Source organism: Brevundimonas sp. (genome assembly GCF_035626975.1).
Lineage (GTDB): Bacteria > Pseudomonadota > Alphaproteobacteria > Caulobacterales > Caulobacteraceae > Brevundimonas.
On record NZ_DASPMQ010000055.1, the window covers coordinates 55654 to 111060 of the forward strand.

The 55407-nt window shown below is 69.7% G+C and carries 56 protein-coding genes (2 of these 56 cut by a window edge); 28 read left to right on the top strand and 28 right to left on the bottom strand.

What is annotated here, in order from left to right; translation table 11 throughout:
- Window positions 1-790 carry the 5' portion of a sterol desaturase family protein gene (locus VEB62_RS14170; RefSeq protein WP_324801010.1) on the bottom strand. 32 nt of this gene lie to the left of the window's left edge, so only the first 790 of its 822 coding nucleotides appear in the window; the start codon lies at window positions 788-790; the stop codon falls past the left edge of the window.
- A gap of 132 nt (window positions 791-922) precedes the next feature.
- Here VEB62_RS14170 and VEB62_RS14175 point away from each other — a divergent pair, with 132 nt between their 5' ends.
- Genes VEB62_RS14175 through VEB62_RS14185 form a run of 3 tightly spaced genes read left to right on the top strand, consistent with a single transcriptional unit; the run spans window position 923 to window position 2419 of the window.
- The gene (locus VEB62_RS14175) at window positions 923-1102 is read left to right on the top strand and encodes a hypothetical protein (RefSeq protein ID WP_324801014.1); all 180 of its coding nucleotides are present in this window, start codon (window positions 923-925) and stop codon (window positions 1100-1102) included.
- A gap of 5 nt (window positions 1103-1107) precedes the next feature.
- A complete protein-coding gene (locus VEB62_RS14180) occupies window positions 1108-1962 on the top strand; it encodes a hypothetical protein (protein ID WP_324801017.1) in 855 nt (284 codons plus the stop codon).
- Entirely contained in the window at window positions 1940-2419 is a 480-nt protein-coding gene (locus VEB62_RS14185; RefSeq protein WP_324801021.1) for a hypothetical protein, read from the top strand. Before VEB62_RS14180 ends, VEB62_RS14185 begins: the two co-directional genes overlap by 23 nt.
- Window positions 2420-2422: 3 nt before the next feature.
- On the opposite strand, the gene VEB62_RS14190 is transcribed toward VEB62_RS14185, so the two are convergent.
- The gene (locus VEB62_RS14190; protein ID WP_324801023.1) at window positions 2423-2824 is read right to left on the bottom strand and encodes an acyl-CoA thioesterase; all 402 of its coding nucleotides are present in this window, start codon (window positions 2822-2824) and stop codon (window positions 2423-2425) included.
- Window positions 2824-4014 carry an acyl-CoA dehydrogenase gene (locus VEB62_RS14195; RefSeq protein ID WP_324801026.1) on the bottom strand — a complete coding sequence of 397 codons (1191 nt, stop codon included), beginning with the start codon at window positions 4012-4014 and terminating at the stop codon, window positions 2824-2826. The genes VEB62_RS14190 and VEB62_RS14195 overlap by 1 nt, the downstream gene beginning before the upstream one ends.
- 129 nt (window positions 4015-4143) lie before the next feature.
- On the opposite strand from VEB62_RS14195, the gene VEB62_RS14200 reads away from it, so the two are divergent.
- Window positions 4144-4410: a DUF6356 family protein gene (locus tag VEB62_RS14200; RefSeq protein ID WP_324801029.1), complete on the top strand. Its 267-nt coding sequence runs from the start codon at window positions 4144-4146 to the stop codon at window positions 4408-4410.
- 30 nt (window positions 4411-4440) lie between these two features.
- On the top strand, window positions 4441-5628 hold the full coding sequence (locus VEB62_RS14205; protein ID WP_324801031.1) for a CaiB/BaiF CoA transferase family protein: 1188 nt from the start codon (window positions 4441-4443) through the stop codon (window positions 5626-5628).
- Here the strand turns inward: VEB62_RS14205 and VEB62_RS14210 are convergent.
- The 10 genes from VEB62_RS14210 to VEB62_RS14255 form a co-directional block, all read right to left on the bottom strand.
- A complete protein-coding gene (locus VEB62_RS14210; protein WP_324801034.1) occupies window positions 5625-6080 on the bottom strand; it encodes a hypothetical protein in 456 nt (151 codons plus the stop codon). The genes VEB62_RS14205 and VEB62_RS14210 overlap by 4 nt on opposite strands.
- Window positions 6081-6128: 48 nt before the next feature.
- A complete protein-coding gene (locus tag VEB62_RS14215) occupies window positions 6129-6545 on the bottom strand; it encodes a hypothetical protein (protein WP_324801036.1) in 417 nt (138 codons plus the stop codon).
- Between the two features lie 13 nt (window positions 6546-6558).
- Window positions 6559-8103 carry a 2-oxoglutarate dehydrogenase complex dihydrolipoyllysine-residue succinyltransferase gene (odhB, locus tag VEB62_RS14220; RefSeq protein WP_324801038.1) on the bottom strand — a complete coding sequence of 515 codons (1545 nt, stop codon included), beginning with the start codon at window positions 8101-8103 and terminating at the stop codon, window positions 6559-6561.
- Window positions 8104-8139: 36 nt separating this feature from the next.
- A complete protein-coding gene (locus VEB62_RS14225) occupies window positions 8140-11160 on the bottom strand; it encodes a 2-oxoglutarate dehydrogenase E1 component (RefSeq protein ID WP_324801039.1) in 3021 nt (1006 codons plus the stop codon).
- Window positions 11161-11329: 169 nt separating this feature from the next.
- Entirely contained in the window at window positions 11330-12232 is a 903-nt protein-coding gene (sucD, locus tag VEB62_RS14230) for a succinate--CoA ligase subunit alpha (protein WP_324801041.1), read from the bottom strand.
- 102 nt (window positions 12233-12334) lie between these two features.
- A complete protein-coding gene (locus tag VEB62_RS14235; protein WP_324801043.1) occupies window positions 12335-12784 on the bottom strand; it encodes a hypothetical protein in 450 nt (149 codons plus the stop codon).
- A gap of 101 nt (window positions 12785-12885) precedes the next feature.
- Complete coding sequence (gene sucC, locus VEB62_RS14240) at window positions 12886-14076, bottom strand: ADP-forming succinate--CoA ligase subunit beta (RefSeq protein WP_324801046.1); 1191 nt, start codon at window positions 14074-14076, stop codon at window positions 12886-12888.
- Between the two features lie 99 nt (window positions 14077-14175).
- The gene (locus tag VEB62_RS14245; protein ID WP_324801048.1) at window positions 14176-15396 is read right to left on the bottom strand and encodes an MFS transporter; all 1221 of its coding nucleotides are present in this window, start codon (window positions 15394-15396) and stop codon (window positions 14176-14178) included.
- Between the two features lie 102 nt (window positions 15397-15498).
- The gene (locus tag VEB62_RS14250) at window positions 15499-17007 is read right to left on the bottom strand and encodes a spinster family MFS transporter (RefSeq protein WP_324801051.1); all 1509 of its coding nucleotides are present in this window, start codon (window positions 17005-17007) and stop codon (window positions 15499-15501) included.
- Between the two features lie 138 nt (window positions 17008-17145).
- Window positions 17146-19344 carry a TonB-dependent receptor gene (locus VEB62_RS14255; protein WP_324801054.1) on the bottom strand — a complete coding sequence of 733 codons (2199 nt, stop codon included), beginning with the start codon at window positions 19342-19344 and terminating at the stop codon, window positions 17146-17148.
- 177 nt (window positions 19345-19521) lie between these two features.
- On the opposite strand from VEB62_RS14255, the gene VEB62_RS14260 reads away from it, so the two are divergent.
- Window positions 19522-20262, top strand: a complete 741-nt coding sequence (locus VEB62_RS14260; RefSeq protein ID WP_324801056.1) for a TetR/AcrR family transcriptional regulator — start codon at window positions 19522-19524, stop codon at window positions 20260-20262.
- Window positions 20259-21038: a LytTR family DNA-binding domain-containing protein gene (locus tag VEB62_RS14265; RefSeq protein WP_324801059.1), complete on the top strand. Its 780-nt coding sequence runs from the start codon at window positions 20259-20261 to the stop codon at window positions 21036-21038. Before VEB62_RS14260 ends, VEB62_RS14265 begins: the two co-directional genes overlap by 4 nt.
- Here the strand turns inward: VEB62_RS14265 and VEB62_RS14270 are convergent.
- The 3 genes from VEB62_RS14270 to VEB62_RS14280 all read right to left on the bottom strand — a co-directional run bounded on the left by VEB62_RS14270 (window position 21035) and on the right by VEB62_RS14280 (window position 24395).
- Window positions 21035-22501 carry a carotenoid oxygenase family protein gene (locus VEB62_RS14270; protein ID WP_324801062.1) on the bottom strand — a complete coding sequence of 489 codons (1467 nt, stop codon included), beginning with the start codon at window positions 22499-22501 and terminating at the stop codon, window positions 21035-21037. The genes VEB62_RS14265 and VEB62_RS14270 overlap by 4 nt on opposite strands.
- Window positions 22502-22511: 10 nt before the next feature.
- Entirely contained in the window at window positions 22512-22955 is a 444-nt protein-coding gene (locus tag VEB62_RS14275; protein ID WP_324801065.1) for a DUF2141 domain-containing protein, read from the bottom strand.
- A gap of 156 nt (window positions 22956-23111) precedes the next feature.
- Window positions 23112-24395: a YihY/virulence factor BrkB family protein gene (locus VEB62_RS14280; RefSeq protein WP_324801069.1), complete on the bottom strand. Its 1284-nt coding sequence runs from the start codon at window positions 24393-24395 to the stop codon at window positions 23112-23114.
- Between the two features lie 82 nt (window positions 24396-24477).
- On the opposite strand from VEB62_RS14280, the gene prmC reads away from it, so the two are divergent.
- The 4 genes from prmC (at window position 24478) to VEB62_RS14300 (ending at window position 28216) form a co-directional block, all read left to right on the top strand.
- Window positions 24478-25383: a peptide chain release factor N(5)-glutamine methyltransferase gene (gene prmC, locus VEB62_RS14285; protein ID WP_324801072.1), complete on the top strand. Its 906-nt coding sequence runs from the start codon at window positions 24478-24480 to the stop codon at window positions 25381-25383.
- A gap of 289 nt (window positions 25384-25672) precedes the next feature.
- Window positions 25673-26653, top strand: coding sequence for a DUF4167 domain-containing protein (locus VEB62_RS14290; protein WP_324801076.1), 981 nt, complete (start codon window positions 25673-25675; stop codon window positions 26651-26653).
- Window positions 26654-26789: 136 nt separating this feature from the next.
- Window positions 26790-27443, top strand: a complete 654-nt coding sequence (locus tag VEB62_RS14295) for a DUF4893 domain-containing protein (protein ID WP_324801079.1) — start codon at window positions 26790-26792, stop codon at window positions 27441-27443.
- A 65-nt stretch (window positions 27444-27508) separates the two neighbouring features.
- Window positions 27509-28216 carry a DUF4893 domain-containing protein gene (locus tag VEB62_RS14300; RefSeq protein WP_324801082.1) on the top strand — a complete coding sequence of 236 codons (708 nt, stop codon included), beginning with the start codon at window positions 27509-27511 and terminating at the stop codon, window positions 28214-28216.
- Window positions 28217-28234: 18 nt separating this feature from the next.
- Here the strand turns inward: VEB62_RS14300 and VEB62_RS14305 are convergent, their stop codons facing one another.
- From VEB62_RS14305 to VEB62_RS14315, 3 genes are read right to left on the bottom strand one after another with little or no spacing between them, the layout of a single operon-like run.
- Window positions 28235-29128, bottom strand: a complete 894-nt coding sequence (locus tag VEB62_RS14305; protein ID WP_324801085.1) for an N-acetyltransferase — start codon at window positions 29126-29128, stop codon at window positions 28235-28237.
- Window positions 29129-29185: 57 nt separating this feature from the next.
- Window positions 29186-29941: an SDR family oxidoreductase gene (locus VEB62_RS14310; RefSeq protein WP_324801087.1), complete on the bottom strand. Its 756-nt coding sequence runs from the start codon at window positions 29939-29941 to the stop codon at window positions 29186-29188.
- Window positions 29942-29964: 23 nt separating this feature from the next.
- Window positions 29965-30789, bottom strand: a complete 825-nt coding sequence (locus VEB62_RS14315; protein ID WP_324801090.1) for an alpha/beta fold hydrolase — start codon at window positions 30787-30789, stop codon at window positions 29965-29967.
- 130 nt (window positions 30790-30919) lie between these two features.
- On the opposite strand from VEB62_RS14315, the gene VEB62_RS14320 reads away from it, so the two are divergent.
- On the top strand, window positions 30920-31216 hold the full coding sequence (locus VEB62_RS14320) for a winged helix-turn-helix domain-containing protein (RefSeq protein WP_324801093.1): 297 nt from the start codon (window positions 30920-30922) through the stop codon (window positions 31214-31216).
- Window positions 31185-32477 carry a hypothetical protein gene (locus VEB62_RS14325; RefSeq protein WP_324801095.1) on the top strand — a complete coding sequence of 431 codons (1293 nt, stop codon included), beginning with the start codon at window positions 31185-31187 and terminating at the stop codon, window positions 32475-32477. The genes VEB62_RS14320 and VEB62_RS14325 overlap by 32 nt, the downstream gene beginning before the upstream one ends.
- 4 nt (window positions 32478-32481) lie before the next feature.
- Here VEB62_RS14325 and VEB62_RS14330 read toward each other — a convergent pair whose 3' ends face one another.
- Complete coding sequence (locus tag VEB62_RS14330; protein WP_324801098.1) at window positions 32482-33336, bottom strand: tetratricopeptide repeat protein; 855 nt, start codon at window positions 33334-33336, stop codon at window positions 32482-32484.
- A 4-nt stretch (window positions 33337-33340) separates the two neighbouring features.
- Window positions 33341-34957 carry a serine hydrolase gene (locus VEB62_RS14335; RefSeq protein WP_324801101.1) on the bottom strand — a complete coding sequence of 539 codons (1617 nt, stop codon included), beginning with the start codon at window positions 34955-34957 and terminating at the stop codon, window positions 33341-33343.
- A gap of 351 nt (window positions 34958-35308) precedes the next feature.
- Between VEB62_RS14335 and VEB62_RS14340 the strand changes: the two genes are divergently transcribed.
- Window positions 35309-37579: a TonB-dependent receptor domain-containing protein gene (locus VEB62_RS14340; RefSeq protein ID WP_324801105.1), complete on the top strand. Its 2271-nt coding sequence runs from the start codon at window positions 35309-35311 to the stop codon at window positions 37577-37579.
- Between the two features lie 124 nt (window positions 37580-37703).
- Window positions 37704-40301, top strand: a complete 2598-nt coding sequence (gene clpB, locus VEB62_RS14345) for an ATP-dependent chaperone ClpB (protein WP_324801108.1) — start codon at window positions 37704-37706, stop codon at window positions 40299-40301.
- 9 nt (window positions 40302-40310) lie between these two features.
- Here the strand turns inward: clpB and VEB62_RS16765 are convergent, their stop codons facing one another.
- On the bottom strand, window positions 40311-41084 hold the full coding sequence (locus VEB62_RS16765; protein ID WP_524536813.1) for a DUF8758 domain-containing protein: 774 nt from the start codon (window positions 41082-41084) through the stop codon (window positions 40311-40313).
- Window positions 41023-41523, bottom strand: a complete 501-nt coding sequence (locus VEB62_RS14350; RefSeq protein WP_324801111.1) for a DUF488 domain-containing protein — start codon at window positions 41521-41523, stop codon at window positions 41023-41025. The genes VEB62_RS16765 and VEB62_RS14350 overlap by 62 nt, the downstream gene beginning before the upstream one ends.
- Before the next feature lie 307 nt (window positions 41524-41830).
- Here VEB62_RS14350 and VEB62_RS14355 point away from each other — a divergent pair, with 307 nt between their 5' ends.
- Window positions 41831-42172 (top strand): GIY-YIG nuclease family protein, encoded by a 342-nt coding sequence (locus tag VEB62_RS14355; RefSeq protein WP_324801114.1) that lies wholly within the window; start codon window positions 41831-41833, stop codon window positions 42170-42172.
- Window positions 42173-42184: 12 nt separating this feature from the next.
- Here VEB62_RS14355 and VEB62_RS14360 read toward each other — a convergent pair whose 3' ends face one another.
- Window positions 42185-42919, bottom strand: a complete 735-nt coding sequence (locus VEB62_RS14360; protein ID WP_324801117.1) for a hypothetical protein — start codon at window positions 42917-42919, stop codon at window positions 42185-42187.
- Window positions 42920-43084: 165 nt separating this feature from the next.
- Between VEB62_RS14360 and VEB62_RS14365 the strand changes: the two genes are divergently transcribed.
- Complete coding sequence (locus VEB62_RS14365) at window positions 43085-43540, top strand: hypothetical protein (RefSeq protein WP_324801119.1); 456 nt, start codon at window positions 43085-43087, stop codon at window positions 43538-43540.
- A gap of 27 nt (window positions 43541-43567) precedes the next feature.
- On the opposite strand, the gene VEB62_RS14370 is transcribed toward VEB62_RS14365, so the two are convergent.
- Window positions 43568-44683: a Kelch repeat-containing protein gene (locus VEB62_RS14370; protein ID WP_324801122.1), complete on the bottom strand. Its 1116-nt coding sequence runs from the start codon at window positions 44681-44683 to the stop codon at window positions 43568-43570.
- Window positions 44684-45490: 807 nt separating this feature from the next.
- Here VEB62_RS14370 and VEB62_RS14375 point away from each other — a divergent pair.
- The 5 genes from VEB62_RS14375 to VEB62_RS14395 are packed head-to-tail and all read left to right on the top strand — an operon-like array spanning window position 45491 to window position 49172.
- Window positions 45491-46060: a hypothetical protein gene (locus VEB62_RS14375; protein ID WP_324801125.1), complete on the top strand. Its 570-nt coding sequence runs from the start codon at window positions 45491-45493 to the stop codon at window positions 46058-46060.
- Window positions 46061-46076: 16 nt separating this feature from the next.
- Window positions 46077-46700 (top strand): hypothetical protein, encoded by a 624-nt coding sequence (locus tag VEB62_RS14380; RefSeq protein ID WP_324801128.1) that lies wholly within the window; start codon window positions 46077-46079, stop codon window positions 46698-46700.
- A gap of 2 nt (window positions 46701-46702) precedes the next feature.
- Window positions 46703-47005: a winged helix-turn-helix domain-containing protein gene (locus VEB62_RS14385; protein ID WP_324801130.1), complete on the top strand. Its 303-nt coding sequence runs from the start codon at window positions 46703-46705 to the stop codon at window positions 47003-47005.
- Window positions 47006-47049: 44 nt separating this feature from the next.
- On the top strand, window positions 47050-47829 hold the full coding sequence (locus VEB62_RS14390) for a tyrosine-protein phosphatase (RefSeq protein ID WP_324801132.1): 780 nt from the start codon (window positions 47050-47052) through the stop codon (window positions 47827-47829).
- Complete coding sequence (locus VEB62_RS14395) at window positions 47826-49172, top strand: anthranilate synthase component I family protein (RefSeq protein ID WP_324801135.1); 1347 nt, start codon at window positions 47826-47828, stop codon at window positions 49170-49172. The genes VEB62_RS14390 and VEB62_RS14395 overlap by 4 nt, the downstream gene beginning before the upstream one ends.
- Here the strand turns inward: VEB62_RS14395 and VEB62_RS14400 are convergent.
- From VEB62_RS14400 to VEB62_RS14410, 3 genes are read right to left on the bottom strand one after another with little or no spacing between them, the layout of a single operon-like run.
- Entirely contained in the window at window positions 49115-49657 is a 543-nt protein-coding gene (locus VEB62_RS14400; protein WP_324801137.1) for a TadE/TadG family type IV pilus assembly protein, read from the bottom strand. The two genes, VEB62_RS14395 and VEB62_RS14400, sit on opposite strands and share 58 nt — an antisense overlap.
- Window positions 49654-50205, bottom strand: a complete 552-nt coding sequence (locus tag VEB62_RS14405; RefSeq protein ID WP_324801140.1) for a TadE/TadG family type IV pilus assembly protein — start codon at window positions 50203-50205, stop codon at window positions 49654-49656. The genes VEB62_RS14400 and VEB62_RS14405 overlap by 4 nt, the downstream gene beginning before the upstream one ends.
- 6 nt (window positions 50206-50211) lie before the next feature.
- A complete protein-coding gene (locus tag VEB62_RS14410) occupies window positions 50212-50625 on the bottom strand; it encodes a pilus assembly protein N-terminal domain-containing protein (RefSeq protein ID WP_324801142.1) in 414 nt (137 codons plus the stop codon).
- Window positions 50626-50925: 300 nt separating this feature from the next.
- Between VEB62_RS14410 and VEB62_RS14415 the strand changes: the two genes are divergently transcribed.
- The 6 genes from VEB62_RS14415 to VEB62_RS14440 form a co-directional block, all read left to right on the top strand.
- A complete protein-coding gene (locus VEB62_RS14415) occupies window positions 50926-51096 on the top strand; it encodes a Flp family type IVb pilin (RefSeq protein ID WP_168047289.1) in 171 nt (56 codons plus the stop codon).
- A gap of 109 nt (window positions 51097-51205) precedes the next feature.
- Window positions 51206-51718 carry an A24 family peptidase gene (locus VEB62_RS14420; RefSeq protein ID WP_324801145.1) on the top strand — a complete coding sequence of 171 codons (513 nt, stop codon included), beginning with the start codon at window positions 51206-51208 and terminating at the stop codon, window positions 51716-51718.
- A 135-nt stretch (window positions 51719-51853) separates the two neighbouring features.
- Entirely contained in the window at window positions 51854-52774 is a 921-nt protein-coding gene (gene cpaB / locus VEB62_RS14425; RefSeq protein WP_324801148.1) for a Flp pilus assembly protein CpaB, read from the top strand.
- Window positions 52771-54204, top strand: coding sequence for a type II and III secretion system protein family protein (locus VEB62_RS14430; RefSeq protein ID WP_324801151.1), 1434 nt, complete (start codon window positions 52771-52773; stop codon window positions 54202-54204). The genes cpaB and VEB62_RS14430 overlap by 4 nt, the downstream gene beginning before the upstream one ends.
- A gap of 8 nt (window positions 54205-54212) precedes the next feature.
- Entirely contained in the window at window positions 54213-54875 is a 663-nt protein-coding gene (locus VEB62_RS14435) for a CpaD family pilus assembly protein (protein WP_324801154.1), read from the top strand.
- A gap of 7 nt (window positions 54876-54882) precedes the next feature.
- On the top strand, window positions 54883-55407 hold the 5' end (the start) of the coding sequence (locus tag VEB62_RS14440; protein WP_324801156.1) for a CpaE/TadZ family protein. Its footprint extends 1044 nt past the window's final position; only the first 525 of its 1569 coding nucleotides appear in the window; the start codon lies at window positions 54883-54885; its stop codon lies beyond the right edge, outside the window.

Genomic DNA, 55407 nt, shown 5'->3' on the forward strand with positions numbered 1-55407 from the left:
ATGGTTCGGCCGGGCGGAACGGCCGGGCGAGTTGTCGTGCAAAATGCCCGGCCGTTGCGTCTTCGGCGTCGCCGAGGCCCCGGCGCATGGCGCCGAGCCCGATCAGGGGCCGGGGCGTGTAGGTGCCGAACAGCCTGTCCCACAGGCTGAGGATGTCGCCGAAATTGCTGTCGGTCTCGCGCGGGTCGGTCGAATGGTGGACGTGGTGCATCGGCGGGGTGACCAGCACCAGCCGCAGCGCCCTGTCGACCGGCTCGGGCAGACGCAGGTTGGCGTGCCCCCACAGGCCGAAGCCCAGGGCCACGACCTGGTAGGCGGCCAGCACCGGCGCTGAAAGGCCGAGCGCCAACGTCACGGCGCACAGCCAGGGCGCCACCACCAGCAGTTCGATCGGATGGTTTCGCAGGGTCGTCGACAGGTCCACCGCCGTGTCGGCATGGTGCACCCGGTGCACCCGCCACAGCAGCGGCCAGGCGTGGGCGGCGCGGTGGAACAGATAGTGGGCCAGGCTGACGGCCAGCACCGTAGCCGACGCCTCCAGCCAGGCCGGAAAATCCGCAAGGTTGAGCAGCCCCCAGCCGTTGCGTCCGGCCAGCAGGGCGGCGCCCGGAACGGACAGCGGCAACAGGGCGCCGAGGCCGAAGCTGAGCAGGCCGAGGCCGAAATTGGTCAGCAGCCGGCCGCGTGATTCGACGGGCCGTCGAACCAGGGGCCGGAGCGTCTCGACCGCCGTCAGGGCGACAAACAGCGCCGCCAGGCCCACAGTCGCGGCGCCGCCGGGACCGGACAAACTCCCGCCAAGGCTGGAAAGGCTCGGAACCAGGGGCAGGGACACAAATATGGCCTTGAATCGAATGGGTTACCAGCTTAGCTGATGGGCCGTCATCGCATGCTTGGGCGGATTCAGGGAAGGGAAGTTTTCATGTCGCGTGTTGTGGATCTCGCTCTCAAGGGCGGCCTCGTCGCCGGTTTCGTCGCCATCGCCTCGCCGGCCCTCGCCGGCGTGCCGACCCCGGTTCCGCTGCTCGGCGCCGGCGTGCCCGCCCTGCTCGCCCTGGGCGGCGCCTACTACCTGGTCCGCAAGGCCCGGAGCCGCGGCTAACCCGGATGACCGACGCGGCCTGTGAAGCCCCCGCGGGCGCGGCCGCGTCGCTCGTTCTCACGCGCAATCGCCTCTACGGCGGCCTGTTCCTGCTCGCCGCGCTGAATGCGGCGAGTGGCGCGGCCGTCGACGCCATCGGCGACCTGGGGGTGGCCGGGGCGGTGCTGGCGCTTTTCAACATCAGCGCCGTGGTCTGGATGGCGCTGGCCGCCGGCCTCGCCCTGACCTGGCGCGAGCCGGACTACGCCCCCGTCCGGCCGCTCGACCTCTGGCTGGCCGGCGCCGTCGCCCTCGCCGCCCTGCTGCCCGTGCCCGCCGTCAGCGGGGTGATGCTGACCGTCGTCGGCCTCCACGCCGCCATAACGGCCGGCCCCGGCTCCCCGCTTCGGCGTGCGGCGATCATCTTCCTGGCCGTCAGCGGGACGCTGCTGTGGGGCAAGGTGCTGCTGACCGTCTTCACCCGACCGGTGCTCGAGATGGACAGCTGGCTGATGTCCTCGCTTCTCCATGTCCGCCAGGAAGGCAACGTCGTCTGGCGCGAGGGGGGCGCGGTCGCGGCCGTCGTCTCCACCGGTTGCTCCTCGATCCACGGCATCTCGGTCGCGCTCGTCTGCTGGGCGGCGATCTGCCAGTATTTCGCGGTCCCCCTCGACCGCCGCTCGGTCCTCACCGCCCTGGCCGCGGTGCTCGCCACAATGGCGGTCAACATGGCGCGCATCGGCGGCATCCTCGTCTCGCCGGAGTGGGCGCGCATCATCCATGACGGCTGGGGCGCGACGGTGAGCATGTGGGTCACCCTCGTCCTCGTTACCGCCATCTGCCTGTTCGGAGCCCGGCGTGAAGTCTTTGCGCGCGCCTAGCCTGATCCTCGCCGCGGCGGTTCTGGTGACGCTCGGGGGCAAGGCCGTCACCCGCCAGCCGCCCGAGCCGGACACTGCCCTGTTCACCCGGGACGTCGAGCAGCGGCTCCGGACCCGGGGCTATTCCGTCACGAGCCGGACCCTTCCGTCCGGCGTCTATCTCTACGGCGCACGCGGCGACTGCCGCCTGATGGTGACGGAACAGGACGCCTTCGGGACCCTGGCCGACCGCAACAACCAGTTCGCCCGCGAGGTCGGTCCGCTGCACTACGTATGGCGCGGCCGGCGTCGCGAGACCGCACCCCGGGCCGAAATCCTTCTGCGTTTTCTGGTGCGGCGCGAACTGGTGCGGCTTGGCCCGTCGCCGCCGCGCCAGCCGCTCGGCGCGATCGCGACCGGACCGGGCTGCTCGCCCGCCGACACGGCCGGCCTGACGCCGTCCGACCTGCCCCGCTGACGCTCAGGTCGCGCCCGGGAGCAGCCTCGGCTTCCGGTCCGGACCAATGGCGACATAGGTGAAAACGCCCTCGGTGACCCGCACCGCCTCGCCGTGGGCCTCGTTGCGCGAACGCTTCCAGGCCTCGACGTGGACGCGGATCGAGGTGCGGCCGGTCTTGACGACCTCGGCGTGCAGCGAGACCTCGTCCCCGACCGACACCGGCTGGTGGAAGACCATGCCGTCGACGGCGATGGTCACGCAGCGGCCCTGGGCCATCTCGAAGGCCGGGGTCGCGCCCGCGAGGTCCATCTGCGCCAGCAGCCAGCCGCCGAAGATGTCGCCCTCCGGATTGGTGTCCGCAGGCATGGCGATGACGCGGCCGACGAGCCGGCCGCCCGGGCCGTTCACGGGCGCATCGCCCATCAGAAGGCGCTCTGGCCGGTGATGGCCCGGCCGAGGATCAGGGCGTGGACGTCGTGCGCGCCCTCATAGGTGTTGACCGTCTCAAGGTTCATGGCGTGGCGCATCACGTGCATCTCGCCGGTGATGCCGGCGCCGCCGTGCATGTCGCGGGCGACGCGGGCGATATCCAGCGCCTTGCCGCAGTTGTTGCGCTTCATCATCGAGATGGCCTCGGGAACCCAGGCCCCCTGGTCGAGCAGCCGGCCCAGCGCCAGCGCCCCCTCGAAGCCGAGGAATATCTCGGTCTGCATGTCGGCCAGCTTCTTCTGCACCAACTGGCGCGACGAGAGGGGGCGGCCGAACAGCATGCGCTCGCCGACATAGTCGCGGGTCAGGTGGAAACAGGCCTCGGCGGCGCCCATGGCCCCCCAGGCGATGCCGTAACGGGCCTTGTTCAGGCACGAGAACGGGCCGCGCAGGCCCTTGACTCCCGGGAGCAGGTTCTCCTCCGGCACGAAGACGTCGTTCAGGCCGATATCGCCGGTGATCGAGGCGCGGAGCGACAGCTTGTCGCCGATCTTGTCGGTGCTGAAGCCGTCCATGCCGCGCTCGACGATGAAGCCGCGGATCACGTCGTCCAGCTTGGCCCAGACCACCGCCAGATCCGAGATCGGCGAGTTGGTGATCCAGTATTTGGCGCCGTTCAGGCGATAGCCGCCGTCGACGGCCACGGCTTTGGTCTTCATTGAGGCCGGGTCCGACCCGCCGTCGGCCTCGGTCAGGCCGAAACAGCCGATCAGTTCGCCCGCCGCCATGCGCGGCAGGAACCGCATCTTCTGCTCTTCGGAACCGAAGGCATGGATGGGGTACATGGCCAGCGAGGACTGCACGCTCATGGCCGAGCGGTAGCCGCTGTCGACCGCCTCGATCTCGCGGGCGATCAGGCCGTAGGCGACATGGCTGACCGAGGAGCCGCCGTACTGTTCCGGCAGCATGGCCCCGAGGAAGCCCATCTCGCCCAGTTCGGTCATGATGGCCCGGTCGAAGGTCTCGTCGCGGAAGGCCTCGACGATGCGGGGGAGCAGCTTCTCGCGGGCGTAGGAGCGCGCCGCGTCCTGGATCATCCGTTCGTCGTCGGTCAGCCGGCCCGACAGGTCCAGCGGGTCGTCCCAGCGGAAGGTCTTGGCGGGAGAAGCAGAGCCGTCGGCCATGGGTGGTCTTTCCTGAGCGTGTCGGGGCTTCAGGCGATCGTGACGCCGGCCCCCTGTTCTGCGGCGCGGTTTAGGCCAGAATAGCGGCCGCGGGTAGAGGGAGCGCCCGCGACACGCTAGGCTGTCGGCATGATCCAGACCTTCAATCGCCTGTTCGTCGACCACCCCCGCGAGGTGAAAGAGAGCTATGTCCACCACATGGCGGCCTCGGCGCGATTCGGCTTCCGCCTGCTGAAACTGGCCGGCTGCGCCTTTCTGCACGCCCTTGTACCCGGGGTGCACAAGGCCACGGTGTCGAAGTCGATCTGCTGCATGGCCGAGGAACTGGACGGCCGCGCCCGCGAGGCCCGCGAATGCCGCATGCGCAACGCCGGGGTCTGGGATCCGGGGCTTTAGCCAGGGCGGGCGAACCTATAAGCACGGCGGATGACACACGGTCCTCTCTCCGGCGTTCGCGTCCTCGACCTCAGCCGCGTGCTGGCCGGACCGTGGGCGACGCAGACCCTGGCCGATCTCGGGGCCGAGGTGATCAAGATCGAGCGCCCCGGCGCCGGCGACGACACCCGCCACTGGGGCCCGCCGTTCACGACGAAGACCGACGGCTCGAAGGGCGACGCCGCCTATTTCCTGTGCGCCAACCGGGGCAAGAAGTCGGTCGAGCTGGACATCGCCACGCCTGAGGGGGCCGACATCGTCCGTGAGCTGACGAAGACTTGCGACATCCTCGTCGAGAACTTCAAGGCCGGCGGGCTGAAGAAGTACGGCCTCGATCACGCCGCCCTGTCGGCGATCAATCCGAAGCTGGTCTACTGCTCGATCACCGGTTTCGGCCAGGACGGGCCGGACGCGCACCGGGCCGGCTACGACTACATGATCCAGGCCATGGGCGGGCTGATGTCGGTCACCGGCCAGCCCGACGGCGCGCCCGGGGCCGAGCCGATGAAGGTCGGGGTGGCGGTCGCCGACCTGTTCACCGGCCTCTACGCCTCCAACGCCATCCTCGCCGCCCTGCTGCACGCCCGCGCGACGGGCGAGGGCCAGCACATCGACATCGCCCTGTTCGACGTCCAGGCGGCCATGCTGGCCAACCAGGCGACCAACTTCTTCGTCAGCGGCAAGGCGCCGACGCGGATGGGCAACGCCCACCCCAACCTCGCCCCCTACCAACCCTTTCCGTGCGTGGACGGAATGGTGGTCATCGCGGTCGGAAACGACGGCCAGTTCCGGGCGCTGGCGCAGGCGCTCGGCGCGCCCGGCCTCGGGGCCGATCCCCGCTTCCTCACCAACGCCCTGCGCATCGAGCATCGCGCGGTAATGACGGCCGAGCTCTCGGCCCTGACGGCGGGACGGACCATGCACGGGCTGATGGCCGCGCTCGAGGCGGCCGGCGTGCCGTGCGGGCCGGTCAATACGATCGATCAGGTCTTTGACGAGCCGCAGGCGAAACATCGGAGGCTCAAGGTGACGCAGGCGCGCGCGGACCTGTCAGAACCGGTTCGCACCGTCGCTTCGCCCATCCGCATGTCCGCGACCCCGGTGGTCTACGACCGCGCGCCGCCGGCGCTGGGTCAGGATACGGACGAGGTGCTGGGGCGGCTGCGCTCCGGTCGCTAGGGCGGGTCCAGAAGCAGCTTTGCGACGATCACGACCGCGAACGTCGCCGCCGTGAGGCCCGCCAGGAGTCCGGCGACGGCGAGCAGCATGCCTTGCCAGGCGGGGGAGCGGAACCGGCGCGGCAGGCTGGTGCCCCAGAAGCCGCCGGTGGCGAAGGCCGCGAGGGCCATCAGGGCGCCCGCCGTTCGCGTCCCGCCGTCCATCCCGGGGATGTCGTCGCCCTCGTCCGTCGCGAACTCGCCGGCCCGCACCCGGGCGAGCAGGGCGCGGGCCTCGGTGATGAGGGACGCCGGCGCCATCAGCCGGATGCCGAGCGCCCGCTGCATCAGCGGATCGACGGTGGTCTGGAACCGCTCGGTGACGGTGGCGTCGATGCCGTGCGACGCCAGAAACGCGGCCGCGAGTTCGGCCTCGTAGACATCGGTGAAACGGGCGATCTCACGGAGGCTCATTCGGCCAGCCTAACATGCCGGCTCCCGCTTGCCAGACACGGCGAAGCCTCACTGACTCGCCAGAGCCGTCCACAGCAGCTTGACCAGAAAACCCAATACGGCCAAGGCCGGTACGCAGAGAATTGGAGCCCAGAGCACTAAAGGATGCGGCCTGCGGTATCCGGGTTCCGGAGCAATCGCCAAGGCCAGCGCCGCCCCCAGCCCTTCCCGGGAGTCCTTGTTGGGGTCCGCGTCGGCGAAACCACCGTTGGTCACCTTCTTCAGCAACTCCACCGCCTCCGGATAGTCGCTGGCGGAGACCCAGACCGGGCACTCCATGTGCCCGGAATGAGTTGACGTCGCCTCCACCTCGCCGTGGTAGCTGGCGCCGGCGAATGCGTTCAGGCTGTGCCGCTGGAGGAAATAGGCGGCCAGTTCGGCTTCGTGGCGTTCGGCGAAGCCAGCGACTTGCACCATCTTCGCCACGGAGGAGCCTCCCCTACAGATCCAGCAGCGCCCGCGCCGGATCCTCGAGCAGTTCCTTGACCCGCACAAGGAAGGTCACCGCCTCCTTGCCGTCGACGATGCGGTGGTCGTAGCTCAGGGCCAGGTACATCATCGGCCGGATCACCACCTCGCCGTTCACCGCCATCGGGCGCTGGACGATGTTGTGCATGCCCAGGATGCCCGACTGCGGCGCGTTGAGGATCGGCGTCGACATCAGCGAGCCGTAGGTGCCGCCGTTGGTGATGGTGAAGGTGCCGCCCTGCAGCTGGTCCAGGGTCAGGTCGCCGTCGCGCGCCGCCTTGCCCAGCGCCGCGATGCCCTTCTCGATGCCCGCCAGAGTCAGCGCATCGGCGTCCCGAAGGACCGGCACGACCAGGCCCTTGTCGGTCCCGACGGCCACGCCGATGTCGTAGTGGTTCTTGTAGATGATGTCCGTGCCGTCGATCTCGGCGTTGACCGCCGGAATCTCCTTCAGGGCGGCGACGATCGCCTTGGTGAAGAAGCTCATGAAGCCGAGCTTCACCCCGTGGCGCTTCTCGAAGACGTCCTTGTACTGGGTCCGCAGGGCCATGATGTTGGTCATGTCCACCTCGTTGAAGGTGGTCAGCTGGGCGGCGGTGTTCTGGGATTCCTTCAGGCGGCGCGCAATGGTCTGGCGCAGCCGGGTCATCTTGACCCGTTCCTCGCGCGGCTGGTCGGCGCGCGGGGCGGCGGGGGCGGCCTGGGCCGGAGCGGGCGCGGCCTTCGGCGCGGCGTTGATGGCGGCGAGGGCGTCGCCCTTGGTGATGTTGCCCTTGGGCCCGGTGGCCGCGATGGCCTTCGGGTCGAGCTGGTTCTCGCTGACCACGCGCTGGACGGCGGGCGACAGGTGCGGCTCGTCGGCCTTGATCTGGGCCGATCCGGCGTTGGCGGGGGCGGCGGGGGCTGCGGCCGGAGTGGCGGCTGCGCCGGAGGCCGCGATGCTGCCGATCTGCTGGCCCGGGGTGACGGTGGCGCCGGCGTCGGCGTCGATGGTCAGCACGCCCGCGGCCGGGGCCGACACCTCGACGGCGACCTTGTCGGTCTCGATCTCGACCAGCATCTCGTCCTTGGCGACGGTGTCGCCGGACTTCTTCAGCCAGGTCCCCATCGAGCCCTCGGCGACGCTCTCCCCCATGGTCGGCGTCATGATCGGCACGGTGCCGCCGGAAGCGGCGGCGGGCGCGGCGGTCGGTGCGGCGGCCGGTTCGGCCTTCGGCGCTTCAGCCTTCGGAGCCTCGGCCTTCGGAGCCTCGGGGGCGGCGGCGGCCGGCGCAGCGCTCGCGCCCTCGCTGACCACGCCCAGCACGGCGCCCGGGGTCACGGTCTCGCCGTCGGGCGCCTTGATCTCGGACAGCACGCCGTCGGCGGGCGACACCACCTCCAGCGAGACCTTGTCGGTCTCCAGCTCGACCAGGACCTCGTCCTTCTTCACCGGATCGCCGGCCTTCTTCGTCCACTTGCCGATGGTGGCTTCGGTGACGGATTCGCCGAGGGCGGGGGTCAGGATGTCGGCCATGGTCGGGTCCAGGTCTCGTTCAGATATCTATGGGTATCAGGCGAAGGCGTCGGTCAGGAAGGCGTCGAGTTCTTTCAGGTGCCGGCTCATCAGGCCCGCGGCGGTCGAGGCCGAGGCCGGGCGGCCGACGTAGCGGGCCCGTTTCGACTTCACGTTCAGCTTCTCGAGCGTCAGTTCGATCCACGGGTCGACGAAGGTCCAGCCGCCCATGTTCTTCGGCTCTTCCTGGCACCAGACCAGTTCGGCGTTGGGGAAGCGGGCCAGTTCGGTCATCAGCGACTTCATCGGCCAGGGATAGAACTGCTCCAGCCGCATCAGATAGACGTCGTCGATCCCGTCCCGTTCACGGCGGTCCAGCAGGTCGTAATAGACCTTGCCCGAACAGAGCACGACGCGGCGGATGTCCTTGTCGGCCCTGATCTTGATTCCGGCGACCTCGGGCCGCGTCTGGGCGTCGTCGTGCAGCACGCGGTGGAAGGACGATCCCTCCGCCATGTCGGCGATGGTCGACACCGCCTTCTTGTGCCGCAACAGCGACTTGGGCGTCATGATGATCAGCGGCTTGCGGAACGGCCGGTGCATCTGACGGCGCAGGATGTGGAAATAGTTGGCCGGGGTGGTGCAGTTGGCGACCTGGATATTGTCCTCGGCGCACTGCTGCAGGAACCGCTCCAGCCGCGCCGACGAGTGCTCCGGTCCCTGGCCTTCGTAGCCGTGCGGCAGCAGCATGGTCAGGCCGCACATGCGCAGCCATTTGCGCTCGCCCGAGGTGATGAACTGGTCGATCACCACCTGCGCCCCGTTCACGAAGTCGCCGAACTGGGCCTCCCACATCACCAGGGTGTTGGGATCGGTCAGGGCGTAGCCGTATTCGAAGCCCAGCACCGCCTCTTCCGACAGGGCCGAGTCGATGACCTCGAACTCGGCCTGGCCCTCGCGCAGGTTGTTGAGCGGGACGTAGCGGGCCTCGGTGGTCTGGTCGACGATGCCGGAGTGGCGCTGACTGAAGGTGCCGCGCACCGAATCCTGCCCCGACAGGCGGACCGGGAAGCCCTCGTCCAGCAGGGAGGCGAAGGCCAGGCTCTCGGCGGTGGCCCAGTCGATGTTCTCGCCCGTCGCGATCATCTCGCGCCGGCCGTCCATGACGCGCTTCAGCGTCTTGTGCATGTCGACCTGGTTCGGGATCGTCGTCAGCCTGTGGCCGAGGTCGGCCAGCTTCGCCGCCGGCACCGAGGTCTCGCCCCGGCGCTCCTCGCCCTCGGGCTGGCCGATTCCGGTCCACTGGCCGTCCATCCAGTCGGCCTTCTTGGCCTCGAAGGTCTTGCCCGCCTCGTACTCGGCGTCGAGGAAGGCCTCGAACCGCGCCACCTCGGCGTCGACCTCGGCCTGGCTGGTCACGCCCTCGGCGATCAGGCGCGCGGTATAGATCTCGCGCGTCGACTGCAGGGCGCGGATCCTCGAATACATCACCGGCTGGGTGAAGGTCGGGTCGTCGCCCTCGTTGTGGCCGAAGCGGCGGTAGCAGAACATGTCCACCACCACGTCCTTGTGGAACTTCTGCCGGAACTCGGTGGCCACCTTGGCGGCGAAGACGACGGCTTCCGGATCGTCGCCGTTGACGTGGAAGATCGGCGCCTGGACCATCAGGGCCACATCCGACGGATAGGGCGACGAGCGGCTGTTCCGCGGGCTGGTGGTGAAGCCGATCTGGTTGTTGATGACGAAATGCAGGGTGCCGCCGGTGCGGTAGCCCTTCAGCCCCATCAGGGCGAAGCATTCGGCAACCACGCCCTGGCCGGCGAAGGCGGCGTCGCCGTGGATCAGCAGCGGCACGACCTTGGAGCGGTCCAGCGCCCATTGCTCCGACGGCTGGCCTGCGTTGGCTTCGCGGATGTCGAACGCCTGTTTCGCCCGCGCCTTGCCCAGCACCACCGGGTTGACGATCTCGAGGTGCGAGGGGTTGGCGGTCAGCGACAGGTGCACGGTGTTGCCGTCGAACTCGCGATCCGAGCTGGCGCCCATGTGGTATTTGACGTCGCCCGAGCCCTCGATGTCCGAGGGCACGGTCGAGCCGCCCTGGAACTCGTGGAAGATCGCGCGGTAGGGCTTGCCCATCACCGCCGCCAGGGTGTTGAGCCGCCCGCGGTGAGCCATGCCCAGCACGATCTCGTCGACCCCCAGCGCGCCGCCGCGCTTGATGATCTGCTCCAGCGCCGGGACCATGGCCTCGCCGCCGTCCAGACCGAACCGCTTGGTGCCGGGGAAGCGCTTGTGCAGGAAGCGCTCGAAGCCCTCGGCCTCGATCAGCTTGTTGAGGATCGCCAGCTTGCCTTCGCGGGTGAAGGCGTTCTGTTCGAACTTCTCCGGCCCCTCGAACCGCTGCTGCAGCCAGGATTTCTCCTCCGGCTCGGCGATATGCATGAACTGGATGCCGATATGGCCGCAGTAGGTGCGGCGCAGCAGCGCCAGCACCTCGCGGATGGTGCCGGTCTGCAGACCCAGCACGCCGTCCAGATAGATCGGCCGGTCGAGGTCGGCCTCGCTGAAGCCGTAGAACTCCGGCGTCAGCTCGGGGTTCTCGGTCGGCTGCTCGATGCCCAGCGGGTCCAGGGTCGCCTGCAGATGGCCGCGCACGCGATAGCTGCGGATCAGCATCAGGGCGCGAATCGAATCGTGGGCGGCGGCGCGGATGGCTTCGGCCGGGACTGCGGCGGCCGGGGCCGCGGCGGCCGGGGGCGCGGCTTCGACCGCCCTGGCCGGCGCGGCGCCGGCCTTCTTCGGATCGGGTTTGGCGACGGGCCAGCGGCCGTCGAACACGGCGGCGTCTTCGCTCGGCTCCGATACGGGCGAGCGGCCCCAGGCCCCGGCGCCGCTGGCGGCCATCACCGTTTCGGCGTTGTCCCGCAACTGGTCAAAGAAGGCGCGCCATTCGCTCGAGACGGATGCCGGGTCGGCCGCCCACTTCTCGTGGAGGTCCTCAATGAACGAGGCATTGGAGCCATACAGGAAGCTGGTCTCGGCAAAGACCTGGTTCAGCCGACCGGCATCGTCCGCCATTGTTCTCGTCACGTCCCTTGGGCGGTGCGCGCACGCCTGCGCGAAACCGGCGCCGCTGATATAGGCGCTGTTTCCTTATGGGTCATGACCGAATGGGGGCGAAAAAGTCGAATTCCGCTAAAAATCCGACAATTTGCGCAGGTTTATGCCCCATCAGTGGGACATAAGCTCAGCCCTTCAGCACCTCGACCAAGGTCGCGCCCAGTCGCGCCGGCGACGGCGAGACGCGGATGCCGGCGGCTTCCATCGCCGCGATCTTGGACTCCGCATCGCCCTTGCCGCCCGAGACCACGGCGCCCGCGTGCCCCATGGTCCGGCCCTTGGGCGCGGTCCGGCCGGCGATGAAGCCGACCATCGGCTTGGAGCGGCCCTTCTTCGCCTCGTCGATCAGGAACTGGGCCGCGTCCTCCTCGGCCCCGCCGCCAATCTCGCCGATCATCACGATCGACTGCGTCTCGTCGTCGGCGAGGAACAGCTCGAGCACATCGATGAATTCGGTGCCCTTGACCGGGTCGCCGCCGATGCCGACCGCCGTGGTCTGGCCGAGGCCCTCGTTGGTGGTCTGGAACACCGCCTCATAGGTCAGGGTGCCCGAGCGCGAGACGATGCCGACGTTGCCCTTCTTGAAGATCGAGCCCGGCATGATGCCGATCTTGCACTCTTCCGGGGTCAGGATGCCCGGGCAGTTGGGGCCCAGCAGCCGCGACTTCGAGCGGTCCAGCCGCGCCTTGACCCGCACCATGTCCAGCACCGGGATGCCCTCGGTGATGCAGGTGATGAAGGGAACCTCGGCCTCGATGGCCTCGAGGATGGCGTCGGCCGCCCCCGCCGGCGGGACATAGATCACCGTCGCATCGGCGCCGGTGGCTTCCTTCGCCTCGGCGACCGAGGCGAAGATCGGCAGGCTCTCGCCCTCCGACCCGTGCCAGATCTCGCCGCCCTTCTTGGGGTGCACGCCGCCGACCATCTTCGTGCCGTAGTAGCGCAGCGCCTGCTCGGTGTGGAACGTCCCGGTCTTGCCGGTCAGGCCCTGGACGATGACCTTGGTGTTCTTGTCGACGAGGATGGACATGTGATTGCTTCTGTTCAGGCGAAGAGGAAAGGATTCACGACGCGCCGCCCGGCGGCCGCGATGATCCCGTCTCGGCGGGACAACCGGCGCGCGGCGCGGGACTCACTCCACAATCTCGGCGCGGGCGAGTTCAAACTGGGTGCGCTGTTGATCGCTATATGCGATCAGTCCAAACAACGCCGGGGCCGGAGGGGCGTCATCGAGCCTGACAACCACTCCATTTTCCAATGCGAACTCCCAACGGGCCATGGCACCCTGTTGTTGGACGGGTCCGATTCCAACCCAAGCTTGGGCAGCGGCGATGGCGTCATAGGGCCGCTGCTGCGCGAACAGGTGGACGGCGCACACGCTGGTGGGCTCCCGGGGGTCGTTGTCGGATTGCATCCCCGTCAACAACACGAAGATGCCGTCAGCCGTCGGTCGAACCCTGGCTTGAGCGCCCTCGACGTCGGACAAATTGGCCAGTTCGTCCAACCGTTCGCCGACCATCAGCTCCCAACCGGCATCCTCAGCCGCGGATAAGGCCGACGCTGGCTGGGCTTCGGTATCCAAGCATAGCATCTTGAACACGCCGAACGCGTCCTGAGCGACCGCGGGGGGTGCTGCCGCTGCACAGACCCCGAAGAACAGGGCGGGGGCTAGGAGCCGCCGCATCAGCCGACCGCCGCGACGATCTTCTGGGCGGCGTCGTCGAGGTCGTCGGCGGCGGTGATGGCCAGGCCCGACTCGTTGAGGATGGCCTTGCCTTCCTTGACGTTGGTGCCTTCCAGACGCACGACCAGCGGCACCTTCAGACCCACTTCCTTCACCGCCGCGACCACGCCCTCGGCGATGACGTCGCAGCGCATGATGCCGCCGAAGATGTTGACCAGGATGCCCTGCACGGCGGGGTCGGCGGTGATGATCTTGAACGCCGCCGCGACCTTTTCCTTGGAGGCGCCGCCGCCGACGTCGCAGAAGTTGGCGGGCTCTTTCCCGTACAGCTTGATGATGTCCATCGTAGCCATGGCCAGGCCGGCGCCGTTGACCATGCAGCCGATGTTGCCGTCCAGCGCCACATAGGCGAGGTCCCACTCCGAGGCCTCGATCTCCTTGGCGTCTTCCTCGGTCTCGTCGCGCAGCGCCTTGATGTCCTCGTGGCGGAACAGGGCGTTGCCGTCGAAGCTGACCTTGGCGTCCAGCACCCGCAGGTGACCGTCGGTCATGACGATCAGCGGATTGACCTCCAGCATCGACATGTCGGTGTCGACGAAGGCCTTGTAGAGCGTCGGGAACAGGGTCTTGCCGTCCTCGGCCGCCGCGCCGGTCAGTTCGAAGGCGGCGTTGATCTTCGCCACGTCGGCCGCGGTGACGCCGGCTTCCGGGTCGATGACGATGGTCTGGATCTTCTCGGGCGTGTCGTGGGCGACGGCCTCGATGTCCATGCCGCCCTCGGTCGAGACGACGAAGGCGATGCGGCCGTACTGGCGGTCGACCAGCAGCGAGCAATACAGCTCGCGATCGATGTCGGCGCCGTCCTCGATATAGAGGCGGTTGACCTGTTTGCCGGCCGGGCCGGTCTGGGCGGTCACCAGGGTGTTGCCCAGCATTTCCTTCGCATGGGCCACGACCTCTTCGATCGAGCGGGCCAGGCGCACGCCGCCCTTGCCGTCGGGGCCGAGCTCCCTGAACTTGCCCTTGCCGCGCCCGCCGGCGTGGATCTGCGACTTCACGACATACAGGGGCCCGGGCAGTTGCTTCGCCGCCGCTTCGGCCTGATCGGCCGAGGTGATGGCCACGCCGGCCGCGACCGGGGCGCCGAAGCCCTTCAGGACCTGCTTGGCCTGATACTCGTGAATGTTCATGGATCGACGCCTGACCGCTTGGGGGGAGGATTGCGGGGCTTATAGGCGCGCGTTGTTCGCAGGTGCAACCGGGCGAGGGGATTCGGCCGGACGGGAACCTCAGGCGGGCGCCTCCTCTGTCCGCGGCCCGCGGGCGAAGCGGAAGGTCAGGGCGATCAGGAAGGCGCCGATGCCCATGGCCCATGAACCGACATAGAGCCAGCCGTATTCGCCCATGGCGTCATAGATCATGCCGCCGAACAGCGGCCCGGTCGCCATGCCCAGACTGCCGGCCATGGCCGTGCCGCCGATCACCGTGCCCATCATCCGCAGCGGAAAATTCTCCCGGGCGATCACCGCATAGAGCGGCATGACCCCGGCGTAGATGAAGCCGACCATGATCGCCACGGCGTAGAAACCCCGAAGGTCGCTGACGAAGGCGTAGGCGAGGACCGCGAACGCCTGCAGCAGCAGGCCGGTGACCAGCACCCGCCCGGCCCCGAACCGGTCGCCCAGCAGGCCGAAGCCGAGGCGGCCGAACAGCCCCGCCAGACCCTCGACGCTGTAGATCGAGACGGCGGCGATCATCGGAATGCCGCAGCTGACGGCATAGCTCACCGTATGGAAGATCGGCCCGGAGTGGGTGGCGCAGCAGAAGAAATTGGCCAGCAGCAGGACGATGAACAGCGGCGACCGCACCACCTGACGTACCGACGGTCCCGTCTGCGCCGGCGCCGGCTCGCCCGACGCCGTCGCGGCGGCGGCCCGGTCCAGGGCCGGCGGCCGGCGGATCAGCAGCGCCGTCGGGATCATCACCGCCGCGACGATGCCGGATATGATCAGCAGGGTGGTCCGCCAGTCGTGGCTCGAGACCAGCAACGCCGTCAGGGGCGACATGGTCATCGGCGCCATGCCCATCCCGGCGGACACCAGCGACACCGCCAGCGCCCTCTGGCTGTCGAACCAGCCGGTCACGCAGGCCATCATCGGGGCGAAGATCGCGGCGGTCGCCGTGCCCACCAGCAGGCCGAACACGAACTGGAATTCGATCAGCGCCGTCGCCCGGCTGGCCCAGGCGATGCTCGCCGCCAGCAGCGCCGATCCGATCAGGACGACGGGCCGCGGCCCGATCCGGTCCGACAGCACGCCCCAGCCGACGCTGCCGACCGCCATGGCCAGGAAGCCGATCGTCATGGCCGTGGACACCCCGGTGACCGACCAGCCGGTGTCGCGCGCGATGGGCTGCAGCAGCACGGGCAGGGAGAACATGGCGCCGATGGCGATGCAGCCGAGCAGGCCTCCGGCCGCGACGATCACCCACCGGTAGGAAGCACGGGCCATGACGCATCTCCATGCGACGATCAGAATTAAACCGACCGGTTAAATAGAGGAGATGGGCGAGGGACGCAAGCCCGGTCGAATTGCCGAGGGGTTGGCCCGCGCCTAGTCGACCCAGTCCCGCTTCAGGGTGCGCGAGGCGCCGAACAGCAGGGCCGAGGCCAGCAGGTAGAAGCCCATGCCGGTGTAGATCGCCCAGCGCAGGCTCTCGTCGCCGAAGCGCGGGGCCAGCAGGTCGCTCATCCAGCCGAAATAGTAGAAGCCCACCGCGATGCCGAGCAGGTTGTTGAACAGCAGGAACAGGGCCGAGGCGGTCGAGCGTATCGGCGCCGGCACGAGATGCTGGATCGAGGCGGTGATCGGCCCGAGCCAGGCCAGGTTCAGGCCCGTCGGGATCAGGAAGATCAGGAAGGCCAGGATCAGCTGCTGGGCGTTGGTTCCGCCCCCGGGAATGACCAGGCCGATCAGCCACGGCGAGTTCATCGCCAGGATGAAGCACGGCGCCGAGATCAGGAAGGCGACGGCCGGGGTCAGGGGATAGGCGCCCTTGCCCCGCTTCGAGAGCCTGTCAGCGATCGCGCCGCCGCCCCAGATGCCCAGCATGCCGCCGATCAGGGCGATGCCCGCGTAGTACCAGCTGGTCTGGGACAGGGTCAGGCCGAAGCTGCGCATGAAGAACAGCGGCAGCCAGCCGGCCACGCCGTAGCCGCACACCGACGACGAGGCCGCCCCGAGGGCCAGCAACCAGAAGCTCCGCTTGGGCAGAACGGCCGAGGCCGTGCGCCGGGCGATCATCAGGGACACGCCGATCACGAGGGCCAGCAGGCCGCCGAAGCCGAACACGAGGGGATTGCCCAGGGTCAGGCCGGCGAAATGGATCAGGGCGGCGAGACCGAGGGCGCCGCCGGCGATCCCCAGCATGATCAGCGAGGCGATCCGGCCGGCGTCGCCCGAGCCGACCACGGGGGCCGCGGCGATCGTCGCCAGCTCGGCGTCGGTCTTGATCGTATCGGTCCCGCCGCGCCGGGGGTTCCGCACGGTGAACAGAAGCAGGGGCGCCAGCAGCAGACCGAGCAGGCCGACGACGATGAAGGCCGTGCGCCAGCCATAGGCCGCGGCCAGCAGGCCGCCGACCAGGGTGCCCGCCGCCGTGCCCAGCGGAATGCCGAAGGCGAAGGCGGCCAGGGCGCGGGCCCGCTGGTTCGGGGGGAAATAGTCGGCGATCAGCGAATAGGCCGGGGCCACGCCGCCCGCCTCGCCGACGCCGACGCCCATCCGGAACAGAAACAACTGGGTGAACGACGTCGCCACGCCGCACAGGGCCGTGAAGCCGCTCCACACCGCCAGCGCCCCGGTCATGATCCACACCCGGCTGTAGCGGTCCGCCAGCCAGGCCAGCGGGATGGCCAGGGTCGAATAGACCGAGGCGAAGGCGATCCCTCCCAGCAGGCCGAACTGGCTGTCCGACAGGCCGAACTCGGCCTTCAGCGGCGCCGCCAGGATGCCGATGATCTGCCGGTCCAGGAAGTTCAGCATGTAGACGAGGATCAGGATCGCCAGGACGTAGTAGCGATATCCCGGGCGGACGGGCGCGGCGGCGGCCGTGGCGGTCATGGCGTTTCCCTCGACTTCGTCTTCTTCGTTGGCGGAACGGTAGCGGCGCCGTGGCGCGTCGTAAAAGAAAAAGGGCGGCGGCTCAGGTGAACCGCCGCCCGTGATCAGTTGCGATCAGGCTTCAGGACTCTTCCCGGATCAGAACTTGATCTGCACCGAGGCGGTCACGGTCTGCGGCGGGCCGTAGTAGCCGATGATCGAGTTGTTGAAGAGCGCGCCCGGGAAGTTGTAGCCGCCCACGCGGTACTCCTCGTCGGTCAGGTTCTTGCCATACAGGCCCAGGGTGTAGCGGTCGCTCGGATCGGTCCAGACGATCGACAGGTCGACCAGCGAATAGGCCTCCTGGTCGAGGATCGGGTTCGGGAACTCGAACTGGCTGTAGTCGCCGCGGTAGGAGATGGACGGGGTCACCGCCAGCTCGCCGCCGGCCACGTCGCCGATCCAGGTGAATCCGAGGTAGCCGGTCCATTCCGGGGCGTTCTGCAGCACCACCAGGTCCGAGATATCCTCATAGACGCCCAGCGCCAGGTTGTAGCGCAGGAACTCCTCGAAATCGGAGTGCAGGTAGCCGACCGCGAAATTGGCCGACAGATTGTCGAGAAGCCGCAGCTGACCCTCGAATTCGGCGCCGTAGAAGGTCGAGGAGCCGACGTTGTCGACGAAGCTGGCGATGCCGGCCACGGCGGGCACCTGGGTCGTGACCTGCTGGTCCTGGTACTCGTTGTAGAAGACGGAGGCGGCGAACGACAGCCGGTCCAGCGCGCCCTTCAGGCCGATCTCGTAGGAGTCGACGGTTTCGGGATCGTAACCATTGACGGTGCCGGGCGTGAAGATGGCGTCGCCGCGCATGTCGAAGCCGCCCGACTTGAAGCCTTGCGAGAAGGAGACGTAGGTCGTGACGTCGTCGCTCAGATCGTAGGACAGGGCGATGCGCGGCGTGAGCTGGGTGAAGTCCTCGGTGTTGGTGTAGTTGGTCCGCACCAGCGTCGGCGCGCGGGGCGTGCCGCCCAGCAACGGGCTGTTGACGGCGCCGGCGTAGTTGGCGCGGAACACCGTCCCGGTCTTCTCGTCCCGGGTGAGGCGAAGGCCCAGCGACAGGTGCAGGCGTTCGGTCAGGTCGGCGCTGACGTCAGCGAAGGCGGCCCAGCTCTCGGTGTCCACCGAGCCGGCGGTGCCGATGACGAAGCCGGCGCCGCCCAGGATGGTGTCGAAGGCCCCCTCGGCGTGGCCGTCGAGGTAGTAGAGGCCGACGATCCCGTCGAACCCGTCGAAATCGAACAGGAGCTGGAACTCCTGCGTCAGCTGGTCGTCGGCGTAGTAGGCCGGGATGTCGAGCGTCGGCGACGGGGTGTTGTCGAAATCGATCAGCGTATCGGTGTCGCCTTCCCGCCAGGCGGTGATCGACTTGAAGGTCCAGTGTTCATTCGCATCGAACTGGATTGTCGCCGACGCGCCATGGTTCATCACCGAATTCTCGTCGCCGATGCCGGCGTTGGTGTCGTAGACGCTGGGCAGGATGGCGCCGGCCGGCGTCGCTCCGGCGACTTCGCGGTGGCCGTGGCGGGGATTGGAATCGTCCTGGACCCGATCATAGGCCAGGCGGATCGACAGGTTGTCGGCCGGCTCCCATTCGGCGCTCACCCGACCGGCAAGCACGTCCTTGTTGTAGTGCTCGGCCCCGGTGTTGATGTTGGTGCCATAGCCGTCTCGCTGGTAGCTGGCGATGGCGCCGCCGACGCGGAAATTGTCGGCCAGCGGCATGCTCCCCGAGGCCAGCAGATCGATCTGGTTGTAGCTGCCGTAGGCGCCGCGCAGGGTCAGTTCCGGATCCTGCGACAGGCGCGAGGTCACGTATTTGATCGCGCCGCCCACGGTGTTGCGGCCGTACAGCGAACCCTGCGGCCCGCGCAGCACCTCGATGCGCTGGACATCATAGATGTCGAGCACCGCGCCCTGCGGCCGGGCGACATAGACGTCGTCGACATACAGGCCCACGCCGGGCTCGAAGCCCCACAGCGGATCCTGCTGGCCGACGCCACGGATGAAGGAGATCAGGGTCGAGTTCGAGCCGCGCGCCACCTGCACCGTGGCGTTCGGTGTCTGCTGCTGCAGCGCCGTGATGTCCGAGGCCCCGGTCTGTTCCAGGCGTTCCTCGCCCAGGGCCGAGACCGAGATCGGCACGTCCTTCAGTGCTTCGTTACGGCGGCGGGCGGTGACGATGACGTCCTCGACGGCGGTGTCTTCCGTTTGCGGCACGGCGTCCTGCGCCAGCACGACGGTCGAAAGCGCACTCCAGGCGGCGCCCGCGAGCAAGGCGGTCTTTACGTAGCGGTTCATATGAAGCCCCATTCCTGTGTTTCCAGCCCAAGACGCTTTTATTCAGCGTTCAATGATTTTCCGGGACCGTAACCGTTTTCCCCCGCCTGTCAAACGGCGGCGCTTGTCCGGAGACGGCCCGCGCCCGACCTGTGGCGCCGTTGCCATGACGGGCTGACGCGGCCTAGCCTGCGTCGCATGACCAAGCTCGACGCGCCCGCTCCAGAGTCCGCCGCCGCCCCCGCGCGCCGCGGTCGCCCGTCGAAAGCCAAGGCCGAGGGGACCGCCGACACCCGCGAGTCCATCCTCGACGCCGCCGAGGATCTGTTCTCCAAGCATGGCTTCTACGGCGTCACCATCCGCGAGGTGGCGCGCGAGGCCGGCGTCGACACCGCCCTGGTGCACTACTATTTTGGGGCCAAGCGCGCCCTGTTCGACGCCGTCTTCCTGCGCCGGGCCGAGGTCTGGAACAACGAGCGGGTCGACGCCATCAACCGATACGCCCGCGATGCTGAGCCGGACGGCATGACGCTGGAAGGGCTGTTCGAAGCCTTCCTGCGCCCGCCGTTCCAGTGGTCGCTCAAGGGCGGGCCGGGGTGGAAACACTACGCCGCCCTCGTGGCCCAGACCAACGCCAACCCGACCTTCGGCGGCGAGACCATGGCCCGCTATTTCGACCCCGCCATCCGGCGTCTGATCGAGCTGATCAAACAGATCATGCCCGAGGCGCGCGAGGTCGATCTGTACTGGGCCTATCACAACCTGTCGGGGGCCCTGACCCTGACCCTGGGCGAGACCGGGCGGCTGGACCGGCTGTCGGGCGGCCTGTGCCGGTCGGGCGATCTGGAGAGCGCCTGCGACTACATGGTTCGCTTCGCCGCCGCGGGATTCCGCGCCGTGTGCGGGCCGGAGTCCGGCCAACCCGCGTCCGGCCGATGAGCGACGTACCGGCGACCCGGAATGTGGTGCGCTTCGCCATCGACCGCGGCCTGATCCGCGGCGTGGCGGTGGCGCTGGCGGGCGGGGCCGTGCTGGCCTTCACCGGCGCTTTCGGCATGGACGACCAGTCGCTCGGCTTCCGCCTGGCCTACTGGGAGCCGATGATGCTGCTCGGGGCCTCGTGGGGCCACCTGTGTTCGCGGCTCGTCGAACGCCGGATCGACCTGGAGCGGCGGCCGTGGCTGGCGACGCTGGCGCTGACCCTGGTCATCTCCGGCCCGCTTTCGATCATGGTCTGGGCGCTCACCGGCTGGTTCTTCGACGACGACCGGTCCGTGACCCTGGCGCGCCTTCCGGACTTCCTTGGGCCGGTCGCCCTGGTCACCGGGGTGCTGAGCGCCCTCAACGTCTTCCTGTCGCGCACCCCGGTCCAGACCCACGCCGCCCCGGCGGGCGCCGCGCCCGCCCGCTTTCTCGAGCGTCTGCCGTTCAAGCTGCGCGGGGCCGCGTTGCGCGCGGTCGAGGCCGAGGATCACTATCTGCGCGTCCACACCGACCGGGGCTCCGACCTGATCCTGATGCGGCTGACCGACGCCCTCGCCGAGCTGGAGGGACTCGAGGGCGCCCAGACCCATCGCAGCTGGTGGGTGGCCAAGGACGCAGTGCGCGGCGTGGCGCGCGGCGACGGCCGGGCCACCCTGACGCTGGAGGGCGGGCTCGAAGCCCCGGTCAGCCGCCGCTACGCCCGGGCCCTGCGCGAGGCCGGCTGGTACTAGGCGGCCCAGACTCCGTGGAACCCGGCCGGCAGGGCCACGTCGGCCCGCCACGTCGCGACCGGCCCGTCGGCCACCCGCGCGGCCTCGAACACGTGCAGCTCCGTCACCCCCTCGACGAGGTTGATCGACGGCGCCACCAGCCAGGCCTCGGCCTCGCCCGTTCGGCCGGGTTTCGGCACGATCACCGCCTCCTCGACGATGTGGCGGACGCCGAAGTCGAAGCGGTCCGACCGTCCGGTCTCCCAGTCGTGCATGGCCAGCCCGGTCGGCAGCGGCCGTCCGGCCGTCTCGCCGGCGACATGCGCCGTCAGGCGGCGCGGCAGGCCGGCCCGGCGCGGATCGTTCTTCGGGAACTCCGCCGTCACGCCGGAGCTGGCCATTTCGGCCCGGCCGTCGGCGTGCAGGGTGATCAGCGACAGCACGGCCGGCTCGCCCGGGACGGTTCCGCGCTGCTCGACCAGCACCCGCGCTCCGTCGATGGCGAAGGCCACGTCCTTGCCCGCCGCCACGTCGAAGCGGATCGCGCCCGACGCGTCCTCCCAGGCGTCGCCGAGATGGAAATAGCTGAACGCCGGAAGTTCGAAGATCCGGCTTCGGCCCAGGTCCGCCTTGTCGACCACCATCACCTGGGTGCCCAGTTCGGGCTTCCAGGCGAACTGCGAGGCGTAGGGCATGCCCCGGTGATCGAACACCCACGGCTGCAGCACCAGGATCAGATGCCGGGCCGTGGCGGTGAAGTCGTGCATGAAGCAGGCGCGGGGCAGGTCGATCAGCCGGGCGGTATGCAGGCTGCGGTCGGCGTTGAGCCGCCAGATGATCGCCTTGCCGCCGTTCAGGCCCATGTTCCAGATCGTGCCGTCCGGGTCGTAGCGGGGATGGGCCTGGAAGGGCATGCCCTTCAGGTCGTCGCGCAGGGTGACGACCCGGCGGGTCGACAGGTCCGACGCCGAGAGCGCCGTCGGCGAGCCGCCCTCCCACAACGCCCAGACCTCATCGCCGGCGAGCATCACGGCGGTGTTGGCGGCGTTGGCGTCGTCGTTGAGCCCGATGCGGGCCCGGGGGTCGCCCGCCGTGCCGAAGCCGGGCGTGACGACGGCGTCCAGTTCGGTCTCATAGCGGCGCTTCGGCGTGTCGGCGAAGCGCGCCTCCACCGTCGCCTGACCGTCCGAGACGCGGAAGGCCCGCATCAGGCCGTCGCCGTCGAACCAGTGGGTGACGCTGCCGCCCGGCCGCCGGAACTTGCCCGGTCCGTTGCGGAACAGCGTCCCGGTCAGGTCAGCCGGGGCGCGGCCGTGAACCAGGCGCATGGCGCGCGGGGCCACATCGGCCTCGAGGTCGGCGGTGGCCAGGGCCCAGTCGGCCGTGGCCTGCATGGCGGCCATGGCGCGGACGGTCTCGGGCGTGACGACGGCGGCGGACAGGGCGGCGGCGCCCATCAGAAAATTGCGGCGGGAGGCGATCATCGCACCCTCCTCAACGAAGACGGATGGTCTGGGCGGTGGCGCCCGAGACGGTGAAACGGGCCTGGTCCCAGCGGGCCGGACCCATGTTGCCGACGGCGTTGTTCGAGAAGGCGTAGGGTTCGGTGGGGATGCCGAACGGGTTGACGTTCATCTCGCCGTCGCCGTTCACGTCGTGGAAGGCCCTGGCCGCATAGTCGCCGGCGGGCAGGCCGTCGAAGGTCGCCGTGGTCTCGCCGGCGGCGACGTCCAGCTTCATCTGCCCGACCGGCCGGCCGCCGCTCCAGGCCGCGGACGAGTCGTACAGGGCGACCATGACGGCGCCGGTGCGGGCGCTGGTCTCGAAGGTCAGGGACACGGAGCCGTCGCCGCCCGCGGTCCGGGCCAGGACGGGGCTGGACAGCAGCAGCAGGCCGGCGGCGGCGGCGCTCAGGGTGGCGATTTGCAGGCGGATCATGGCGGTCTCTTGTGCGGGGAGACCCGACTGCCGGGCCTCGACCCCCTGACCGTGTTCCCGCCCCGCGCCGGGCGCCACGCCGGATGCGGGGTTCGTCGCGCCGCCTTCGTGAACGGCGGCGCGCGGTCGTTCGCGAAGCGCCAACGACCGCGCCGGCTACAGGCTCTTGTCGTCCTCGCGTGTGGAAGGCTCGTCGGCGCCGGCCTCCTTCACGGCGGAGGTCGTCCGCCGGATGCGCCGCTTCAGCAGCCGGTCGGACAGGGCCTCGGCGTGTTTGAGGGTGAAGGCCAGCGCCGCCGGGTTGCCCCGGCGCGGCCCGACCGTGTCGGCGACCACCGCGCCCCGCTCCCCGAGCGGGACCGGCTCGCCGGTGGTGGTGTCGATGGCGGTCTGGTGCTCGACCTCGGCGTTCAGCTCCGCCCCCATCAGGATGATCTGCACGCTCAGCCAGGTCCACAGCAGAAAGCCCATCATCGCCGCCAGCGGGCCGTAGGAGTCCACCTTGACGAAGGTCTGCAGATACCAGCTGAACCCCAGCGACAGTCCGACGCTCAGCAGCGAGGCGAACAGGGCCCCCGGCGTCAGCCAGCGCCAGCGCGCCCGCTGCCGGCACGGGCCGAGGCGATACACGAGGGTCAGCGAGGCCACATAGACCACCAGCAGCAGCGGCCACCGCAGCGGCGCCAGATGGGCCCACTCGTCGGCCAGGCCGAAATATCCCAGCACCAGCGGCACGCCGACCACCATGCCCGCCGCGATCATGATCGCCGCCAGGCCGGTGACGGTGAAGGCCATGCACAGCAGGTTGTATTTGAAGAAATTGCGCCGCTCGACCTCGTGATAGGCGACGTTGAGCCCGTAGAAGAGCACCTTGATCGCGCCGTTGGCGGTCCACAGCGACAGGGCCAGCGTCCAGAACAGGGTGATGGTCAGCTGGGTGTTGGAATTCGCGGCCAGCCGCTGCAACTCCCCGGCCAGGAACTGGGCCACGCCCGCCGGCATCACCGAGTAGAGGAAATACAGCCGCCCCACCACGTCATTGGGGTCGGCGAACAGGCCGTAGATGGTCACGAAGGCGGCCAGGGTCGGGAACAGCGACAGCATCACGAAGAAGGTCACCCCGCCGGCGATGAAGCCGACCCGGTCGCCGAAATAGGACATGCCCAGGCGCCAGAAGATGTCTGTCCAGCCCTTGTGCGGGATCTGCTCCGGCCGCCGCGCCAGCCGCCCGCGGCCCGGCTCCTTGGCCTCGAAATCCTCGGGAACCGGCGCCCTCGGCGGCCGCGGCTCGGGACGGGGCGGCCGCAGCTCCAGCCCGTAGCGATGGCCGTGCCGGTAGATCAGATGCGCCGCGCCGGCCCCGGCGGCCAGGGCGCCGGCCAGCGCGGCGACGACCCCCCACGCGCCGAGCGCGCCCTTTCGTCCAGACGACTTTTGCATCGGGGCCACAACGGCTCCGGTCGGGCGGCGTTCCGGCGCCGCGCCGCTTGATCTCCGCGCAAACCCGCGCCAAGGCCAGAGCATGACCGACGCCGCTCCCGAAACCCCGTCCGGGCCGACCCTGCTGACCGCATGGAAGGCCGCCGCCGCCCGGCTCAAGGCGGGCCGCATCGACAGCCCCTCGATCGACGCCCGCCTGCTGCTCGAGGTCGCCGCCGGCTGCTCGCGCACCGACATCCTGACCGACCCCTACCGCGCCGTGACGTCGGGCCAGCAGGGCGTGCTCGATGACTATGTCGAGCGCCGCCTGCGCCGCGAGCCGGTCTCGCGCATCCTCGGCAAGAAGGGCTTCTGGAAGATCATGCTGAACGTCACGCCCGACGTGCTCAGCCCCCGGCCCGACACCGAGGCCATTCTTGACGTCGTCCTGCTCGCATATCCGCCCAACAGGGCCTTCGAGATCATCGATCTCGGCACCGGCTCGGGCGCCATCCTGCTGGCGATCCTGGCCGAGCGGTCCGGCGCGCGCGGCGTCGGCACGGATATCTCCTTCGAGGCGCTGGCGGTGGCCAGGGAGAACGCCACCAACCTCGAGCTCGACAATCGCGCGACCTTCCTGCGCACCGAATGGGCCGCCGGCTTCGCCGACCACAGCTTCGACGTCGTCGTCTCCAACCCGCCCTATATTCCCTCCGGCGACATCCCCGGCCTCGACCCCGAGGTGCGCGACCACGATCCGCTGCTGGCGCTCGACGGCGGCCCCGACGGGCTGACCGCCTATCGCGAACTGGCCCCCGAAATCCGGCGCATTCTCCGCCCCGAGGGCCTGTTCGCCGTCGAGATCGGCTGGGACCAGGGCCCGCAGGTCAAGGCGCTGTTTGAGGCCGCCGGCTTCGACAATGTGATCGTGGTCAAGGACCTGTCGGATCGGGACCGCGTGGTCACCAACGGCCCGGATCCGCGCACCAATCCCGTTCCGAAGATGTGACGCGGCGCCGCGGGCCGTGCGAACAAACCCCTTGGAAACACCGCCCGCACACGCTAAGTCTCGCCTGTCTCCCACCCAAACGCACGCCTTGGACCGCTTCAGGCCCATTCACGCGCGCCCAGGGCAGTGACGGTCTGATCACTCGATCGGGCGGACCACGGGGCGGCGACGGAATTCCGATCACATCGTCAGCGGGGATTCGCCCCGCGCGAAGCGGAACGACGAAACGGACGGCGACAGGCTGCATCTCGCAGGCCCGCCCGTCCCCTCACAAAGCACGGTACGTCCGATGAGAGATTTCAAGGGCATGAAGCGTCAGCGCGGACGCAACAGGAAGCCCGGCGGCGGCAGCGGCGGCGGCAACGCCAACGCCACCAACCCGAACCGGTCCTGGGATTCCCAAGGCCCGGAGAACATCAAGGTCCGCGGCAACGCCCAGACCGTCTACGAGCGCTACATGCAGCTGGCGCGCGACGCCTCGGCGGCCGGCGACCGGGTGCTGGCCGAGAACTACACCCAGCACGCCGAACACTATTTCCGCGTCCTGCGCGCCCTGCAGCCCTCACGTCCGGTGTCCGAGATCGCCCAGCGCGAACTGGCCGGCCAGGGCTTCGACATCGACTTCGAGGACGAGACCGGGGCCCAGGCGGCCGCCATCATGGCCGCCGAGAAGGCCGAGGCCGACCGCGTCGCGGCCGCCGAGGCCCGCCAGCGCGACAACGACGAGCGCCAGAACGACCGCTCGTATGACCGTCCCAACGACCGCCCCAATGATCGTCAGGCCGAGCAGCCGCGCCGCGAATGGCGCGACCGCGACGACCAGCCGCGCGAACCCCGCGATCCGGCGCCCCGCGCCGAGGGCGAGGGCCCGGTCGGCGAGGGCGGCCGCCGTGAGACCCGCCGTGAGCGCTGGGAGCGTCGCCAGCAGGAGCGCAATCTGCGTTTCCAGGGCGAGCGCACCGAGGGCGATCAGACCGACGGCCCGTCGACCGCCGACGAAGGCGAGCCTTCGAGCGCGCCGACCGATCGTGACGAACAGGCCCCCGCCCGTGCGGAACGGCCGCAACGCGAGCGTCGTCCGCGCCGCGACGCCGCCGACGCCGGCGCTGCCGACGACGCCCCGACCGCCCTGCCGGGCTTCCTGACCCGCTCAGCCGCTCCGGCCGCCCCCGTGCTGGACGGCCCGCCGGAAGGCGGCGAGGCCGGAGCCCCGGCGCCCAAGCGCCGCGCCCCCCGCCGCAAGGCCGAGGTTCCCGCCGACGAAGGCTGACGGAATCGCCCCTCCGGGGGCGAGGGCGCTTGACGTCGCCCGCCGGGACCGGTCCAAGGAACGTCTGTATGTTCCCGGACTCCCGCCGACGCCCCCGGGGCGCGGCGTCGGGTCCGCGACCCAACGGGAGCGCCGTATGCTTCGCCTGTTCCGGCCGTCGGTCCTGATTGTCCTCGCCGCCGTCTCGATTTCCGCCTGCGCCGCGACCCCGCCGCCGCCGCCGGGGCCCGGCGGTCCGGGCTCCGGCCCGGTGCTGCGCGACTGGCGCGGCGTCGTCACCGCCGTCGACCGCGACCGCTACAACCGGCTCGACGCCGCCTGGTCGCTCGCCGTCCAGCAGGCCCGCCGCCAGCGCGGTTCCGGCGACCTCGCCGCGACCGGCGACCTGATCGACCCGCGCGCCCAGCGGCCCTCCGTCGCGCCCCCTGTCGGCGACTACCGCTGCCGCACCGTCAAACTGGGCTCGCAGGGCGGCGAGGACGGTCTGGGCTATGTCGTCTACGGCTGGTTCGCCTGCCGCATCGAGCAGACCCCGGGCGGCCTGAAGTTCACCAAGCTGACCGGCAGCCAGCGTCCCTCGGGCCTGCTGTTTCCCGAGAACGACCGCCAGATGGTGCTGCTCGGCTCCATGGCCCTGGCCTCCGAGCCGCCCGCCAACTCCTACGGCCAGCGCCCCGACCGCGATCTGGTCGCGGTGCTGGAGCGGATCGGCGAACGCCGCTGGCGGCTGGTCCTGCCGTGGCCCCAAAACGAGTCCAACCTCGATCTTATCGAACTGATCCCGGCCTGAATTCCCGCCTGAACTCCCGCGCGGTTCAGCCGTTCGGAGACGGTCCAGCCGAAGGAAGATCGCCCATGCGGACGTTCGTCGCCGTCGCCTCGCTCGCCGTCCTGCTCGCCGCCTGTGAGCGGAGCCCGGCTCCGGCCCCCGAACCTCCCGTTGCCGACCGTCCGGTCGCCCCGGCCCCCGCGACGCCGCCCGTGGACCACCCCGCTCCGCCGTCCGCCGGCCAGCAGGGCGGTTCCGGCGACTGGCGCGAGATCGCCAGGGCCGCCGACGCCTCCGCCCTGGGCCGTCTCGACGAGGCCTGGCGTCTCGCCCGCGCCGAGGCGGAGGAGGCCGGGTTCGCCGAACAGGTTGAGGCGCTCGGCCCGCTGGTCGACCCCAACGCCGGACAGGCCGGCCGGCTCCAGCCCGCTCCCGGCGCCTACCGCTGCCGCACCATCAAACTGGGCTCGAAGGGGCCGGGCGGCCTCGGCTATGTCGCCTACCCCTGGTTCCGCTGCATGGTTGAGCTCACCCCGGGCGGCGATCTGATCCTGACCAAGGCGACCGGCTCGCAGCGCTCGCGCGGCCTGCTCTATCCCGACACCGACCGCCGCCTCGTCTTCATCGGCGCCCAGGCCTGGGGCTCGGGCGAGACAGGCTACCCGACCTACGGCCAGACGCGCGAGCGCGACCAGATCGGCGTGTTCGAGCGCATCGGCCCCGAGCGCTGGCGCCTGGTCATCCCGTGGCCGAAGCAGGAAGCCAAGCTGGAGATCCTCGAACTGGTGCCCTGACCGCGCCTTGACGATCGGTCACCCGACGACGACGTCCGCATATTCCGGATGGGCATTGGCGAAGCGCACCATGAACGGGCAGGCCAGGACGGCCTTGCGCCCCGACTGGCGAAGCAGGTCGAACGTGCCCCGCGCCAGCGCGGTGGCGATCCCCTGGCCCGAGAACTCCGACGGCACCTCGGTATGGATGAAGACCAGTTTCCCGTCCTCGTCCGTGTAGTAGGCCGCGGCGACGGCGTCGTCGCGGATCGGTCGTTCGAAGCGACGCAGTCCGGCGTTCTCCCGCACCTCGACGTCCACGGGCGAGGACGAACGGGCGCGCGGCATGGAGGCCTCCTCCCGCAGAAGCGCGGCCTGCACCGAGGGCCGCTGTTCCATTCGCCGCTGCAGCCCCAGCAGCGCTTCGGGCACGGCGATGCCGAACCTCCCGGCCCAACGAAGCATCACGAAGAGGTAGCAATCGGCGACGCTGAGCTCCCGGCCGAACAGATAATCGCCCTGCATCCTGTCGGCCGTGAACCCGAGCAGGCTCGCCACCGTGTCACGCGCCGTCTGCTTCTCGGCCTCGCCGCCGCCGTGCCACAGCGGCTTGAAGGCGCGGTGGATCTCCGTCGAGATGAAGCTGAGCATCTCCAGCTGGCGGGTCCGGGACAATGAACCGTTGCGGCGCAGCTGCGGATACTGTTCGGCGATCCAGTCCAGCACCGCGATGTTCTCGGTGAGGATCTCGCAGTCGTCGAGCACCAGCGCGGGCACATAACCCTTGGGGTTGATGGTGCGGAAATCCTCGCCCGATGCGGTCCGCTTGGTGCGGATGTCGACCGCCTCTGTCTCGAACTTCGCGCCGACTTCCAGCAGGGCGATGTGGTCGGCCAGGCTGCAGGCGCCCGGGGAATAATAGAGCTTCATCATGTCGGCGGTCCTCCGCGATGGCCGCGACGCGCGGCCGTTCTCGAATATGTGACGGCGTCAGTCCGCCGGGATCGACTGGCGCAGCCAGTCGGCGAAGGTCAGCGAACCGAGGCGCGCGTTCGGGCCCGGGACGAGCGACTGGTCGTTCAGCTCGGCGCCGAAATAGCGGGCGTGCGCATCGGGCACGACCCGCCGCGGATCCTGTCGCGCGCTGAGCAGTTCGCGGGCGAGTTCGTCGAGCGGGATGGCTTCAGGACCGCCGACCTCGACGGTGGCGTTGAGCGGCGCCCCGAGGGTGACGTCGGCGAGCGCCTCGACCACCTCGTCCGACACGATCGGCTGAATCAACGCCGGCGACAGGCGATAGACGTCGCCGTCGAGCCCCCCTGTCGCGATGCGCTCGATGAACTCGAAGAACTGCGTCGATTGCAGGATCGAATACGGGACGCCTGAGGTCTTGATCAGAGTCTCCTGCGCGGCCTTGGCGCGCAGATAGCCGCTTTCGACAACACGCTGCGCGCCGACCACCGACAGGGCGACGTGGTGCTTCACGCCCGCCGCCTTCTCGGCCGCCAGCAGATTGCGGCCGGCGGTCTGGAAGAAATCCATCACCGCCTGGTCCTCGAACGACGGGGAGTTGGCGACGTCGACCACGACCTCGGCGCCTGCGAGCGCCTCCGCCAGGCCTTCGCCGGTGAGCGTGTTGACCCCGGTGTTCGGCGAGGCCGCCACGACCTCGTTCCCGCGCTGGCGCAGCCGGTCGACGAGCTTCGAGCCGATGAGGCCGCTGCCTCCGATGACGACGATTTTCATGGCGGTGTCTCCGTGATTTCAGGTCAGGCTTTGATGAAGTCGAGCAGGGCGGCGTTGACGCGGTCGGCGTGGGTCGTGGCCATGCCGTGCGGCAGGCCCCGCCAGGTCTTGAGCGTGCCGGTTTTCACCAGCTTGGCGGTATGGTGCGCATTCGCGACCGGCACGATCTGATCGTCCTCGCCGTGCAGGATGAGCACCGGCGCGTCGATGGCGCGGAGATCGGCGCTGAAGTCGGTTTCCGAGAAGGCCTTGATGCACGCGTACTGCGCATTGGCCGCGCCCATCATGGCCTGGCGCCACCAGTTGGACCGCACCGCCTCGTTCAGGACCGCGCCGTCGCGGTTGTAGCCGTAGAACGGGATCGGGAAGGTCCAGTAGAAGTCGGCGCGGTTGGCGGCGAGCGCGGCGCGCAGGCCGTCGAAAACCTCGAGCGGCGCGCCGTCCGGCCAGGCGGACGTTTTCACCAGCGTCGGCGGCACCGCGCCGATCAGCACCAGTTTCGCGGCGCGCTGGCTGCCGTGTCCGGCGACATAACGGGCCGCCTCGCCGCCGCCCGTCGAGTGGCCGACGTGGATGGCGCCCCGGAGATCGAGGTCCGAAACCAGGGCCGCGACGTCCGCCGCATAGGTGTCCATGTCATGGCCGTCGGCGATCTGCGACGACCGTCCATGGCCGCGACGGTCATGCGCTATGACGCGGAAGCCCTGCCCCAGAAAGAAGAGCATCTGCGCGTCCCAGTCGTCGCCGCTCAATGGCCAGCCGTGGTGAAAGACGATGGGCGTGGCGTCCCGGGGCCCCCAGTCCTTGTAGAAGATCTCCGCGCCGTCCCCGGCCCTGATCGTGCTCATGACATCGCTCCGCGTGGGTGCTTTCGATGCGGAGGTTGTGAACCAGGCCCGGGGCGCGCGTCCTTGGGGCCGCCTTGAGGCCGCGTCCAAATTTCATCCAAAAGCCCGGCGGCCCGTGATACGAAAACCTATGCTGTTGCTGTTCGGGGACTGCGTGCTCGACCCTGATCGCCGCGAGCTCAACCGGGCTTCCGGCGCGATCGCCGTCGGCCCGCAGGTCTTCGATCTGCTGCTCTACCTGATCGAGAACCGCGGGCGCGTGGTCAGCAAGGACGACCTGCTCGAGGCGGTGTGGCGCGGACGGATCGTCAGCGAGTCCACGATCACCAGCCATATCAACGCGGCCCGGACCGTGAATCGGCGACAGCGGTCAGGAACAGAAATTCATCCGCACGGTGGCCCGCAAGGGTTTCCGGTTCGTGGGTGATGTCACGGAGGCTTCGTCAACCGCCGGCGAGCCGGACAAGCCGGCGTACGATCACGCCCTGCCGCTGCCCGACAAGCCCTCGATCGCCGTTCTGCCCTTCGTGAACATGAGCGGCGACGCCGAGCAGGACTACTTCGCCGACGGCATGGTCGAGGACATCATCACCGACCTCTCGCACATACGCTGGCTGTTCGTGATCGCGCGCAATTCGAGCTTCACCTACAAGGGCCGGACCAGCGACGTGAAGCAGATCGGGCGCGAGCTCGGCGTACGCTATGTGCTCGAAGGCAGCGTCCGCAGGGCCGCCAACCGCGTGCGCATCACCGGACAGCTCGTCGACGCGGGGACCGGCGGCCATCTCTGGGCCGAGCGGTACGAGGGCGCGCTGGACGACATCTTCGAGCTTCAGGACCGGATCACCGGAAACGTCGTCAGCGCGATCGCCCAGGAACTCGAACGCGCCGAGATCGAACGCGCCAAACGCAAGCCGACCGGGAGCCTCGACGCCTACGACTATTTCCTGCGCGGCATGGCGAGCTTCCACGCCGGGACGCCGGCGAGCATCGACGAAGCGCTCGCGCATTTCCGCAAGGCCATCGCGCTCGATCCCGACTACGCCTCGGCCTATGGCATGGCCGCGTGGTGCCTGTTCTGGCGCAGGCTCAACGGCTGGACCGCCGACCCCGCCGGCGACACTGCCGAGGGCGCGCGGCTGGCGCGCAGCGCCGTCGATCTCGGCAGGAACGACGCGGTCGCGCTGACCCGCGGCGGCCATGCGCTCGCGCATTTCACCCGCGATCTCGATACCGGGATCGACTTCCTGGACAAGGCGCTGGTGCTCAATCCCAATCTCGCGGCCGCCTGGTTCCTGGGCGGATACCTGAGGATCTGGCGGGGCGAGCCCGACGAAGCGATCGAGCGGTTCGAGCACGCCATGCGGCTCAGTCCGCTCGATTCCGAGATGTTCCGGATGCAGGCGGGCGTCGCGATGGCGCATCTGATGGCGGGGCGCTTCGACGCCGCGTGCGCGTGGGCGGAGAAGGCGTTTCGCGACACCCGCTTTGCGCTGCCGGCGACCATCATCGCCGCGAGCGGCGCGCTGGCCGGACGGATGGATGACGCGCGGCGCGCCATGGACGAGGTCCGCCGGCTCGACCCGGCCCTGCGGATCGCCACGCTGGGCGAATGGCTGCCCTTCCGGCGACCGGAAGACGCCGCTCTCTTTGCGGACGGCCTGGGAAAAGCCGGGCTGCCGGATTGAGCGCCTAGGCCGCCACGCAGGCCAGCGGCTGCTGATACAGCACCGTCGCGGGCTCCAGACGGCGGGCCTCGGCCAGCGCCGCCTCGGCTTCCGCGCAACGGCCGGCCCCGGCGAGGGCGGCGGCGAGGCTGTGGCGGACGGCGCCGATCTGCGGGGCTCCCTGCACCGCCTTCTCGCAGAATGGCAGGCCCTCGGCCGCGCGGCCGGCGCGGACCAGGATGTAGCAGTGATTGTTCAGGTAGCCGGCGTTGGCCGGTTCCGCCTTCACGGCGACCAGGCTGGCTTCCAGCGCTCCGGAGAAATCGCCCAGCTGCTCCAGCACCAGGGCCAGGGTGGCGTAACCCTCGACATCCTTGACCGGCAGGGCGCGATAGGCCGCGAAGGCCTCCTCGAACGCCGGGTCGCGGCCGGCCTTGAGGATCGGCAGGATAAGGCTCAGCAGGAAGCGCCGCCTGTCTTCGGCTTCGGCCGCCCCGGCAGCGGGACTGCCTTCCTGGGTGGCTGCTTCGCCGGACAGCAGCTCCCACGCGGCCCGCGCGTCGGCGGTCGCTTCCTTGTCCCGGCCCACCTGCCGCCAGGTATCGGCCCGGAAGGTGTAGAGGCTGTCCGAGGCGTAGGGGCCGAAATCGCCGACCTGGTCGAACAGCCGCTCCGCCGCGGCGTAGTCGCGATTCTGATAGGCCTCCGAGGCCCCATACAGCCGGGCCAGCCGCTGGAGTTGCGATCCCTCCGGCAGCGCCCCGGCGCAGGCGACCCAGTCTGTTTCGACCCCGGACGCCGGGTCGCAGACGGCCGGAATATCCTGCGGCGCCTCCATCGGCGCGGTCGTCAGCAACAAGGCGAAGGCGAGGGTGATCATCAGGTCAAACCTTGCTCAGCCGCAGGTCGTGGAAGTCGTAGCTGAAGTCCGCGTCGGGCGAGACCGCCTTCATCGTCGCCGTGACGGGGGCGCCGTCGGCCAGCGCGAAGGTGATGAACAGGTCCTCCTCGCGCCGGTCGGGGAAGCGGGTCCGCAGCGTCTCGCCGTCATAGGCCTCCAGCGGCCCTTTCAGCGCCGGCGTCCGGCTGAAGGCCAGCCACAGGCCGCCGCCCCGCCGCTCGATCACGATGTCGCCGTACCAGGGATCGCGCCACGTCCCGGCATAGGCCTCGAGCGGCAGCGACGGCGGGGCGCCCGTCGCCTGTTTGGCGTCGATCTCGGCGGCGGCGGCGATCGACCTGGCGTCGTTCTCCCCCTGCATCCGCACGCTGTCGGCGATCCAGTCGAACCCGGCCTTGCCCATCACGATGTCGGCGATGCCGCTGCGCAGCGTCCGCGTCAGCATGCCTTCCTCGGCGTTGGTGAAATAGCTGAAGCCGGCGTCGCGGCCCGGGATCAGCACCGTCCCGGAGATGAAGCCGGGCGCCCCGCCGCCGTGGGTGATGAAGCGCTCGCCGCGATAGTCCTGCACCTGCCAGCCCATGGCGTAGGTCGAGGCGATGGCCCGGCCCGGCAGGTCCGCCGTCGGCCCGGCCGAGTTGGAGATGATGATGTTGGGCTTCCACATCTCATTGCCGCGCGCCTCGGAATACAGCCGCGTCCCGTCCGGCAGTTCGCCGCGCTTCAGCTGCACCGCGATCCACTTCGCCCAGTCGACCGGATTGGTGACGAAGCCGCCCGCCGCCCCGGCCGAGGCCCAGTCCCACACCTCCTGGATCGACTGGCCGATGGTCCGCATCTCCCCCTGGTAGCGCAGCGGCGGGCCCAGCCGGCCGTGCGGCAGCGCCGACGTCGCCGGGTCGGCGGCGGTCATCAGCGGCAGGGTCTCGCCCATGCCCAGCCGGTCGAGGATGCGCGTCTGCACGAACGCCTCCCACGGCATCCCCGACGCCGCCGCGACCACCTCGCCGGCGACCACGAACATCAGGTTGCAGTAGTGATAGGTGGTGCGGAACTGGTCCTCGATCGGCACTTGCGGCACGGCCGCCATGATTTCCGCGCGGGTCCGGTCGCTGTTCGGCCAGAACAGCAGGTCTCCCGCGCCCAGGCCGAAGCCGATGCGGTGGCTGATCAGGTCGCGCACCGTGACCATGCCGTTCAGCTCGGGCTTCGACAGCGAGAAGCCGGGCAGATAGGTGCGCACCGGCTCGTCCCATTTGACCCTGCCCTCGTCGACGAGGATGGCCAGGGCCGCCGCCGTCACCGCCTTGGTGTTCGAGGCGATGGCGAAATGCGTGTGCTCGTCCACCGGGGCTCCGCCGATCGCCCGCACGCCGTAGCCGCGCGTCAGCACCGCCTGCCCGTCCTTGACGACTGCGATCGAGACCGCCGGCTGATCCGGGAAGGCGGCCATGGCCTTCTTCACGAAGGCGTCCACCGCCTCGGCCAGCGCCTCGCCGGCCGGCGCCGGACCGGTCTGGGCGTGCGACAGCGAGGGCAGGGCGGCGCCGGCCGCGACGGACGAAACCAGCGCCGTGCGGCGCGTGAGGCGGATGGACATGCAGATGTTCCCGACAGACTTCGGCCGGGACGCTAGCCCGCCCCCGGCCTCCCCGCCAAGCCGAAACACATCGCCCCGCCGGACGGGCGCTTTCAGCGATTGCTCACGCGCCGCTCATGCCGCTCACGCGCGCTCGTGCCCTCCTCGTCCGCAGGGAAGACGGCGCGACAGCGCCTCGCACAGGGGGGCGACGGAATGCCTGGAGTCACATGCATCGGCGGCGCTCCAGCCGCCGTCCAGGGCCGGGGCGGTCGGTCCGGCCGTCCGGATGAAGAAGAAGTAACTCGGTCCGCCCCGGCCCGGCTGTTATGGAAAGGAAACTTGACCACCTTGCGCAAGGGGCGCGCCTTGATGACTTCCATCCGATTCCTGCTGCTGGTCGGCACGGCGCTTGGCGCCTCCTCCGGCGCGGCCCTCGCCCAGTCGACGGCGCCCGCCCCGGCGGCGCCGGCGCAGGCTCCGTCGCAGCCCGCCCCCCAGACCTCGCCGCCCTCGCAGGACCCCGCTCCGGAAGCCGAAACGGAGGAAGAGGCCGCGACCGTCGCGGACGTGGTAGTCGAGGGCCGGACGACCGACGTCCGCACCTCGATCGACTCGGTCAGCTACAGCCTCGCCAACGACCTCCAGGCCGCCACCGGGACGCTGGCCGAAGCCCTGCGCAACGTCCCCTCGGTCGAGGTCGATCCCGACGGCAATGTCAGCCTGCGCGGCGACGCCAACGTCACCATCCTGGTCGATGGACGCCCCTCGACCCAGTTCAACGGCCCGAGCCGCGGCCAGATGGTGCTGCAGATTCCGGCCAGCCAGTACGCCCGCATCGAGGTGATGACCAACCCGTCCGCCGCCTACAGCCCCGAGGGCTCCGGCGGCGTGATCAACCTGATCTCGAAGCCCAACGCCGTGCGCCCCGGGAATACGACCACCGGTTCGCTCCGCGCCAACATCGGCGACAGCGGCCGCTACAATTTCGGCGGCTCCATCGCCCATGTGATGGGCAAGACCATCCTGTCGGCCGACATCGGCGTGCGCCACGACGCCTTCCTTCAGATCGTGGAGCGCATCCGCGAACGCTTCGACGCCGGCTCGGGCCAGTTCCTCGAGGCGCGCCAGTCCCAGCACATCGAAGGCGATTCCGACAACATCTTCGTGCGGTTGGCGGCCGAGCATAACCTCGACGACAAGACCCAGCTGACCGGCGAGGTCCGCCACGTCGACGTCGACAGCCTCGCCGACGCCATCGACCTCTACGAGGCCGACGCCGCCGGCGGCGGCCTCGCCACGGCCTATACCCGCTACTCGAGCGGCGGCTTCGCGGGCCAGTTCTCGGGCGGTTCGGCGCGGCTGCTGCGCCGCTTCGACGACCAGGGTCACGAATGGTCCAACGAGGTCCGCTTCGACCGCAACCGCTTCACCTTCGGCTTCGACACCGAGGTCGACCAGCAGATCCCGCCCTCGCCCGTCTTCTACGAGAGCGTCGAGAACCGGAACCGTCAGAACCAGCTGGGAATCACCAGCGCCTATGTCCGCCCCACGGCCGACGGCGGCCGCCTGCGTCTGGGCTACGAGCTGCAGGCGCTCAATCTGGAACTCGACAACTCGGTCGCGCGCGGCCCGACGCCGGATACCCTCACGCCCGATCCGATCGTCTCCAACGAGTTCCACGTCGACCAGGCGGTGCACGCCGTCTACGCCACCTGGGAGAAGCCGTTCAGCGAGAAGCTGTCGGCCCAGTTCGGCCTGCGGCTGGAACAGGCTGACATCGATCTCGACCAGGTGACGACCGACATCCAGTCGTCCAACGACTATTTCCGCGCCTATCCGACGATGCACGTGTCCTACACCCTCGGCGAGGGCGAATCCCTGCGCGCCAGCTACAGCCGGCGCATCCAGCGGCCCAATCCGCAGGACCTGAACCCCTTCCTGACCTACCAGGACAACCTCAACTACCGCTCGGGCAACCCGGACCTGCTGCCGCAGGAGACCGACTCCTTCGAGGTCATGTGGCAGAAGCGGGTCCAGCAGACCTTCTACCAGGCCACCCTCTACTACCGTGACACCACCGACGCCTTCACCCAGGTGACCACGGACATCGGCGGCGGCATCCTGCTGACCCGGCCCGAGAACCTCGGCTCGAGCACGGCCACCGGGATCGAGCTGGTGGCCAACGGGGCGCTGCATTCGACCCTGCGCTACAACGCCAGTATCAACGCCTTCCGGCAGGAGATCGACGCCTCGGGCATCCCCGGCGCCGTCGACCGCGAGGGCGACAGCATCGGCGGCCGCCTGACCCTCAACTGGCAGCCGACCCAGAACGACTTCCTGCAGGTGTCCGGCATCTGGGCCGGCGACCAGCTGCTGGCCCAGGGCGTCCGCGAGCAAGCGACCCTGGTCAACCTCGGCTACCGGCGGAAGCTCAACAAGGACTGGTCCTTCCAGGCGACCGTGCGCGACCTGTTCGACGAATACGGCTCGACCACCACCCTCGAGACCCCGACCTTCACCGATCGCACCAGCGTCCTCTTCGGCGGCCGGGCGGCCTATATCGGCCTGACCTGGACCTTCGGCTCCGGCCAGCGGCGGCCCGAACAGTTCGACTTCTCGGCCCCGACGACGGGCAACTGACCACAAGGCGGCCCCGGCCCCCTTGCGTGACGTTTCGGCCACACCCACCTGAGCCGCAACCGGACGGCGCGCTGCTTGCTTGTGAGGGCGTGCGGTCCGGACTCCGCCTCATCAGGGGAATGCCTTGAACCTCGACCTCTATTCCGACCGCGCCAAACAGGCGGTCCAGTCGGCCCAGTCGCTGGCCCTCGCCCGCCGGCATCAGCAATTCGCCCCCGAACACCTGCTCAAGGTGCTGCTCGAGGAGCGCGACGGCCTCGCCCGCACCCTGATCACCGCCGCCGGCGGCGATCCGGCCGCCGCCGAGCGCGCCGTCGAAACCGCCCTGTCCAAGCGCGCCCAGGTCTCCGGCGGCTCGGGCCAGCTCTATCTCGACGGCGACACCGCCCGCGTCTTCGCCGCCGCCGAACAGGCCTCGAAGAAGGCCGGCGACGCCTTCGTCACCACCGAACGGCTGCTCTCGGCCATCGCCCGCGAGGGCGGGGTCGCCGCCACCGTGCTGGCCTCGGTCGGGGCCACGCCCGACACGCTCGACGCCGCCATCAACGAGATCCGCAAGGGCGCCACCGCCGACTCCGCTTCGGCCGAGGACGCGTACGACGCCCTCAAACGCTACGCCCGCGACCTGACCCTGGCCGCCCGCGACGGCAAGATCGACCCGGTCATCGGCCGCGACGAGGAGATCCGCCGCACCATCCAGGTCCTCGCCCGCCGCACCAAGAACAACCCCGTGCTGATCGGCGAGCCCGGCGTCGGCAAGACCGCCATCGTCGAGGGCCTGGCCCTGCGCATCGTCAACGGCGACGTGCCCGAGAGCCTGCGCGAGAAGAAGGTCATGGCCCTCGACATGGGCTCCCTGATCGCGGGCGCCAAATACCGCGGCGAGTTCGAGGAGCGGCTCAAGGCCGTGCTCAACGAGGTGGCCGCCGCCGAGGGCGGCATCGTCCTGTTCATCGACGAGATGCACACCCTGGTCGGGGCCGGCAAGGGCGACGGGGCCATGGACGCCTCCAACCTGCTCAAGCCCGCCCTGGCGCGCGGCGACCTGCACTGCGTCGGCGCCACCACCCTCGACGAATACCGCAAGCACGTCGAGAAGGACGCCGCCCTCGCCCGCCGCTTCCAGCCGGTCTTCGTCGCCGAGCCCAGCGTCGAGGACACCGTCTCGATCCTGCGCGGGCTCAAGGAGAAGTACGAGGTCCATCACGGGGTGCGCATTTCCGACAGCGCCATCGTCGCCGCCGCCACCCTGTCGAACCGCTACATCACCGACCGCTTCCTGCCCGACAAGGCCATCGACCTGATCGACGAGGCCGCCAGTCGCGTGCGCATGGCCGTCGATTCCAAGCCCGAGGCCCTCGACGAGATCGACCGCCGCGCCGTCCAGCTCAAGATCGAGCGCGAGGCCCTGAAGAAGGAGACCGACAAGGCCTCCCTCGCCCGCCTGGAAAAACTCGAGGACGAGATCGCCGAGCTCGAGGGCCAGTCCGACGACCTGACCGCCCGCTGGAAGTCGGAAAAGGAAAAGGTCGGCCAGGGCGCCCAGCTGCGCGAGACCCTCGACCGCCTGCGCGCCGAACTGGCCTCGGCCCAGCGCGCCGGCGACCTCGGCCGCGCCTCCGAGATCGCCTACGGCCAGATCCCCCAGATCGAGAAACAACTCGCCGAGGCCGAGGCGGCCGAATCCGGCAAGGCCGGCGGCGGCGGGCCGCTCACGCCCGAGGTCGTCGACGCCGAACAGATCGCCCAGGTCGTCTCGCGCTGGACCGGCGTCCCGGTCGACAAGATGCTGGAGGGAGAGCGCGAGAAACTGCTCAAGATGGAGGACGCCCTGGCCCGCCGCGTGGTCGGCCAGGACGAGGCCCTCGCCGCCGTCTCCGACGCCGTGCGCCGCGCCCGCGCCGGCCTCAACGACCCCAACCGCCCGCTCGGCAGCTTCCTGTTCCTCGGCCCCACCGGCGTCGGCAAGACCGAGCTGACCAAGGCCCTGGCCGAGTTCCTGTTCGACGACGAGGCCGCCATCACCCGCATGGACATGTCGGAGTACATGGAGAAGCACAGCGTCTCCCGCCTGATCGGCGCGCCCCCCGGCTACGTCGGCTACGACGAGGGCGGCGCCCTGACCGAGGCCGTGCGCCGCCGGCCCTATCAGGTCGTGCTGTTCGACGAGGTCGAGAAGGCCCACCCCGACGTCTTCAATGTCCTGCTGCAGGTGCTCGACGACGGCCGCCTGACCGACGGCCAGGGCCGGGTGATCGACTTCAAGAACACCCTGATCATCATGACCAGCAACCTCGGCTCCGAGGCTCTCGCCGGCCAGTCCGAGGGCGACGACGTCGAGACGGTCCGCCCCTACGTCATGGAGCAGGTCCGCGCCCACTTCCGCCCCGAGTTCCTCAACCGCATCGACGAGATCATCCTGTTCCGCCGGTTGGGCCGCGGCCAGATGGCCGGCATCGTCCGCATCCAGCTGGCCCGCTTCGAAAGGCTCCTCGCCGACCGCCGCCTGACCCTGGCGCTGGACGACAGCGCCGCCGCCTGGCTCGCCGACAAGGGCTACGACCCGGTCTACGGCGCCCGGCCGCTCAAGCGCGTCATCCAGAAGGAACTGGTCGACCCGATCGCCCGCAAACTGCTGGCGGGCGAGATCGAGGACGGGTCGGTGATTGCGGTGTCAGCGGGTGAGGGCGGGCTGGAGATCGGGAAGGCGCGGGTGCATTGATGCGGGGCCTCAAAGCGGGAGTTCAGTCTGCGGGCTGTCGTCTACGCGGATGACGCCGACGAGCAGCCATTGTTCCTGCCTTCGCTTGTGCGTCCCCAAGGCGAACCGAACTCCCCGTCGGACATAGTCGTCCTCGTAGGTCCCGCGAAGTGACTTGAGAGCCTCTGCCTCACTATGTAGCGACTCCCTGCGGCGAAAGAATGCGGTCGACGTTTCCCAATCGTCACAGGTGTGTCTGCGAGCTACGCCTGCCCCGTCAATCCACGAAAACCGGAATGTGTAGGGGCATGGCACGAGGGGTTGGACTTGCCGCTCGAACGCCGAAAGCTGCGAGGTGAGTGCCGTGTGTTTCTGCCGCTCTCTTTCGATTGCCGCGTCTGACTTCCGCTTCCAGACGAAACTGACGTTGTCCGGCTTGACGAGGGTCAGGCTCTCCCCGAGCGACTCCGCGTGTTTCTGGCATTCTCGGGTAAGAAGACGAGCGACCCGCGAGCGTTCATTTGCTGAGAGGCTGCCGGTTACCGCAATGCTCTGTGGATCGACCTTTTGACTCTCGCGCCTACGGTCATCAGACGGTTGCGTGAAGCGATAAGATAGGCGGTCCCAACGACGGAATTGCTTCTCGTCATCGAGAACACGGAAAGCGACGGGGTAGAGCCTGCGCCAGCGCATGTCGGTGCCCACGCCGGCGCAACAGACGGTTTCGAAGTAGTTGCTACTCCTATGCGGGAGCGCCTTCACCAAGATCACGCAACTGTCCGGCAAGCTTACCAAGCGAGACATCGGATCGCACTCCTAGGTGGCGAACCTTATACTCAACAACCGATTCGAGGTAATCTGCAACGATCTTGCGATGGCATTCGTGGTGATCGCGTTCGTAACAGAGCAGGCACACGCTCATCTGCCGAGCAAGGGCGGCGATCTGCTCAAGTGCTTCAGAGGCCTGGTCCGTCTGGAGAACCGCCGCGTAGGTTCGGCGGAACTTTGCAAAATCGCCAGAGCGAGCAGCGTCGCGACCTTCCTTGGGGTCGCCCAACTCTCTCAGATGAATATAGCCGATGCCTTGCGCTTCTAGGGAATCGCGGAGAGCCGACTTCGAAAAACCAGGGCGGCGCGACTGAGCCCGATCGCGGATATCGACGACCATTTGAACGCCCACAAGCCGTAGCGTCCCGATAAAGTCATCCGGGCGGGCACCCTCATATCCAATTGTCGAAAGCATCACACGGTCTCCGTTAACCATATCTGCTTGCGCATCGGTTGAGATTTCCTAAAGACTCCGGGGCATTGGCGATACCCTCTCCCTCCTTTCGTCATCCTCCGGCAAGCCGCGCCTTCGCGGCGCAGACCGGGGGACCCAGCGGCGCGCGCGAGCGCGACCCTGTCGGGAGCGCCGCCGCCCGAAACAGCCTGCCTGAACAGGTCGCCTTCGGCGCCGCTGGGTCCTCCGGTCTCGCTGCGCCCGCCGGAGGATGACGAAAGCAGGAACGGGTCGTGACGAAACTCCCGGTTGCGCGTAACTTGCACGCATGAGGACGCGCCGCACCTTCATCGCCACCTACATCATGGGCAGCGGGCGGAACGGGACGCTCTACACCGGCATGACGGCCAACCTTGTCGCCCGGGTGTGGCGGCACAGGACCCACGCCTTCCCCGGCTTCACCGACGACCACGACTGCACCCGGCTGCTCTGGTTCGAGCGCCACGCCTGGGTGACCGCGGCCATCCGGCGCGAGAAGCGGATCAAGAAATGGCTGCGCGACTGGAAGCTGGCGCTGATCGAGCGCGACATCCCCGGATGGCTGGACCTCGCGGCCGACTGGTTCCCCGAGACCGACCCGGACTGGACGCCGCCGCAAGAGCCGGACTGACGCCCGCCCCCCTCAGTACATCCACCCGAACACCCCCGCGAAGCTCGCGATCGCCCGCGCCAGCGGCAGCTCCACCGGCGTGCCCACGGCCAGAAGACTGCCGGCCTCCACGGCCACCGACACGCCCAGCCCCACCCACCAGGCCGGATGCACCCGGCGCCGCGTGGCGAAGTCATGAACCATGCCCGCCACGATGAAGAGCTTGGTCGAGGCCAGCGCCGCGGGCATGGCCCAGTCGTTGGAGCCGAACGCCCCGACCCACAGCCGCCAGGTCCCCGCCGCGATCACCGTCGCGCCGGCGCTGATCATCAGCCGCTTGTGCCACTCCGGCCGGCCGCGGTTGAGCAGGGCCGCGATGTAGAAGCCGAGGAACAGCACCAGCCCGGCCGCGATCGGCAGGCTGAACGCCTTCCAGAAGTCCGGGCCCTCGCCGGCCAGCGCCGCCTGCACCTTGACCCCGATGACCAGAAAGCCGGTGAAGGCCATCGCCGCCGCCAGCAGCAGACTGCCGACGCCCAGGGCCCGGTGCAGGCTGAAGACGCGCCGGGGCAGGGCCGCCTGCACCGGCAGGAAGGCGCACCACGCCAGATAGACGATCCCGTGGGCGTGCACCGCCCATGACACCGGGGCGTAGGTCCCTGCGGCCAGCGGCCCGAGATAGGTGAGGGCGAACCCGGCGAAGGCCGTCAGCGATATCGCCAGCGCCAGCTCCGGAAAGAACCAGCCGTGCCGTCCCTGTATCGCCATGTCAGCCCTCCCCCCGAGGCGACCAGACTGACGGACGGGGACATCCTTGTCACCTATCCCCGTTATCCGCCGGCGGCGGCTCCCGCAGAACGATCCGCTGGCCCGACCGGGGAGCCGGACTGACGCCCGCTTGCCGCGCACCCCGATCCCCCGCACACTCCGCGAATGACCGGCGACGTCCCCACGGCCCAGCCGACCCGCGTCCTGCTCGTCGCCCTGGGCGCCGCCTGGGTCGTCACCCTCGCCGGCCTCGTCTGGATGATGAACCTGGCCGGGATGCGCCCCCACCACGCGTTGCTCTTCCCGATCTACATGGACCTCGTGCTGAAGGCGTGTGTGGTGCTGTCGGTCGTCTCGGCCGCGATCGGGATCATCAGCGTGCGCGCCGGCGCGCGACCTCGCGCCTTGATCGGCGTCGGCGGCGCATTCGGATGGGGCGTCATGGGCGCCCTTTATGGCGCGGCGAACGCACGGCTCATGCTGATCAATATGAACCCGCCGATCCCCTTCGCCATCTACGCTCCCGGCTACGCCGAGGCGCTCGTCGTTCTGCTGGTCGGCCTTACCGGCACGCTCCTCGGTCTCGCCCTGCTCAGCGTTCGAAGCCCTCGCCGAATTTGACGGCCACCGCCGCCGCCTCGGCCCCCCTCACTCGCAACGCATCGTCGGCCGGTACACCTGCATCGCATTCGTCCCGCTGTTCCCACCCAGGGTGATCCCGCCGCCCGGCAGGAAGATCCGCCCCCCGATCACCGCCGCGCCTTTCAGCCCGTGCACCGCGATCGGCAGGTCGGGCAGCTGCGTCCAGCGGTCGGCGCCCGGGTCGTAGGAGTAGGTGTTGGGCGTCAGGCCCAGCACATGGGTCGGTTCGCCCTCGCCGCCGAACACGAACATGCAGCCGGCGTGGGCCGCGCCGGTGATCCCGCCCCGCGGCGCCGGCAGCGGCGCGCCGCGGGTCCAGGCCCGGGTTGCGGGATCGTAGATCTCGACGATGTCGGTGCGCTCGGCCCCGGCGCCCGGACCGAAGCGGCCGCCCGCGACGATGACCTTCCCGTTCAGGGCGACCATGGCCAGATGGTTGCGCTGGGTCGGCAGGTCGGGGAGCCTTTCCCATGTGTCGGTCGCCGGGTCGTAGACCTCGAAGGCGTGGCCCCCGGGCGGGCGGCCGCCGGCCACATAGATCCGGCCGTCGATCACCGCCTTGCCGCCGCCGCTGCGCGCGGTCGGCATCGGCGCGCGTTCGACCCATCCGCCGACCGCCGGATCATGCATCCAGACCTGGTCGAGGTAGACCTCGGGCCGCCCGGTGCTGGCGCCGTCCGCCTCGCCGCCGATCACATAGAGTTTGCCGCTGACGGCCGCGACCATCATGTGGTGCAGCGGCCGGGGCAGGCGGGGCCCCAGCGTCCAGCGGCCCGTGGCCGGGTCATAGATCTGCACCAGGCTGGACGGGAGCCGCCCGGGCGGGTAGCCGCCCAGCACCCAGATCCGGCCGTCGAACTCGGCCACCGAATGCTCGGAGCGGGCCAGCGGCATCGCCGTGCCCATGCTCCAGCCGTCGAACTCGGGCATGACCCCGACCGGAGGGCCGGCGCTGACCCGCGCGTTCCACGCCTCGAACAGTTCGCCGTCCTGGATCGGGGTGGCCGGCCCCAGTGGCGGACCTTGCGGCGGTCCCCCGCCCGGCCCCTGCTGCGCCGCCGCCGCCGTCGCGACCAGCAGGGCCGCCGCCGCCATCGCTGTCGCCGTCCGATAACGATTCATGTCGATCCTCCCGCTCCCTCACCACCCGGCCAGGCTCTGCGAGGCCGGCTCCCGGTGCAGGGTTCAACGAGCGACGTCGTCCGGTCCGTCGGCGGGGCCCGGCCCGGGGACCGCGGCCCGCGCCGCCCCCTCCGTCCGGTCCGCTGATCGCGGCCCGGCCACCTCCCCACGGGGTGGGGAGGTGAAACCCGTCCTCACCTCCCCATCGCAGATGGGGAGGGGGACCGCGCGAAGCGGGGTGGAGGGGGCGGCGCAGGCGCCGTGACGCTGTGCTGACAATCCGGGAATTCATAGTCGGGTTCGGCGACTCAATTCCCTACCCGATCAACGACATCGCCTGCTGGAATTCCCCGCTTCCTGCGCACGCTATCCGGCGGGCGCATAATACTGGCGTCCCGTCGCAAGGGAGGCTCGCTCGGCCGGCGATCCGAAGCGGCGGCGGGAGTGGAGGGAGCGGGCCGCGCCGATCTCATTTGATCGGCAGCGGAAGTCGGCCGGGTGCAAGACCGGACGGCTCAGGGGCGGGGAGGAGTACCCGCACCGGTCCGGGAGGTGGTCGTCGCCACCCCCGCCCGCGGCGCGCAGAAGGGCAGCTCGATAAGATCGAGTCCTATCCGCCCGTGCGCAGTCGAAAACCGTCCGCGCGGAGCGTCTGTCTTCTGCCGAAACACACAATCCATACGGTCTCCGGGCGGAAGCCCGGACGCTCCGCCCACGCCTCCCGTCTCACGTCCAGGCTGCCCTCAAACAATGCACTTTACAACACAAAGTGCTTCGTGCATGGTCGAAACACACAAGGGGAGACCGATGACCGCCGCCACCCACACCCTCGCCGACACGCCCTCCGGGCCGACCGTCGCCGTCTGCGCCGGACGCGTGCTGCTGCTGGCCGGCGCGGTGTTCGGCGCCGCCAACCTGGTCCAGTGGGGCGTCCTCGGCGGCGCCCTGCCGTGGCACGAGGCGACGCTGGGCCTCAACTGGCTGGTCGCCGCCGGCGTGTTCATCGCCGCCCTGATCCGTCTGCGGACGATCGGCGGCGAGGCCGCCCGCCGCGCCGCCGGCTGGTCGCGCCGCGCCATCCTGCTGATCGTCGGCGCCGCCCTCGCCCTGGCCGGCGCCTCCGCCGTCACCGGCGACTGGGGCCTGATGCCGTGGCTCTCGGTCGCCACCCTGATCCTCTACGGCCTCGCCTGGACGATCGCCTTCGCGCGCACCCGCCGGGCCGGCATGGCCCTGATCGCGGCCGTCGCCGCCGGCGGGGCGGCCGTCGTCGCCGCCCGTCTGGGCACGGCCGACCAGTATCTGCTGCAGGCGGCGACGCTTGCTCTCGTGGCCCTGCTTCCGGGCCTGTGGCTGGCCTCCGGCCGCCGACTCTGAAAGGACCCGACCGATGATGACCGAGAAGACCGAAGACCCCGCCGCCGACATCGCCTGGATGCGCCGCCTCGCCGAGGAGGGCCGTCAGGCGCCGATGCAGGGCGCCTCCATCCTGTTCGCCGCCGGCCTGCTCTACGGCGCCGCCAGCCTCGGCCACTGGGCTGTGGCCTCCGGCCTCGCCGGGCTGGAAATGGACGCGGTGAACTACATCTGGGCCGGCGTCACCGTCGTGTTCTTCGCCGCGCTCGTCCTCGTCATCCGCGCGCTCAAGCGCGCCGGCGGGGTCGAGACCTCGGCCAACCGCGCCTCGGGCACGGCCTGGGCTTCGGTCGGCTGGGGCATCTTCGCCCTGTCCGCGTCCATGGCCGTCCTCGGCTGGCGCCTCGGCGAGGACGCCGTCATGGTCGGCTTCGCCCTGATGCCGTCGATGATCATGGTCTTCTACGGCAGCGGCTGGGCGGTCACCGCCGCCATGCAGCGCTCCCGGCCGCTGTGGATGCTGGCCATCGCCTCCTTCGCGGCCGCGCCCCTGATCGCCCTTCTGGTCGGTACGGCTGAACAATACCTGGCCTACGCCGCCGCCCTCTTCCTGCTGATGGGGCTTCCGGGCTTCCTGCTGATGCGGGCGGCGAGGGGCTGAGCGTGGCGGACGATTTCGACATCAACCGCATCGACGAGGTCATCCACGGCCGCGTCCGGCTCGGCATCATGGCCGTGCTCTCGGGGGTGGAGAGCGCCGACTTCAACACCCTCAAGGCCCGGCTCCAGACCACCGACGGCAATCTCTCGGTCCATCTGAGAAAGCTCGAGGACGCCGGCTTCGTGGCGGTGGTCAAACGGTTCGAGGGCCGCAAGCCCCTGACCGAGGCGAGCATGACGGCCGAGGGCCGCCGCGCCTTCGTCGCCTACCTCGACGCCATGCAGGGCCTCGTCGGAAAGGCGTGAGCGCAACGGTGGGAAGCGTCGCGGACGTGGGCTAGACAGGCGGCATGACCGGCCGCATCCAGCGCTTCGACGCCCTCGACAACTTCCGCGACTACGGCGACTACGCCTCGGCCGCCGGCCGGCGCGTGGTCGCCGGCCGGCTGTTCCGCTCGGCCCACCACGCCCGGGCCTCGGAGGCGGACCTCCAGCGGCTCGCGGGCCTCGGCCTCGCCGCCGTGGTCGACCTGCGCCGCCCCGGCGAGCGCCGCGACCAGCCCTCGCGCCGCCCGCCCGGCTTCACGGGCCAGGTCATCGAGAGCGCTCACGACGACGGCCGCGAGGCCCCGCACATCACCTTCCTCAAGACCGCCGACCTGACCATCGACGCCGGCCGCCGCTTCATGACCGAGACCTACCGTCAGCTGCCGTTCGAGCCCGCCCATCTCGACCTGTTCGCCCGCTATTTCCGCGCCCTGGCCGAGGCCGACGGCCCCGTCCTGATCCACTGCGCCGCCGGCAAGGACCGCACCGGCCTCCTCGCGGCCCTGACCCACCACCTGCTCGGCGTGCATCCGGACGACATGATCGGGGACTTCCTCCTCACCAACACCGCCGTCGACCTGGCCGGCCGCGCCCCGGCCATCGCCCGGCAGCTCGAGGCCATGACCGGCCGCCGCGCCGCCCACGACGCCGTCGTCGCCTTCCTCGGCGTCGAGCCGGTCTATCTCGAAACCGCCCTGGCCGAGGTCGCCGCCCGCCACGGCTCGATCGACGGCTATCTGCAACAGGCGCTCGGCGTCGACGCGGCCCTGCGCGACCGTATCGGCGAACGGCTGGCGGCGTGATCCAGCCCTTCCAGGCGAGCGAGACCCGCGTCCGGCCCTGGCGCGATCCCCTCGCCGTCGCCGCCGGCCTGCGCCACCGCGACGGAGCGCTGGCCCTGCTCTCGGACGGGGGGCCGCTGGGCCGCTGGTCCTTCGTCGCCGCCGATCCCGACTGGACCGGCGAGACCGACCACCTCGACCGGCTGCGCGATCCCGCCCTGTCGCGCGGCGTCGTCGGCCTCCATGCCTACGACGCGGGCGCCCGACCGGCCACAGGCCCGCGCCCCCAGATCTGGCCCGACCTGATGCTGGCCCGCTACCCCGCCATGCTGGCCTTCGACCACCGGGACGGGACCGTCACCGTCACGGGCCGTGGCCCCGACGCCGCCTCGGCGGCGGCCGCCGCCGACGGCGCCGAAGTCTGGCTGGCGCAGGCCGTCGAGGCGCCGTTCCCGCCGCCGCCCGCTCCGGAGATGCGGGCCGAGGCGCCGCCCGGGGCCTATCTCGCCGCCGTCGCCGACGTGGTCGATCGCATCGCCGCCGGCGAGCTGTTCCAGGCCAACATCGCCCGCGCCTGGTCCGGCGAACTGAAGGCCGGCGCCGACCCGTTCGACGTGATGCTGCGGCTGGCCGGCCGCGCGGCGGCCTACGGCGCCTTCTGGCGGCTGGGCGACCGGGCCCTGGTCTCCAACTCGCCCGAGCTGTTCCTGACCTTCGACCCCCAAAGCCGCCGCATCGAGACCCGGCCGATCAAGGGCACCCGCCCGCGCCACGCCGATCCCGCCCGGGACGCCGCCCTCGCCGCCGAGCTCCGCTCAAGCGCCAAGGACCGGGCCGAGAACCTGATGATCGTCGACCTGATGCGCAACGACCTGTCCCGCGTGGCCGAGCCCGGCACGGTGGCGGCGGACCGCCTGTTCGAGATCGAGAGCCACCCGACCGTGCACCACCTGGTCTCGACCGTGACCGGAACGGCCCGGTCCGGGACCGGCGTCGCCGACCTGCTGGCCGCGACCTTCCCCCCCGGCTCGATCACCGGCGCGCCCAAGCATCAGGCCATGAAGGTCATCGCCGCCCACGAGCCGCCGCGCGGACCATGGTGCGGCAGCCTGTTCCACCTCGACGGCGACGGCGGACTGACCGCCTCGGTGCTGATCCGCACGGCCTCGTTCGAACGGTCGGAAGGGCGCTGGCGCTTTCGGGCCCTGGCCGGCGCGGGCATCGTCGCCGACAGCGATCCGGCTTCGGAACTGGCCGAGACCGAGGTCAAGATCCTCGCCCTGCGCGAAGCCCTGACCGGCGGGGATCAGGTCGCGGGGCAGGTCGGGCAGAGCGTCTTGTCGACGGTCCGCGGCCGCAGATAATAGGTATGCGAAAACCGTGTCAGCCCGGGCATCAGATAGTCCGCGGCCGAGTCGTAGTCGTAGGTCACCTCCGCCACGACCACGCTCTCGCCGGCCGCGACCAGGTCCGCCGGCAGCGTCATCGTCGAACCGACGCCGCGGGCCGACATGCCGTCGGCGCGGCTCCAATCCACCGTCGGCACGCCGCCGACATTGGTGACGCTGGACACCCGCTGATGCAGCGTCGTGACCGGGAACGGCTTCATCATCAGGTCGCCGATGTTGAAGATGTCGTCGATCGCCGCCGGCGTCACCGTCTCCTCCTGGGCCACCAGGTCCGCGACCATGGCCGAGACGTGGCCCATCCGCTTCTGGGCCATGAAGCCCTGACAGAACTCGGTCATGCCCATGTAGAAGGTGATCAGCACCGGCGCGATCATGGCGAATTCGATCGCCGAGACGCCGCGCTCGTCGCCGGTCAGCCGCCTGATCAGACTGCGCTTCATCCGGCGGGCTCGTTTCGGAAGGCGGTGGTCGCGGTCAGTATGGCCGTGCGGTCGCCCACCTGCGACAGGCCCTGGGACAGGAAGGTCGTCAGCAGCGGATGCTGATACCAGACCCGCACGAGGATCAGGTCGCCGGGGTTGCCGTTGGCGTAGGTCAGGCCGCTCTGGTCGAATCCGTCTCCGGCCAGCGGATCGGGCGGCGTCGTGTTGAACTGGGGGATGACTCGCACGTCGATGGTGGCGTTGGTGGCGCAGTCGCCCGAGAAGATGCTCATGCGGCTGCACAGGTTCGCCTTGAACTGGGCCGCGGTCATGCCCTGGGCGCTGGCCTGGCCGGTGCGCACCAGCCGGCCGGTGGCGATAGCCGCGTTCTCGAGCACGGAGTCGAGCGTGAAGATCAGCGCCACTTCGAGGATGGCGAAGATCATGACGCAGAAGGGCAGAACCACCAGACCGAACTCGACGGCGGCCGATCCGTCGCGGTTGCGCAGCAGGCCGCGCCGAAACGGGCGGCCTCCAAAGGTCCAGCGGCGACGGCGCGGGCTCAAGGCAGCCTATTGGGCGGCGGGCGCGGGACCGCTGGTTCCCCGCACGGACGGAGAGCACGAAGCGGCGCAGGCCATTTCGGTCGACTGGGCGCCCCGCCAGACCCGGACCCGTCCCGCGCCGTCGCCGGCGGTGACGACGACCTGGCTCTGGAAGACGGTGCGGCCGATCGGATCGACCGCGACCACTTCGGTCACGCCATAGCCCTTGCCGGTGATGTACAGCGTGTTGGCGTCCACCACGGTGACGTCGGCGATCTCGGGGTTGCCGACGATGACCGACCCGGCCGGGCCGCTCAACTGGACGCGCTGGGCCTGGTCGATCTCGACGCTGATGCGTCCGGACTGGGCCACGGCGAGGCCGGGGCCGGCCAGCAGGGCGGCGGCGCCGAGAGCGAGGAGCAGACGATTGGTGCGGGTCATGGCGACGGTGTCCATAGAGCGAGCGCGCGCGGGAGCGTGACGGCGAACCTGACCTCGAAACCTCAATAAAGTTTGAAACTCGCGCTGGAATACCGGCCAAGGCCAGTCACAGCGCGATGAAAGGGTGTTTTGAACCGTCAAGTTTGAGGATTTTGCAGTAAATCTTCCGGTAACCACGCCCGGCGACCTCGCCTTAACCGATATGGGCGATAACGACGGTGCGTTTTGGGGGTCAAGCGGGCTACCGGCTCCCCCCCGCGTTAGTAGCTCGCTTCCTCTTCTGAAAAGGGAACCATGACCATGAAGAAGTTCATTTCGAAGTTCATGTCCGACGAGTCGGGCGCCACGGCCATCGAGTATGGTCTGATCGCCGCCCTCATCGCCGTGGTGATCATTGCGGCCGTCACCGCCCTGGGCACCAACATCTCGACCCAGTTCGGCAAGGTCGCCACCGCCATCGGCGCCACCTAAGCGTCGTAGCGTCTTGAACCAGGCGAGGGCCGGAGCGGAAACGCTCCGGCCCTTTGCTTTTGTGCGCCAGGCAACGCGGCCTTAAAGGTCGCCAGGTCAGGATAGGCGGATGGAAGCCCTGCAACTGCTCTTGCTCGCCATTCTTCCCGCCCTGGCCATCGTCGCCGGGCTGAAGGATCTGACGTCGATGAAGATCCCGAACTGGATCTCCGGCCTGCTGATCCTCGGCTTCTATCCGACCGCCCTGCTGCTGGGCCTCGCGCCGATGGCGCTCGCGATCCACACAGGCGTCGCCGCGGCGGCCCTGCTGATCGGGATGGGCCTTTTCGCCCTGCACCTTCTGGGCGGCGGCGACGTCAAGCTGATGGCCTCAACCTGCCTGTGGCTGGGGGTCCCCGGGTCCGGCGTGTTCGTGCTGACGACCGCGGTGATCGGGGGCCTGTTCTGCCTGGCCCTGCTCTTCGCCCGGGTCTGGTTGCAGCCCTATGTCGCCAACAGGTCCGGCTGGGTCGCCCGGCTGATGGAGCCCAAGGGCCACATTCCATACGGCGTCGCTATCGCCGCGGGGGCCTTGGTCGCCTACCCGGCCTCCCCCCTGATGGTCGCCTTCCTGGCCGGCTAGGCTCGCCCCTGCCGCAGCGGGTCGAACCCCGCCGGGCGCACTTAGGCCCACGTTAACCCGCACCCGCCATGTTCGTTAACGGTAGGGGGCCGAAGGACCGATCACGGGTCCGGCCGGCCCTGCCGGAGACAGTCGATGAAGCCCGCCCGTATCATCGTGATCTGCGTCGCCGCCGTGGCCGCCATCGGGCTGGCCCTGGTCGTGCGCGCCATGGGATCCCCTTCGAAGGAACCGACCGCCGTGGCCACCGCCGCGCCCGTCGAGGTCCGGCCCATGGCCAAGGTGCTGGTCGCCGCCAAGGACCTGCAGGCCGGCAGACGGCTCGACGAGTCCGACATGGAATGGAAGGATTGGCCGGTCGATGAGGTCAATCCGGCCTTCATCACGGACGGCACGGTGCCGATCCCCGCCGCCGGCGCCGCCGCAGCTCCGAAAAAGGCGGACGCGAAGCCCACCGGCGCTGTCGCCACGGTGACCCGCGCCGCGACCAATCTCGCGACCGGCGGGGCCAAGGCGGACTATGTCGGCTCGGTGGTGCGCGAACCCATTCTCGCGGGCGAACCCATTGTGATGCGCAAGATCGTCCGCGCCGGAGACAGCGGCTACATGGCCGCCTACCTCGAGCCGGGCATGCGCGCCATGGCCATTCGCGTCACGGTCGAGACCGCCGCCGGCGGCTTCATCCTTCCGGGCGACCGCGTTGATGTCGTGCTGACGCGCGAGACCACGCTCGGCAACCTGGGCGCCAGCGAGGGCGACCGCTCCAAATTCACCTCGGCCACGGTCATGCAGAACATCAAGGTCCTGGCCATCGACCAGTCGACCCGCGCCGGCGACGATGAGCAGACCGTGATCGGCGCGACGGCGACCCTCGAGGTCGGTCCGCGTGACGCCGAGGCGCTCGCCCTGGCCAAGTCCGAAGGCGAACTGAGCCTGACCCTGCGCTCCTACGCCGACACGGGCGGCCCTTCCGGCCGCGTCTCGGCCGGCCCGCGCCAATCCGCCGCTGTCCGCGTCTATCGCGGCGGCGCGCCTGAAGTGGTGGTGGTTCAATGAGGCGCCCGCTGACCTATCTCGCCGCTGTCGCGCTGACCGGGTTGCTGGCGGCCGCCGTGCCGCCCGCCTCGCAGGTGCAGGCCCAGACCCGGGCCGCCGTATCCATGGGTTCGCAGTCGCAGCTGATCAGCCTGCCGCGTGGTTCGTCGATGGCCGTCGACCTGCCCGCCGACGCCCGGGACGTTATCGTGCCCAACCCGCTGGTGGCCGAGGCCATGCTGCATTCGCCGCGCCGGATCACCATCATCGGCCTGTCGCCGGGCGAGACCGACGCCGTCGTGTTGGACAACGCCGGCCGCACCATTCTGTCGCTGCGGATCCGCGTCGACGCCGGCGTGTCGGCGCTCCAGGACACGCTCAGCCGGGTCATGCCGGGCGCCAATGTCCACGCCGAGGCGGTCAACGACAGCGTCATCCTGACCGGCACCGTATTCAGCCCGGGCGAAGCCGACCGGGCCAGCCAGGTCGCCCGCGCCTTCGTCGCGACGCCCGACAAGGTCATCAATATGATGACCATCGAAGGCTCGGATCAGATCACCGTCAGGGCTCGCATCGTCGAGGTGCAGCGGACCGCCGTGAAGCAGCTCGGCCTGGACGCCACCGCCGTGCTCGCCAGCGTCGGCAACGGCCTCTCGCTGACGCAGGCCGCGACCTTCGCGGTCTCCGGCAACCAGCTCGGCGGCGGCATAATCAACTACCAGGACTCGGCCGGTGACGGCAGCAGGCTGAATACATCGCTGCGTGCGTTCGAACGCGCCGGCCTCGTCCGCATCCTCGCCGAACCCAACATCACCACCGCCAATGGCGAGAGCGCCGAATTCCTGGCGGGCGGCGAGTTCCCGGTGCCGGTCGGGCAGGAAACCGACGGCGACAGCATCAAGGTGACGATCGAGTTCAAACCCTACGGCGTGCGTCTGGCGGTGCGGCCGATCGTGCTGTCGCCGGGCCGGATTTCGCTCCAGCTGTCGACCGAGGTCTCCGAACTGACGTCGCTGGGGGCCTTCACCCTGGGGGGCGGCGCCGGAGGCGGCACCGCCCTGGTCATCCCGGGCCTCAACGTGCGGCGCGCGTCCAACACCGTCGAACTGCCCTCGGGCGGATCGCTGATGATCGCCGGCCTGCTGCGCGAGGACACCCGGCAGAACATCGACCAGCTGCCCGGCCTCGGCGACCTGCCGGTGCTCGGGGCGCTGTTCCGGTCGCGCGACTATCTCTCGGGCGAAACCGAACTGGTGATCATCGTCGAGGCCTACATCGTCTCGCCGACGTCGCCGGGGCGCATGCAGACGCCCGCCGACGGGCTGCAGATCGCCAACGACGCCCAGACCATCCTGTTCGGCCAGCTGAACCAGCACTATGGCCGCCCGAACGTCGCCGCCGACGCCGCCGACGCGGGCTGGAGCGGCCCCGTGGGCTATGTGATCGAATGAGGCCCCCGATGATGCGCGCCCTTCTCCTCACTGTCGCTGCGACCGCCGTCCTGGGCGGCTGCGCTTCGACCGGCACGCCCGACACGCAGCCGCTCACGCCGCTGTCGCGCTACTCCCTTCGGGTCGAGCCGGGCCTGGACCGGATCGCTCTCGCCGTGCATGAGGACGGTCTGTCATCGAACCAGCAGGCCGCGCTCAACGATCTGGCGGGCCGCTATCTGGCCTCCGGAAACGGCTGGATCCGGATCGAGGGCCCTTCAGGTGACGATCCGGCGGCGGCGCGTCAGACCTGGGCCGTCCGTTCGGCGCTGCAGTCGGCTGGCTTGCCGGCCGAGCGGATCGTCGTCGCCTCGTACGCCGCGCCGGATCCGAGGGCGCCCATTCTCGCCGGATTCGAGACGGTCCGGGCCGTGGTCCCCAACTGCGCCGCGGAACCGCGCTCCATGGACGGTCGGTTCTCGAATGCCGGCTCCATGGGCCTGGGCTGCGCCATAAACGCCAACCTCGCGGCCCAGATCGCCGATCCCCGCGACATCGCCGGTCATCGCCCGATCAGTCCGGCGGACTCCGGCCGGGCCGCGGTGGTGTTCGACAATTACCGTCGGGGCGAAGTCACCTCGGCTCCGCAAGAAGAGCTGGTCCAGGGCCGTATCGCCCGGGCCGTGGAATAGCCTGACCATGACCAACGCCTTCGCCCCGCGCCCGGCCGAAGACTTCGAGGACGAGTTCGACCTCGACATGGGCTATGTCGCGTCGGGCGCTCGACCCGGCGATCCCGGCCCGTCGTTCGCGCCGGCCCAGGGCGGCATGGGACTGGACGATGAGGCGGCTCGTCCGCCGCTGCAGTTCACCACCCCGGTCGTGGCGGCGCCGGCGCCGACCGTGGCCGCGGCCCCGTCGTATCCCGCTGCGCCGGTGCAAGGTCAGGTTCCGACCGTGGCCGGTTTCAATCCCGTCGGCGACCTCGTCGCCGGCGCCTCGGCGGCGTTCTCGCCGCCCGCGCTGGGCGGGGGCGGGCCCGAGGTTTCGGTGCCGCGCATCGCCATCCACGTCTTCGCCGAACGTCAGGACACCCTGGCCGCCGCCGAACGCGCCGGCCAGGATCGCCGTCTGTCGCGCGCCACGACCCAGATCCGGGTCGGCGGCGTCGCCGCGGCGGTCGAGGCCTATCAGCACGAGCCGACGCCGCCGCTGATCATCGTC

Coding starts and splice junctions, on each gene's coding strand:
- VEB62_RS14330 (WP_324801098.1), bottom strand. CDS start 33,336: ATGATCACCCTCGCCTTCGCCTTGTTGCTGACGACCGCGCCGATGGAG.
- VEB62_RS14265 (WP_324801059.1), top strand. CDS start 20,259: ATGAGCGACGTACCGGCGACCCGGAATGTGGTGCGCTTCGCCATCGAC.
- VEB62_RS14260 (WP_324801056.1), top strand. CDS start 19,522: ATGACCAAGCTCGACGCGCCCGCTCCAGAGTCCGCCGCCGCCCCCGCG.
- VEB62_RS14435 (WP_324801154.1), top strand. CDS start 54,213: ATGATGCGCGCCCTTCTCCTCACTGTCGCTGCGACCGCCGTCCTGGGC.
- VEB62_RS14350 (WP_324801111.1), bottom strand. CDS start 41,523: ATGCTTTCGACAATTGGATATGAGGGTGCCCGCCCGGATGACTTTATC.
- VEB62_RS14300 (WP_324801082.1), top strand. CDS start 27,509: ATGCGGACGTTCGTCGCCGTCGCCTCGCTCGCCGTCCTGCTCGCCGCC.
- VEB62_RS14365 (WP_324801119.1), top strand. CDS start 43,085: ATGACCGGCGACGTCCCCACGGCCCAGCCGACCCGCGTCCTGCTCGTC.
- VEB62_RS14200 (WP_324801029.1), top strand. CDS start 4,144: ATGATCCAGACCTTCAATCGCCTGTTCGTCGACCACCCCCGCGAGGTG.
- sucD (WP_324801041.1), bottom strand. CDS start 12,232: ATGTCCATCCTCGTCGACAAGAACACCAAGGTCATCGTCCAGGGCCTG.
- VEB62_RS14290 (WP_324801076.1), top strand. CDS start 25,673: ATGAGAGATTTCAAGGGCATGAAGCGTCAGCGCGGACGCAACAGGAAG.
- VEB62_RS14195 (WP_324801026.1), bottom strand. CDS start 4,014: ATGGCCGACGGCTCTGCTTCTCCCGCCAAGACCTTCCGCTGGGACGAC.
- VEB62_RS14255 (WP_324801054.1), bottom strand. CDS start 19,344: ATGAACCGCTACGTAAAGACCGCCTTGCTCGCGGGCGCCGCCTGGAGT.
- VEB62_RS14355 (WP_324801114.1), top strand. CDS start 41,831: ATGAGGACGCGCCGCACCTTCATCGCCACCTACATCATGGGCAGCGGG.
- VEB62_RS14205 (WP_324801031.1), top strand. CDS start 4,441: ATGACACACGGTCCTCTCTCCGGCGTTCGCGTCCTCGACCTCAGCCGC.
- VEB62_RS14430 (WP_324801151.1), top strand. CDS start 52,771: ATGAGGCGCCCGCTGACCTATCTCGCCGCTGTCGCGCTGACCGGGTTG.
- odhB (WP_324801038.1), bottom strand. CDS start 8,103: ATGGCCGACATCCTGACCCCCGCCCTCGGCGAATCCGTCACCGAAGCC.
- VEB62_RS14375 (WP_324801125.1), top strand. CDS start 45,491: ATGACCGCCGCCACCCACACCCTCGCCGACACGCCCTCCGGGCCGACC.
- VEB62_RS14360 (WP_324801117.1), bottom strand. CDS start 42,919: ATGGCGATACAGGGACGGCACGGCTGGTTCTTTCCGGAGCTGGCGCTG.
- VEB62_RS14320 (WP_324801093.1), top strand. CDS start 30,920: ATGCTGTTGCTGTTCGGGGACTGCGTGCTCGACCCTGATCGCCGCGAG.
- VEB62_RS14315 (WP_324801090.1), bottom strand. CDS start 30,789: ATGAGCACGATCAGGGCCGGGGACGGCGCGGAGATCTTCTACAAGGAC.
- VEB62_RS14210 (WP_324801034.1), bottom strand. CDS start 6,080: ATGAGCCTCCGTGAGATCGCCCGTTTCACCGATGTCTACGAGGCCGAA.
- VEB62_RS14190 (WP_324801023.1), bottom strand. CDS start 2,824: ATGGGCGATGCGCCCGTGAACGGCCCGGGCGGCCGGCTCGTCGGCCGC.
- VEB62_RS14390 (WP_324801132.1), top strand. CDS start 47,050: ATGACCGGCCGCATCCAGCGCTTCGACGCCCTCGACAACTTCCGCGAC.
- VEB62_RS14415 (WP_168047289.1), top strand. CDS start 50,926: ATGAAGAAGTTCATTTCGAAGTTCATGTCCGACGAGTCGGGCGCCACG.
- VEB62_RS14275 (WP_324801065.1), bottom strand. CDS start 22,955: ATGATCCGCCTGCAAATCGCCACCCTGAGCGCCGCCGCCGCCGGCCTG.
- VEB62_RS14280 (WP_324801069.1), bottom strand. CDS start 24,395: ATGCAAAAGTCGTCTGGACGAAAGGGCGCGCTCGGCGCGTGGGGGGTC.
- VEB62_RS14410 (WP_324801142.1), bottom strand. CDS start 50,625: ATGACCCGCACCAATCGTCTGCTCCTCGCTCTCGGCGCCGCCGCCCTG.
- VEB62_RS14295 (WP_324801079.1), top strand. CDS start 26,790: ATGCTTCGCCTGTTCCGGCCGTCGGTCCTGATTGTCCTCGCCGCCGTC.
- VEB62_RS14370 (WP_324801122.1), bottom strand. CDS start 44,683: ATGAATCGTTATCGGACGGCGACAGCGATGGCGGCGGCGGCCCTGCTG.
- cpaB (WP_324801148.1), top strand. CDS start 51,854: ATGAAGCCCGCCCGTATCATCGTGATCTGCGTCGCCGCCGTGGCCGCC.
- VEB62_RS14270 (WP_324801062.1), bottom strand. CDS start 22,501: ATGATCGCCTCCCGCCGCAATTTTCTGATGGGCGCCGCCGCCCTGTCC.
- VEB62_RS14305 (WP_324801085.1), bottom strand. CDS start 29,128: ATGATGAAGCTCTATTATTCCCCGGGCGCCTGCAGCCTGGCCGACCAC.
- VEB62_RS14335 (WP_324801101.1), bottom strand. CDS start 34,957: ATGTCCATCCGCCTCACGCGCCGCACGGCGCTGGTTTCGTCCGTCGCG.
- VEB62_RS14310 (WP_324801087.1), bottom strand. CDS start 29,941: ATGAAAATCGTCGTCATCGGAGGCAGCGGCCTCATCGGCTCGAAGCTC.
- VEB62_RS14250 (WP_324801051.1), bottom strand. CDS start 17,007: ATGACCGCCACGGCCGCCGCCGCGCCCGTCCGCCCGGGATATCGCTAC.
- VEB62_RS14180 (WP_324801017.1), top strand. CDS start 1,108: ATGACCGACGCGGCCTGTGAAGCCCCCGCGGGCGCGGCCGCGTCGCTC.
- prmC (WP_324801072.1), top strand. CDS start 24,478: ATGACCGACGCCGCTCCCGAAACCCCGTCCGGGCCGACCCTGCTGACC.
- VEB62_RS14225 (WP_324801039.1), bottom strand. CDS start 11,160: ATGGCGGACGATGCCGGTCGGCTGAACCAGGTCTTTGCCGAGACCAGC.
- VEB62_RS14245 (WP_324801048.1), bottom strand. CDS start 15,396: ATGGCCCGTGCTTCCTACCGGTGGGTGATCGTCGCGGCCGGAGGCCTG.
- VEB62_RS14175 (WP_324801014.1), top strand. CDS start 923: ATGTCGCGTGTTGTGGATCTCGCTCTCAAGGGCGGCCTCGTCGCCGGT.
- VEB62_RS14420 (WP_324801145.1), top strand. CDS start 51,206: ATGGAAGCCCTGCAACTGCTCTTGCTCGCCATTCTTCCCGCCCTGGCC.
- VEB62_RS16765 (WP_524536813.1), bottom strand. CDS start 41,084: ATGTCTCGCTTGGTAAGCTTGCCGGACAGTTGCGTGATCTTGGTGAAG.
- sucC (WP_324801046.1), bottom strand. CDS start 14,076: ATGAACATTCACGAGTATCAGGCCAAGCAGGTCCTGAAGGGCTTCGGC.
- VEB62_RS14340 (WP_324801105.1), top strand. CDS start 35,309: ATGACTTCCATCCGATTCCTGCTGCTGGTCGGCACGGCGCTTGGCGCC.
- VEB62_RS14400 (WP_324801137.1), bottom strand. CDS start 49,657: ATGAAGCGCAGTCTGATCAGGCGGCTGACCGGCGACGAGCGCGGCGTC.
- VEB62_RS14380 (WP_324801128.1), top strand. CDS start 46,077: ATGACCGAGAAGACCGAAGACCCCGCCGCCGACATCGCCTGGATGCGC.